Below are 56,951 nucleotides of genomic sequence, written 5' to 3' on the forward strand. Positions count from 1 at the left end.
CTCTTCCGCGGTACCCCCTAGAAAGGAGCCCTACGGCCGAGGTTTTTGGCATTTGACATTGTGCACGCTGTTGAGTTCTCAAGGATCGGACGCACTCGACTTCAAACCCACCAAGGGCTGTCGCTTCGAGGCAACTTGTATAACTTAGCTGCCCGGCCACACCCTGTCAAATCACGGAAAGCAGCCGATTCCAAGTGCGCCAAAGCGACTCGAACAACCACCCACCAGACCAAACACGCAGCCGGAGAGAGTTACCATCTTAGGCCTCCCCCACACCCACCTGAAACAGGAACAAGCATGAGACGAAGCGAAAAACTGTGGTTCCACATGAGGCCGGGAAGCTCTGCGGCTTTCCGCACCTGTGGGGTACGTTTGAATACATTACGGCCGACACACCGGACCGTCAAAACCAGCAACCGCCCGGGCGTGTCACGCCCCAACGGGGCGGAACGACCAGGCGACATCCGTCTCTGAATCAGACGACGAAAACGCCGGCCAAGGTCTTCTTCCCCCGGCGGAGCACGGCCACTCCCCCGGGAAGCACGGCACCCTCGATGGTCTGGTCATCGCTCAGCACCTTCACGTTGTTGAGATAGACCCCACCCTGGCTGATGGCACGGCGGGCTTCGCTCAGACTCATGCTGAGTCCGGTGTCGACCAGCAGCTGCACCACGGGGGCGTGCGGGGCGGTCGTCGTGTTCGGGAGTTCTCGCAGCGCGGCTTCGAGGGTGGCCTCGTCGAGATCGGACAGCTCACCCTGGCCGAAGAGGGCATGCGCGGCCTGGATGGCGGCATCCGTCGCGGCACGGCCGTGAACAAGGCTCGTCACGGACACGGCGAGCGTGCGCTGGGCGAGGCGTTTGAACGGTTCCGCCGCCACGGCACCCGCGAGCTCCTCGATGTCGGACCGGGTGAGGAAGGTGAACACCTTCAGCCGGTTGAGGACATCGGCATCGTCAGTGTTGAGCCAGAACTGGTAGAACGCGTACGGGCTGGTGAGGGTGGGGTCGAGCCAGACCGCGTTGCCCTCGCTCTTGCCGAACTTGGTGCCGTCGCTGTTCGTAATCAGCGGGGTGCCGATGGCGTGGGCGCTCTCCCCCTCCGCCTTGCGGATGAGGTCGATACCGCTGGTGAGGTTGCCCCACTGGTCGCTGCCTCCGGTCTGCAGCACGCAGCCGTGCGTGCGGAAGAGCTCGAGGAAGTCCATCCCCTGCAGAACCTGGTAACTGAACTCGGTGTAGCTGATGCCGGCGTCGGAATTCAGCCGGGCGCTCACGGCATCCTTCTTGAGCATGCTGCCGACCCGGAAGTACTTGCCGATGTCGCGCAGGAAGTCGATGGCACTGAGCGGGGCGGTCCAGTCCAGGTTGTTCACCAGGGTGACGGCGTTGTCGCCCTCCGAGCTCAGAAAGCGCGAGACCTGGGCCTGGAGGTAGCCCACCCACTCGCCGACGACATCCCGAGAGTTCAGGGTGCGCTCGGCCGTGGGGCGCGGGTCACCGATCAGTCCGGTGGACCCGCCGACCAGGCCGAGGGGCTTATGTCCGGCCAGCTGCAGCCGGCGCATGAGCAGCAGCTGCACGAGGTTGCCGAGGTGCAGGCTCGGGGCGGTCGGGTCGAAGCCGCAGTAGAACGTGACCGGCGGGCCGGCGAGCAGCTCACGCAGTTCGGTGGTGTCGGTGGACACCTGTACCAGGCCTCGCCAGGAGATCTCCTCCCAGACGTCGTCGAAGGTCGGGTCGTTGGCTTGCAGGGCGAGGATGGCTGGATCTGACACGAGCCAAGGATATCAGCGCCCGACTCGCTGCCCGGGAATTCAGGACCACACCTTGATCGGCAAATATTAAGCCTATAGGCTGAATTAGTGTAGATTCATCGTGGAAGCTTCATATCAGCCCGCCAACTCCGTCGGAGGTCCCGCCCATGTTCGTCATCACGGCCGACCAGGTCGACAGCCGCAACGATCGCGATCGGGCCGGCGAGATGATCGCCGAGCTCGTGGCCGCGTACGGCCCGGCGTTCACGCTGCCGCCCGACCAGACGTCCGGCGATGAGATCCAGCTACTGCTGCCCGACGCCGGCACGGCCCTTGCCGCCGTTCTCGCGCTGCATCGCGCGGGCCATTGGAGCATCGGGCTCGGCATCGGCGAGGTGCGCACCCCTCTTCCAGAAACAACCCGGCAGGCCTCCGGCGGTGCGTTCGTCGCGGCGCGGGCGGCCGTGACGCGGGCAAAGAAGGCCGAGGCCCGGTTCAGTCTCGAGGTTGATCCGGCCGCTGGCCGTACTGCTGGCCGTACTGCTGGCCGTACTGCTCCGCTGCTCGACGCCGACGGGGTGGAAGCGCTCATCACCAATCTGCTGCTCCTTCGCCAGCGTCGCTCGCAGGAGGGCTGGGCGGCCATCGACCTGCTGGCGAGCGGGATGTCCCAGGTGGAGATCGCCGCCGAGCTCGGCATTTCCCCCGCCGCCGTCAGCCAGCGCATCCGAATCGCCCTCTGGAGGGTCGACCAGTCCGCCCAGCCCGCACTCGTTAGGCTGCTGGAGAACCTCGAGCACGCCACGACCGAAACGGACCCTGCCGCATGATCTCCTCGTCCTTCCCGATCGTTGCCTACCTCTACTGGATGTCCCTCCTGGTCGTCACCACCGGCTCGCTGGTCTTCGCCATCCTCGCGTTCCGGCGCCAGAAGCCGCAGTTCGCCGCGGTCTCCGGCGGCGCCCTCGCTGCGGCCCTGATGATCGCCGCCCTCCCCTCGCCCGGAGGCGCGACCGTGTCGGGCGTGCTCCTCGGCATGGTGGCCCTCGGTCTCGCCGTGGTCGGCGGCGGCCCGGCGGCGCTGCTTGCGCTGAGGCTGGCCACGAACAACTCCGTGCCCCAAGGCCAGCACGGCGGGATCCTGGTCGACAACGGCGGCGCTCCCGTGACACCGGAGCCGGGCCGCGCGTCCGGGGTTGATGCCGGCGCACCGGATGCACCCGATGCACCGGATGCACCGGATGCCACCGGTGTACCCGATGGTGAGGGGACGACCGGAACGCACGGCACTTTCGTGCACGAGGTGCTGCGCGGTGGATTGATGATCGGAATCCTGGAGCGCCTCGCCGTGGCCGGCGCGATCCTGGCGGGCTTCCCGGAGGCCATCGCGGTCGTCGTGGCGATCAAGGGCGTCGGCCGCTTCACCGAGCTGGCCACGGCCGAGGCCCGGGAGCGGTTCATCATCGGCACGCTGGCGAGCCTGATCTGGGCGTGCGCGTGCGCCGCCCTGGTGCAGATCGCCCTGACGTAGGCGCCGGTCGGCGGTCGAGCTTACCGGGATCCGGTAACCCGAACCTGCCGCGCGACCCGGGACATCCGTGCCGATCGCGCTGACGTAACCTCGGAGATTTTCGCGACACGCCGGTCGGCCCCCGAACCGGCGTTTCCCGAAAATCTCCGCTTTTATGTGACGCCGGATGCCCCAGCGCGGGTCCCGGTGATGGCGCGAGCCCGGCGACGGCCCGAGCCTGTCGACGGTGCTCGCCTGTCGACGACGCGCGCCTAGCGAGAGTCGGGCTCAGCGCCCAGCTTCGGATGTCGCCGGTACGGCGACACCGACGCGTCGCCCGGGATCCAGAATCGCCACGGATACTCCGCTCCCCCGCCGACGCCGCCGACTCCGGTGCGGGGTCCGCTGCGGAAAGCGACCGGTTCGGGAGGCAGGGTCAGCGTGAACGGCGCCTCACCGAGGTCCGCACCGTCGTCTCCCAGCCCGATGCCGAGCGCCAGCGTGAGCCGGGCCGGGCCGCGCGCCAGGTCGCGGTCGCTGCGTGAGGTGGGGCGGCGCATCCGTGCCTCGGCGACACCGTCGACGATCTCGCCGGCGCGCAGCAGCACGGCGGACGCTTCGCCGCGCGGCGAGCAGACGATGTTCGCACAGACGTGCATGCCGTAGCTGAAGTACGCGTAGAGGTGGCCGCTCGGGCCGAACATCGACGCGTTCCGCCGGGTCTGGCCACGGAAGGCGTGCGAGCCGGGGTCGAGCCCTTGCCCGAGGTAGGCCTCCACCTCGGTGATGCGCAGCCGCACCCCGGCGCGGTCGAGCAGCGCGCCCAACAACTGTGGCGCGACCTCAACCGCCGGTCGCGCCAGAATGCCGTCGGCGAGTGTCACATGCCGAGCGCAGCCGCCAGCGCGCGCACCCGGGTGACGAGCGCCGCGCGCTGCTCCGCCACGCGCATCGGGGCGGTCCCGCCCTGGCCGTCGCGGCGGGACACCGAACCGGTGATGGTGAGTACCTCGCGCACGTCCGGCGTGAGGTGCGGCGACAGCGCGAGCAGCGCGGCGTCGTCCACCTCGTGCAGGTCGAGCCCGTTCCGCTCCGCGAACTTCACCAGCGAACCGGTGATTTCGTGCGCGTCCCGGAACGTGACCTGCTGCTTGACGAGCCACTCGGCGACGTCGGTGGCCAGGGAGAATCCCTGGGGGGCGAGCTCGGCCATCCGTTCAGTGTGGAAGGTCAGGGTCGCGATCATTCCGCTGAAGGCCGGCAGGAGCACCTCGAGCGTCTCGATCGAGTCGAAGACTGGCTCCTTGTCTTCCTGCAGGTCGCGGTTGTAGGCGAGCGGCAACCCCTTGAGAGTGGTCAGCAGACCGGTCAGGTTGCCGATCAGGCGCCCCGCCTTGCCGCGGGCCAGCTCGGCGATGTCCGGGTTCTTCTTCTGCGGCATGATCGACGACCCGGTGGAGTAGGAGTCGTCGAGGGTGACGAAACCGAACTCGCGGGTGTTCCAGAGGATGATCTCCTCGGCCAGACGGGACAGGTCGATACCGATCTGGGCGGTGATGTACGCGAACTCGGCGACCAGGTCGCGGCTCGCGGTGCCGTCGATCGAGTTCTCGACCACGGCGCTGAAGCCGAGGTCGGCCGCCACCAGGTTGGCGTCGAGGCCGAGCGTGTTGCCGGCCAGGGCACCAGACCCATAGGGCGAGTAGTCGGCGCGCGTGTTCCAGTCGGTGAACCGCTCGAGGTCGCGCACGAGCGGCCAGCAGTGCGCGAACAGGTGGTGGGCGAGCAGCACCGGCTGGGCGTGCTGCAGATGCGTGCGGCCCGGCATGATGGCCTCGTCGTTCGCTTCGGCCTGCGACGCCAGGGCGTCGATCAGGTCGATGACGTGGGCGGAGATGCCCTTCGCCTTGTCGCGCAGCAGCATCCGCACCAGGGTGGCGACCTGGTCGTTGCGGCTGCGGCCGGCGCGCAGCTTGCCGCCCAGTTCGACGCCGACGATGTCGATCAGGCCGCGTTCCAAGGCCGAATGCACATCCTCGTCGGATTCTGCGGGAAGGAAGCTCTCGTCGACCACGGCCTGCATCAGGGTGTCGAGGCCGGCGATCATGGCGACGAGTTCCGGGGCGGTCAGGTAACCGGCCGCGGCCAGGGCCCGCGCGTGGGCCTGGGAACCACGGATGTCGTAGGGAGCCAGCGGCCAGTCGAACTGGGTCGACTTGCTCAGCTTCGCCAGTTCCGGCGACGGTCCCCCGGCGAAGCGGCCACCCCAGAGGGCGCCCGCCTTGCCCGCGCGGTTCTCGTGTGTGTCCGTGTCGCCAGCCACGTCAGCCCTACTTGCCGGCGAGGTCGCGGCGGGCCGAGATCTTGCTCGGCAGCGACCACAGCTCGATGAAACCCTTGGCCATGGACTGGTCGAAAGTGTCCCCGGTGTCGTAGGTGGCGAGGTTGAAGTCGTAGAGGCTCTGCGTGGACTTGCGGCCGGTGACGACGGCGGTGCCGGCATGCATCTTCAGACGGATGTCACCGGTCACGTGCTTCTGCGTCTCGTCGATGAACACGTCGAGTGCGCGCTTCAGGCCGGAGAACCAGAGGCCGTCGTAGACGAGTTCGGCCCACTTGGACTCGACCGTGCGCTTGTAGCGGGCCAGGTCACGTTCCACGGTCATGTTCTCGAGCTCTTCGTGCGCGGCGATCAGGGCGATGCCGGCGGGGGCCTCGTAGACCTCGCGGCTCTTGATGCCGACGAGGCGGTCCTCGACGATGTCGATCCGTCCGACGCCCTGGTTGCCGGCGAGCAGGTTCATCATTTCGATGGCCTGCAGCGGGGTGACGGCGACGCCGTCAATCGCGACGGGAACACCCTGGTCGAAGCTGATGACGACCTCGGTGGGCTCGCGAGTCACGGCCGGGTCCTGCGTGTACGTGTAGAGGTCTTCGATCGGGGCATTCCACGGGTCTTCGAGGAAGCCGGTTTCGACCGCACGGCCGTAGACGTTCTGGTCGATCGAGTAGGGGCTCTTCTTCGACTGTGCGATGGGCAGGTCGTGCAGCGCCGCGTATTCGATGGCTTTGTCCCGGGTGAGGGCGAAATCGCGCACCGGGGCGAGCGAGGTGAGCTCGGGCGCGAGGGCGGCGACGGCGGCCTCGAAGCGCACCTGGTCGTTGCCCTTGCCGGTGCAGCCGTGCGCGACGCTGTTCGCTCCGAGCTCCTTGGCCGTGGAGGCGAGGTACTTGGCGATCAGCGGGCGGCTGAGCGCGGAGACGAGCGGGTAACGCTTCTGGTAGAGCGCGTTGGCCTTGAGGGCCGGCACGACGTAGTCGCTGGCGAACTCGTCCTTCGCGTCGACGACGATGGACTCGACGGCGCCGCAGTCCAGGGCGCGCTGGCGGATGACGTCCATATCCTCGCCGCTCTGTCCCACGTCGATGGCGAGGGCCACGACCTCTTTGCCGGTTGCATCCTTCAGCCAGCCGATGCCAACCGAGGTATCGAGTCCGCCCGAATATGCCAGCACAACGCGTTCAGCCATGGTTCTCCCTAAAAATTCGATCTGATCAAGTTTACGGTCATGCTGTGACGCCCGCCGGGGCGTTAGGCGCTGTTCTGGGTGAGCAGCCAGACGAGCAGCGCCTTCTGGGCGTGCAGGCGGTTTTCGGCCTCGTCCCAGATGATGCTCTGCGCGCCGTCGATGACGTCGGCGGTCACCTCGTAACCGCGGTCAGCCGGCAGACAGTGCAGGAAGTGCGCGTCGGGCTTCGCGAGCGCCATCAGGGCGGCGTCCACACGGTAGCGTCCGAGGTCGCCCAGGCGGGTGGCCTTCTCCTCTTCCTTGCCCATCGACACCCAGGTGTCGGTGACGACCACGTCGACGCCGGTGACGGCCGCGACCGGGTCGGTGAAGAGCTCCACGGAGCCGCCGGTGCGCAGGGCGATCGCCGCGGCATCCGCGACGACCTCGTCGGTGGGCGTGTACCCGACCGGGGAGGCGATGCGCACGTGCATGCCCGCGGTCGCGCCGGCGAGCAGGTAGGACTGGCCCATGTTGCAGGCTCCGTCGCCGAGGAACGCGAGGGTCTGACCGGCCAGGTCGCCGCGGTGCTCACGGATGGTGAGCAGGTCGGCGAGCAACTGGCAGGGGTGGAAGTCGTCGGACAGCGCATTGACGACGGGCACCGTGGTGCCGAGGGCCATCTCCTCGAGTCCGGCCTGGCCGTAGGTGCGCCAGACGATCGCGGCCACCTGGCGTTCGAGCACGCGGGCCGTGTCGGAGGCGGTTTCCTTGCCACCGAGCTGGCTGTTCGCGGTGCTGATGATCAGCGGGCTGCCGCCGAGGTCGGCGATCCCCACGGCGAAGGAGACCCGGGTGCGGGTCGATGACTTGTCGAAGATGACAGCCACGGTCTGCGGGCCGGCCAGAGGTTTGACCGCGAATCGGTCACGCTTGAGGTCCAGGGCAAGGTCGAGGATCTCGGCCTGTTCGGCCGGTGAGATGTCGTCGTCGCGCAGGAAATGGCGGGTCACGGTGTCACTTTCGCTTCTGGGGAATAGATCGTTCAACTCTAGAGGCTGGCCAGAGCGAGCCCGAATCGGCACTCGAAATCGGCCAGTTCGTCGTCGCCGACGATGAGGGGCGGGGCCAGACGGATGGTGGACTCGTTTGCGGCGTTCACGATCAAGCCGTTACTCTGGGCCGCGGCCGCCAGGCGGGTGGCGACCGGTTCGGTCAGCCCGACACCGAGTAGGAGCCCCCGGCCGCGCACCTCGCCGATGAGGGGGGAACCGAACCCGGCGAGGATCCCCCGCACCTGCTCGCCGCGCCGCGCGGCGTTGGCGACCAGGCCGTCGGCTTCGATGGCGCCGAGCACGGCGTTGGCGGCGGCCGTGACGAGCGGGTTGCCGGCATAGGTCGAGCCGTGCTGGCCGCGCTGGAACAGCTCCGACGCCGCCCCGAAGGTGACGAGGGCGCCGATGGGCAGGCCGCCGCCGATCCCCTTCGCCAGCGTGAGCGCATCCGGCTGGATACCGTCGTGCTGGTAGGCGAACCACTCGCCGGTGCGGCCGGCGCCGGTCTGCACCTCGTCGAGGATGAGCAGCACGCCGTTTCGGGTGCACAGTTCGCGGGCGTGGCGCAGGAACCCTGCGGGCAGGTCGACCACCCCGGCCTCGCCCTGCACGGGCTCGAGGAAGAGGGCGACGACGGTCTCGTCGATCGCGGCGTCCAGCCCCTCGAGCGTGGCGTGGATGTGCTCGACCCCCTCGGGGACCGGCAGGAACGGCTCGCGCATGGCCGGCTTGCCGGAGAGGGCGAGCGCCCCCATCGTGCGGCCGTGGAACGAGTCGTGCAGGGAGAGGATGCGGGTTCGGTTGCCACCGTCGGTGTTCAGCCGGGCCAGCTTGAATGCGGCCTCGTTGGCCTCGGCGCCGGAATTGCAGAAGTAGACCCGGCCGGCCTGTCCCGCACCGGTGAGGCGCTTGAGCCGTTCGGCCAGTTCCAGCTGCGGTGGCGACGCGAAGTAGTTCGAGACGTGGGCAAGCCGGCCGACCTGGTCGGTGACCGCGGCGACGAGAGCCGGATGCGCGTGGCCGAGCGAGTTCACGGCGATTCCGGCGAGGAAGTCGAGGTACTTCGTGCCCTCGTCGTCCCAGACGTAGCACCCCTTCCCGCGCACGAGCATGGCCAGCGGCGGTGCGATCGTGTGCATCATGGCGGCGCTGAAACGCTCGCGCCAGTCGGGGGGGCCGGAATCGGCCATCTGTGCGGTACTCGATTCTGGGTGCGTATTGCTCATGCCGGGACCACTTCGGTTCCGATCCCGCTGCCGGTGAAGACCTCGAGCAGGATCGAGTGTGGTACCCGGCCGTCGATGATGGCCGCCTTCGCGACGCCACCCTCGACCGCGTCGAGGCAGGCCGTCATCTTGGGGATCATTCCCGACTCGAGGCCCGGCAGCAGGGAGCGAAGCGAGTCCACGTCGATGACCGACACCAGCGAGTCGCGGTTGGGCCAGTCGCTGTACAGCCCCGCGACATCGGTCAGGATGACCAGTTTGGCGGCGCCGAGCGCGACCGCGAGGGCCGCGGCGGCGGCGTCGGCGTTGATGTTCAGGGACTGGCCCGGGACATCCGTGTCGGGTGCGATCGAGGAGACGACCGGTATGCGGCCGCCGGCGAGCTGGGCGAGCACGGCCTCGGGGTCGACGCCGATCACGTCGCCAACGAGGCCGAGGTCGACCTCGCCGCCGTCGATGACGGTGCCGCGGCGACGGCCCTGGAACAGCCCGGCGTCCTCGCCGGAGAGCCCGGCCGACAGCGGACCGTGCTGGTTGATGCGGCTGACCAGCTCGCGGTTGATCTGGCCGGTGAGCACCATCCGCACGACGTCCATCGCCTCAGGCGTGGTCACCCGGTAGCCACCGCGGAACTCGCTCGCGATGCCGAGGCGGTCGAGCATCGCGGAGATCTGCGGGCCGCCGCCGTGCACGACGACGGGGCGGATGCCGGCATAACGCAGGTACACCATGTCTTCGGCGAACGCTCGCTGCAGTTCCTCGCTGACCATGGCGTTGCCGCCGAACTTGACCACGATGATCTGGTCGTGGAACCGCTTGAGCCAGGGTAGCGACTCAATCAGCGTGGCGGCCTTGACGGCTGCCTCCGCCCGGCTGTTCGTCTCGTCGCCTGGGGTCGTCTCGTCGCCGGGGGTTTCGTGGACCGGGTTCAACTCGAGTACGCGCTGTTCTCTTCGACGTAGGCGTGGGTGAGGTCGTTGGTCCAGATGGTGGCCGTCTCGTCGCCCTCGTGCAGGTCGATCAGCACGGAGACCGAGCGGGGGGTGAGGTCGACGAGCTCACGCGGCTGGTCGGGTTCCCCCGCGGTGCAGACCTGCACGCCATTGATGGCGACGTCGATGCCGTAGGGGTCGAAGGCGGCATCCGTCGTACCGACCGCCGCGAGCACGCGGCCCCAATTCGGGTCGTTGCCGAAGATCGCAGTCTTGAACAGGTTGCTGCGGGAGACCGCGCGGGCGACCGTGACGGCGTCGGCCTCGGTGCCGGCGTGCCGCACCGTGATGGCGACGTCGTGGGCGGACCCCTCGGCGTCGGCCTGCAGCTGCAGGGTGAGGTCCTGGCAGATGGCGATCAGGGCATCCGTGAATTCGGCCAGGTCGGCGGTGACCCCGCTCGCCCCGGAGCCGAGGAGGGTGACAGTGTCGTTGGTGGACATGCAGCCGTCGGAGTCGAGGCGGTCGAACGTGACCCGGGTGGCCTGGCGGAGGGCCACGTCCAGCTGCTCGGAGTCGAGCACGGCGTCGGTGGTCAGCACCACGAGCATGGTGGCCAGGCCAGGCGCGAGCATGCCGGCGCCCTTGGCCATGCCGCCGATGGTCCAGCCGGTGTCGGAAACGAGCATGGTCTGCTTGGGTGTGGTGTCGGTGGTCATGATCGCCTGCGCCGCGGCCAGGCCGGCGGCGTCGGAGGTGGCCTTCTCACCCTGCAGCGCGAGGGTCGCGTCCCACACGCCGGCGGTGATCTTGCCGAGGTCGAGCTGTTCGCCGATCAGGCCGGTGGAACAGACCAGCACCTCGCCGGCGGAGATCTCCAAGCGGTCGGCGATGGCCTCGGCGGTGGCGTGCGTGGTCTGGAAGCCGATGCTGCCGGTGTAGCAGTTCGCGCCGCCCGAGTTGAGCACGATGGCCTTGACTCGGCCGCCCTTCATGACCTGCTCGCTCCAAAGCACCGGGTTCGCCTTGCACCGGTTACTGGTGAAAACGCTGGCCGCGCTGGTGAGCGGGCCGAGGTTCTGCACGACGGCGAGGTCGAGCCCGCCGGACTGTTTCAGGCCGGCCGTGACTCCGGCGGCGGCGAACCCGGCGGGGGCGGTGACACTCATGGGGCAACTCCATTCGTGCTCAGGCCCGTGGTCTCGGGCAGTCCCAACGCCAGGTTGGCGGACTGGATGGCGGCACCGGCGGTGCCCTTGGTGAGATTGTCGACGGCGGTGATCGTCACGACGCGGCCCACGGCCTCGTCGACGGCGAGGCCGATCAGCGCGGTGTTGGCGCCGAGCACATCGCCCGTGCGCGGGAATCGGCCCTCCGGCAGCACATGCACGAACGGTTCGTCGGCGTAGGTCGCCTCCCAGGCGGCGCGCACCGCGGCGCCGGCTGTGCCGGGCACGAGACGGGCCGTCGCGGTGCAGAGGATTCCCCGCGACATCGGCACGATCACCGGGGTGAATGAGATGGTCGGGTTCGAGGCCCCTGCCCAGCGCAGGCTCTGCTGGATTTCGGGGATGTGGCGGTGCACGCCGCCGACCGCGTAGGGGTTCGCGGAGCCGAGGATCTCGCTTGCGAGGTTCGGCAGCGTCAGACTCTTGCCGGCGCCGGAGGGTCCGACCGCGAGCACCGCGGCCAAGTCTTCGGGCTCGATCACCCCGGCACGGATGCCCGGCGCCAGCGCCAACGCCACCGTGCTCGCGTTGCAGCCGGGGGCGGCGACGCGGCGGGAGCCGGCCAACCGGGAGCGCTGCGTGCCGCCGACCACCGGGAGCTCGGGCACGCCGTAGGTCCAGGCGCCGAAGTAGTCGCCCCCGTAGAACGCCGCCCAGTCGCTCTCACTTTCGAGCCGATGGTCGGCACCGCAGTCCACGACAAGCGTGTCGGCGGAAAGGTGCGCGGTGAGGGCACCGGATGCTCCGTGGGGCAGGGCGAGAAACACCACATCGTGCCCGGCGAGGGTTTCGGGCGTCGTGTCGACCAGGCTGAGGTGCGCGAGCGAGCGCAGGTGCGGCTGCGCGTCGATCAGACGCTGCCCGGCAGTGCTGTGCGCCGTGACCGTGCGCACCTCGAAGTCGGGGTGCCCGGCCAACAGACGCAACAATTCACCGCCCGCGTAGCCACTCGCACCTGCCACCGCCACCGAAAAAGACATGTTCCCAACCTAGCGCGCCGCCCCGCGCGCCGAGAATCGCCGTTCGCGCCGATAATCGCCGCCCGGGCGGTGACTCTCGGCAGAACGGGCGACACTCGGCGCGCGGAGCGGGCGCCAGCTCGCGCTACTCGCGCTACTCGCGGAGAGTGGCCCCGAAGCGGGCGGCGGCCACCGCGACGCCGGCGAGTTTGGCGTCGCTGGCCTCCTTGGCAGTTAGGGTGCGCTCCGGCGCCCGGAACCGCAGCGCGAACGTCAGTGACTTGCGCCCGGACGGCACGCCCGTGCCGCGGTAATCGTCGACGAGTTCGGCGTGGTCGAGCAGCGGCCCGCAGCCCTCGAGCAGCGTGCGGAGCACATCGCCGGCCGGCACGCCGGCGTCGACCACGAGGGACAGGTCCTGTGTGGCGGCCGGCATCGTGGCGATCGGTGTGGCGCGCAGCTCGGCGCCGGCCTCCGCGAACACGGCGGTCAGGTCGATCTCGGCAACCGCGACGACCGCGGGCAGGTCCGCGTCGCGGGCGATGCTGGGCAGCAGTTCGCCGGCGTAGCCGACCGAGGTCGTGCCGGCATCCGTCGTCACGAACAGCTCGGCGGTGCGGCCGGGATGCATGGCCTGGTGCGAACCCTGGCGAACCGTGATCGGAACGCCGGCGGCCAGCGCGACCTGCTGCACCGCGGCGAGGGCGTGCTGCCAGCTTGCGGCCACGGCGGGCTGCCCCGGCTGGTGCCGCACGACGGAGCCGGTCAGCACGACCGCCACCGACAGAGGCTGCGGCGGGATGCCCGCGTTGAGCTCGGCCTCCAGCTGCGCGCTCGGGCGCACCGCGCCGGGCGGCACGACGGAGCCGCCGTAACGGATGCCCGCCACCGGCCGGAACACCAAGCCCAGTTCGAAGACGGCCAGGTCGGTGAGGCCGCGCGAGCGGTTGCGGTGTGCGATCTGCAGCAGCCCGGGCAGGATCGACGTGCGCAGGAACGGCGCCTCTCCGTCGAGCGGGTTGGCAACCCGGATCTGCGGAACAGCAGGGCCGATGGGCAGCCCGAACAGGTTGTTCGACTTCTCCGCCACGAACGGGTACGCGAGCACCTCGGTGTGGCCGGTGGCCGCCAGGGTCTGCGCCACCTGGCGGCGCAGGGTCTGCGCGTGGGTGAGGCTGCGCCCGGGCGGGGCGACGGGCAGCACCGAGGGGATGCGGTTGTAACCGACGATGCGGGCGACTTCCTCGGCCAGGGTCCACTTGTCCGTCAGGTCGGGGCGCCAGCTCGGGGCGGTGACGTTCAGCCCGATCTCGGTCTCCTCGATCGAGGCGCCGATCTCGGCCAGCGAGGTGCGCACCTCCTCGCGGGTGTAGTCGAGTCCGATCAGGCCGGAGATGAAGCCGGTCGGCAGGAAGATCGGCTCGGCGTCGGGCGTGGCGTCGTGCAGGGAGCCGAGGCCGTCGGCTTCTCCCCCGGAGAGCTCGACCAGCAACTGAACGACGCGGGCGGCGGCGACCGCGGCCACGGCCGGGTCCACCCCGCGCTCGAACCTGCGGGATGCCTCGCTGGGAAGCTTGTGCCGACGGGCCGTGCGCGCGATCGATACCGGGTCGAAGTTCGCGGCCTCGATCAGCACATTCGTGGTCGCGGAACCGATCTCGGTGCTCTGACCGCCCATTACGCCGGCCAGACCGATCGGTCCGGACTCGTCGGTGATCAGCAAGTCTTCGGCGTTGAGAATGCGGGTGACGTCGTCGAGGGTGACGAGCTTCTCGCCCGGTTCTGCGCGACGCACGGTGATACCGCCGGCCAGCTTGTCAAGGTCGTAGCCGTGGATCGGCTGGCCGAGCTCGATCATCACGTAGTTGGTGACGTCGACGATCAGCGAGATCGAACGGATGCCGGCCAGCTTCAGGCGGGCGATCAACCAGGCCGGAGACGGCCGGGTGGGGTCCACGCCGCGCACCGCGCGGGTGACGAACACGCTCGCGCCGACGCGACCGCGGATCGGGGCCTGATCGGCGATGGTGACCGGGAAGGCGACCGTGGACGCGTCCGCGGTGACGGAGAGCGCCGGGTCGCGGAAGGCAGCCCCGGTGGCGTGCGCGTACTCGCGGGCGACGCCACGGATCGAGAAGGCGTAGCCCCGGTCGGGCGTGACGTTGATCTCGACGGCGGTGTCGTCCAGGCCCAGCAGGCTGATCGCATCCGTGCCGATCTCGGGGTCGAGGCCGAGGCTGCCGAGCACCAGGATGCCGTCGTGCTCGTCGCCGAGGCCGAGTTCGCGGGCCGAGGCGATCATGCCGTCGGACACGTGGCCGTAGGTCTTGCGGGGCGCGATCGGGAACGGACCGGGCAGCACGGCGCCGGGCAGGGTCACGACAACCTTGTCGCCGACGACGAAGTTGTGGGCGCCGCAGACAATGCCGTGCACGGCCGGGCCGCCGTCGGCCGCGAGCTCGCCGTCAGCGGCGACGCGCACCTGGCACCAGTTGATGGTCTTGCCGTTGGTCTGCTCCTCGCCGACGAACTCGAGCACCTGGCCGACCACGATCGGCCCGGTCAGCTCGAAGCGGTGGATCTCCTCCTCTTCGAGGCCCACGCTCACCAGGGCGGCGTGCACGTCCTCGGGCGTGATGCCCGGGGCCAGGTCGACGAACTCAGCCAGCCAGCTCAGTGGTACACGCATCAGACGGTCATCCCGTACTGCTGGCTGAACCGGACGTCGCCTTCGACCATGTCGTGCATATCCTTCACATCATTTCGGAACATCAATGCCCGTTCGACGCCGACGCCGAACGCGAATCCGGAGTAGACCTCCGGGTCGATCCCGGCGGAACGCAACACATTGGCGTTGACCATGCCGCAGCCGCCCCACTCGATCCAGCGGGCGCCGTCCTTGAAGGTCGGGTGCCACAGGTCGAGTTCGGCGCTCGGCTCGGTGAACGGGAAGTAGTTGGGGCGCAGGCGCACCTTCGCCTCGGGGCCGAACATGGCCTGCACGAAATGGTCGAGAGTGCCGCGCAGGTGCGCCATGGTCAGGCCCTTGTCGACGGCGATGCCCTCGATCTGGTGGAACACGGGCGTGTGCGTGGCGTCAAGTTCGTCGGTGCGGAACACCCGGCCGGGCGCGACGACATAAACGGGAAGTTCGCGCGACAACAGGGCACGCAGCTGTACCGGCGAGGTGTGGGTGCGCAGTACCAGGTGTGCCTCGGGTGGGTCGATGAAGAACGTGTCCTGCATGGCACGGGCCGGGTGGTCCTCGTCGAAATTGAGGGCGTCGAAGTTGAACCACTCGCTCTCGAGCTCGGGGCCCTCGGCGACCTCCCAGCCCATGCCGACGAAGACATCCGCGACGCGCTCCTGCAACAGGGTGAGCGGATGCCGCGCGCCGGGCTTCCAGGTGGAGGCCGCCGCCGTCACGTCGACCGTTTCGGCCGCGAGCTGAGCGGTTGCCTCAGCCTCGGTGATCGCGGCCTCGCGGGCGGAGAACGCCTGGGCGACGGCACCTCGGGCCTGGCCGAGAAGCTTGCCGGCGGCGGCCTTCTGGTTGCCCGGCACGCTGCGCATCAGCGCGTTGAGTCGGGCCAGCGGGGAGGCCTCGCCGGTGTGCTCGGTGCGCACGGTTTTCAGGGCCGCGGAGTCGTTCGCGGCGTCAATGGCGGCGAGTGCGGCGTCGACGGCCGCGCTCACGACTGGTTCAGAGATCTCAGTGGGGTCAGACACAAGGCACAAGTTTAGTGCCGCTAAAGCCCCCGGGCGCCCATCTGGTTGCCGAGCGCAGCGGGGTAGACCACCTCGGGATCGAGGGGCTTCTCAGGCGGCGCCTTCGTGTCCGTGGTGACGCCGCCGGACTTGGAGCCGGTGCGGCGGGCGATGACGCGGGCCAGCCAGGAGAGCAGTAGGTTCATCGTCAGGTAGATCGCGAGCACGACGAGGAAGAAGGAGAAGGAGTACCGGCTGCCGAAAAAGTTCGTCAGGTTGTACAGCCCGCTGCGGAGGAGCTCCTCGTAGCCGACCACGAACGCCAGGGACGTGTCCTTGAGGAGCACGACGAGCTGCGCGATGATGATCGGCAGCATCTGCCGGAACGCCTGCGGGAACTCGATCCGGAACCGGGTTGCCACGGGCGTGAGCCCGATGGCCAGCCCAGCCTCGCGCTGGCCGCGAGGCAGGCTTTTGATGCCGGCCCGCAGCGCCTCGCCGATGATCGCGCCGTTATAGACGGAGAGGGCGGCGACACCGGCCCAGAAGGAGCCGGTGGAGAAGACGAGGAGGATGAAAAGCATCATCAGCAGTACGGGCATGCCGCGCACGAATTCGAGCACGACCGTGGTCGGGATCCGAATCCATTTAGTATCGGAGACGCGCCCGAAGGAGAACAGTACACCGAGCACCAGGGCGAACGCAGCGGCGACGCCGGCCATTCGGAGGGTGTTCAGTGCTCCGCGGCCGAGCGTGCGCCAGACCTCGCGGTCGGCGAAGACGTCCCACCGGGAGACGTCCCAGAGGCCCGGCTGAACGGCGCCGTTGGCGCTGGTCTTGGGCGCACCCAGCGCCAAGATCAGCCAGACCAGGCCGGCGGCGATGACGAGGCCGGCCACCACGGAGAACAGCCGGGAACGGAAGATGGCCTTGGGGCCCGGAGCGTCGTAAAGCACGGAAGTCATCGGAGAACCGCCACCTTCTTCTCGACCCGACCGGCGATCAGGCCGAGCGAGATGGTGACCAGGAGGTAGAAGACTGCCACGGCGAGCAAGATCGCGAGCACCTCATCGCCGCGATCGTTGGTGATCTTGCGGGCGGCGCCGAAGAGTTCGAAGACGAAGAAGGCGCCGGCGACCGAGGTGTTCTTCGTCAGGGCGATGAACACATTGATGAGCGGCGGGATGACCATGCGCACCGCCTGGGGCATGACGACGAACGAGAGGGTCTGCGTGAAGGTCAGACCCACGCTGCGGGCGGCCTCGGCCTGACCCACGTGCACACCGTTGACGCCCGAGCGCAGGGCTTCGGCGACGAACGGCGAGGTGTAGACGGTGAGTCCGATCGTGGCGAGCACGAAGTAGCCTGGGCTGAACTGGAGGTAGGGCAGGATGTAGGCGCAGAAGAACAGCACCAGCGTGAGCGGGGTGTTGCGCACGATCTCGGTGTAGACGGTGGCGAATCCGCGCAGGGATGCGACGGGCGAGATGCGCATGGCAGCGATGATGATGCCGAACACGAGCGCCCCCGTGCCGGCCAGAAGCAGAAGGCCCAATGTATTTCTGAAGCCCTCCAGAAACAGGGGCAGGTTTTCGATGACTGCGTCCACAACTCACCTCCTCTTCTGTAGTGACTATCTGGATGTCGTGCGGGTGGGTCGTGCGGGTTCCAGGAAAAAGGTGCTGGTCGAGGCGGCCGCCTGTGCGGCGCGGCCGCCCCGATCAGCAGGTGCTGCTTTCGGCGACTAGTACCGGTCGACTGCCGGCGGGGTCGGGGTCTCGAGCACGGTACCGGCGGTCGCTTCCCAGGCTTCGGCCCACGTGCCATCCTCGTACGCCTCATCGAGCACATCGTTGATGAAGGTGCGGAACTCGGTGTCGTCCTTCTTCAGGCCGATGCCGTAGGGCTCCTTGGTGAAGGGGTTGTCGACAACCTCGAACTCACCGGCGTTCTGGTCGGCGAGGCCGGCCAGGATAACGTTGTCCGTGGTCACGGCGACAACCTCGCCGCTGCGGAGCGGGCCCAAGCAGTTGGAGTAGGTGTCGGTCGCGATCACGTTGTCGGAGTACGCGGCGATGTTCTTCTCCGACGTCGAGCCGCTCACGGTGCAGACGGGCTTGCCGGCGAGGTCCTCCGGGCCGGTGATCTTGTCGGGGTTGCCGGCGAGCACAAGCAGGTCCTGGCCGGCCTGGTAGTACGGTCCGGCGAAGTCGACGACCTCCTTGCGGGTGTCGTTGATCGTGTAGGTCGCGACGACAAGGTCAACCTGGCCGTTCTGGAGGAAGGGCTCGCGGTTGGCCGAGACGGTCTCGGTCCACTTGATCTTGTCGGCGGAGATGCCGAGTTTCGCGGCGATGAGCTTGCCGATCTCGACGTCGAAGCCGACCGGGTTGTTGTCCGGGCCCTTGAGGCCGAACAGCGGCTGGTCGAACTTGGTGCCGATGGTGATCGCCCCGGCCTCGTTCAACGCGGCCATGGAGGTGCCGGCTTCGAACTCAACCGTTTCCTCGACCGGTGCGGCCTCGGGCGTCTGGGCGGAATCGGTACATCCGCTCAACGTGAGAACGCTCGCGAGGGCAATGGCCGAAATCATTAGACCTTTAGTGAGTCTCATGGGTATCTCCTGATTGCTGTGTCGTCCTGCACACCGGTTAGTGGGCAAGTATTTTGGAGAGGAAGTCCTTCGCTCTCGAGCTCTGGGGGTTGGTGAAGAACTGCTCGGGCGTGGTCTCCTCGACGATCTCGCCCTCGGCCATGAAGATGACCCGGTCGGCGGCGCGGCGGGCGAAGCCCATCTCATGCGTGACGACGATCATGGTCATGCCGTCGTTAGCCAGGTTGATCATGACCTCGAGCACCTCGTTGATCATCTCGGGGTCGAGCGCACTGGTCGGCTCGTCGAGCAGGATGACCTTCGGGTCCATGGCGAGAGCCCGTGCGATCGCGACCCGCTGCTGCTGTCCACCGGAGAGCTGGGCGGGCATCTTCTTGGCCTGGTTGGCCACGCCGACACGCTCGAGGAGGACCATGGCCTTTTTCTCGGCCTCGGCCTTCGACAGGCCGCGCACCTTGATCGGCCCGAGGGTGACGTTCTCGAGGACGGTCTTGTGGGCAAAGAGGTTGAACGCCTGGAACACCATTCCGACGTCCGCGCGCAGCTTGGCCAGCGCCTTGCCCTCGGCCGGCAGCTTGACGCCGTCGATCGTGATGACGCCCGCGTCGATGGTCTCGAGCCGGTTGATGGCCCGGCAGAGGGTGGACTTGCCGGAGCCACTCGGCCCGATCACCACCACGACCTCGCCGCGGTTGACCACGGCGTTGATCTTCTTCAGCACGTGAAGGTCACCGTAGTGCTTGTCCACGTCACTGATCACGACGAGAGGCTCACCGCGCAACACCGTGATGTTGGACGTCGCCGGCGCAGATTCTGTAGGCTCCATGTCCCAAACCTAGGCTAGAACAGGGTTTCTCAGAACCACCAAGCCGGTGGTTACCGAGCTGTGATAATCAGCTGCGCTGAGCAAATGCGCTTTCATACAGGCAAACACTGGCGGCCGTCGCCAAGTTCATCGATTCGGCGTGACCGTAGATGGGAACAGAAATGGACCGGTCGACCACGGCGAGATCTTCGTCGGTCAGTCCGCGGGCTTCGTTGCCGAACAGCCACGCCGTCGGAGCGACCAGAAGCCCCTCGGTGCGGGCAGCGAGCAAATCGGTGCCCTTGACGTCGGCGGCGAAGATCTGCAGGCCGGCGGACCGGGCCCGTTCGCGCACGTCGGAGAGCGTCGCGCTGACGGCGACGGGGAGGTGGAAGATCGAGCCGGTCGAGGAGCGCACGACCTTCGGGTTGTACAGGTCCACGCTGCGGCCGGTGAGGATCACGGCGTCGGCGCCGGCGGCATCCGCGGCACGGATGATGGTGCCGGCGTTTCCGGGGTCGCGCACCTCTTCGAGGATGGCGATGAGCTTGGGCTCGTTGGCGAAGATGTCCTTGACCGAGGTGGGAAACTGACGGCACACCGCGATGAAACCCTGCGGCGTGACCGTGTCGGCCATCGTTTCGAGCACCTGCTCGGTGACGAATTCGAGCTCGGCGCCCACCTCTTGGGCGACCTGGGCGATCTCGGGGTGCCGCTCGAGGGCGGTGGGGGTCACGAAGAGCTCCACAACAAGGTCGGGCCGGAAGTTGAGGGCCTCGGAGACCGACTGGGGGCCTTCCAGGAGGAACAGCCCCGCCTCGGAGCGAGCGGCTCGATTCGCCAGTTTCGCGACAGCCCGCACGCGCGGAGAACGGGGATTATCTAACATGCCTCCAGCTTACTTGCCGGGGCGGGGCGGCTGTGTTCCCGCTCGGGGCACACGCGGCGACCCGGCGAACCGGCCCCGGGCACGCAAAACGGGAGCGGGCGCGGGGCCCGCTCCCGTGGAGAGTGCGTGTTAGTGCTGGTGCCGGCTGACAGCTACGCGGCGACCCGGGGTGCTGACGTGTCGGCGGGCAGTGCTGCCTTGGCGCTCTCGACGATGGCCGCGAACGTGGCGGGCTCGTTGACGGCCAGCTCGGCCAGGATGCGACGGTCGACCTGAATGCCGGCCAGGGCGAGACCCTGGATCAGACGGTTGTAGGTCAGGCCGTTCGCGCGGGACGCAGCGTTGATCCGCTGGATCCACAGGCGACGGAAGTCACCCTTGCGTGCACGACGGTCACGGTAGCTATAGGTAAAGGAGTGAGTGAGCTGCTCCTTGGCTTTGGTGACCAGACGCGAGCGCTGACCGCGGTAACCCTTGGCGCGCTCGAGAATAACGCGACGGCTCTTATGGGCGTTTACGGCCCTCTTGACTCTTGCCATTTTCTTAGTTCCTTACGGGGTACGGGTCTAGCGACCGAGAAGCTTCTTGATGACCTTGGTGTCGGCCTTGGCCAGCACCTGGTCGTGGTTCAGGCGGGACTTGCGCTGGGTGCTCTTGACCTCGAGGTTGTGGCGCAGGCCGGCCTGCTGCTTCATGATCTTGCCGGAACCGGTGACCTTGAAGCGTTTCTTCGTCCCGGAGTGGGTCTTCATCTTAGGCATCTTTTTCCTCCAGTTTCGCTGCCTTATCAGCAACTTTGTCAGCCTTGTCGGCAACCTTTTCTGCCCGATCGGCAGCCTTGTGTGCATTGATCTCGGCCTTGGCTTCCGCTTTGTTCTTCAGCGGGCCAACGACCATGACCATGTTTCGACCGTCAATGGTCGGGCTCGATTCCACGGAACCGAACTCGGCGACATCCTCGGCAAATTTTTGGAGCAGACGTACGCCCTGGTCGGGACGGGACTGTTCGCGGCCACGGAACAGAATCATGGCCTTGACCTTGTCACCGGCCTTCAGGAAGCCCTCGGCGCGCTTGCGCTTGGTCTCGTAGTCGTGCTTATCAATCTTGAGACGGAAACGAACCTCTTTCAGGATCGTGTTCGCCTGGTTGCGCCGGGCCTCCTTGGCCTTCTGCGCAGCCTCGTACTTGAACTTGCCGTAGTCCATGATCTTGGCAACGGGCGGCTTCGAGGTCGGTGCAACCTCGACGAGGTCAAGATCGGCCTCCTGTGCAAGGCGCAGCGCAACATCGATGGCCACGACCCCAACCTGCTCGCCGTTAGGACCAACGAGACGGACTTCGGGGACGCGGATACGGTCATTTGTACGGGGATCGCTGATGCGTCTCTCCTCTTCTCATGCATCGTGGCTACAGCCAGGAGACGGATGTCGCCCGGAGACGAAGAGAGGAAAAACGCGTCTGGATTGTCGGAGAAAACTGCCCGAATACCACAGACGACACCCTGTCTACCCACGCGGAGCGGATTCCTGTTGGAGTCCAGCGCCGCGAAGGCGGAGTGCAACTACCCGGTAACCTATATGAAGCGGTATGCGCGGGTGGGAGATTATCCACTTTCGTACCGAGACTTGCATCTCGGAGCCCGGTCGAGTCTAACAGAGGAATGCAGTGACCAACAGCAACGAGCAGGATGCAGCCCAGGCAACACGCGATATCGCCGACGTGCCGGCCGTGGAGATCATCACGACGGCATCCGTTCACCTGATGAGCGCCGCCGCGGTCAAGGTCGGCCTGGCCGACGACCCGGAGAACCAGACCGACCTCGACGAGGCGCGCAAGCTGATCACGGCCCTCGCCGGCCTGATCACCGCCGCGGCCCCCGACATCGCCGACATGCACGCGCGCAGCCTGCGCGACGGTCTGCGATCGCTGCAGCTGGCCTTCCGGGAGGCCTCGGCCATCCCCGACGCGATCGGCCAGGGTCCGGGAGAAAAGTTCACCGGGCCGGTCAACTAGGGACGAACAGCCGGCTCGGATGGGTCGCGGTGCGGCTCCCTAAAGTGACCTAGCACCGTGGAAAACCCCGTCGACTCCGGCGGGGGTTTCTGTGGTCGAATTGGTTCGGGCCAGAGCCGCTACGGGGCCACGACCTCAGGTCTGGCAGCGCGGGCACCAGTAGGTGACCCGCAATTCGAGCTCGGTGCGGCCGAGCCGGCCCTGCTCGACCGCGGTACCGCAGCGCCTGCAGGGCTGGCCGGCGCGGCCGTAGACCCAGCTCTGCATGCTGCGCCGGGCATTGCCGGTCGTGATCCGCTCCGTGCGGTCACGGTTCGCCAGGATCAGGCGGCGGGCGAGGGCGACGAGGCCCAGGACATCCGTCACCTCGGCCACCGGCCGGGACGGCAGCAGGCCGCGAAGAAAACCCAGCTCGTTCACGTAAACGTTGCCGAGCCCGGCGAGGTTGCCCTGGTCGGCGAGCGCCACCGCGATGGGTTGCGCGGGACGTGATTCGAGGCGACGCACGGCTTCGGCCGCATCCCAGTCGGGGCCGAGGAGGTCAGGTCCGAGGTAGTCGAGGAGCGCGGCCTCCTGATTGAGCGGCACCACCTCGAGCAGCCCGAGTTCGAAGCCCACAGCCACCCACTCCACCGTCTCGAGAACGATGCGCGCCTGGAACGCGGGGCGGCGCCAGGCGCTCCCATGACGGTAGAGGTGCCACGACCCCTCCATTTTCAGGTGAGAGTGGATGCTGGCCTCCCCTACGCGCATCAGCAGGTGCTTCCCGCGACTGAGAACCTCGTGCACGGTCTGCCCGGTCAGGTCGACGGTGGCGAACGCCGGCACCCGCACGTCGCAGCGGGTGAGCCGGGCTCCGTGCAGGGCCTGGTCGAGGTTCCACGCGGTGCGGTAGACGGTGTCACCCTCAGGCATGCAGCTTCACTCCCCGCGGGGTTACGCCGAATCCGGCCGCGAGCAGGGCGGTGCCCACCGCTGTTCCGATCACGAACACGCCGTTGACGGTCTCCACGCCGAGCTTCGGAACCCGCCCAGCGGTGACCGTGCCGGCAAGGGTCGCCGCGGCGAGGGTCAGGACCGCAGTCGGTCCGCCATTTTCGACGGCGGGTTCACGGTTCCCGTCGGCACGGTTCCCGTCGGCACCGTTCCCGTCGGCACCATTCCCGGCCGCTTTGTTCCCGGCCGCTCCGTTTCCGGCCGCTCCGTCGAACGCGAGCACGGTCTTGCCGCCGCGTTCGACGTAGAGCACCAGGGCCCCGTCGACGAGCACGACCAGCGCGCCGGCCTTCCGTCCGGGGCGGTGCCCGGTGCCCTCGGGCAGCGGAGGCCAGGGCAGCACCGAGCCGTAGGGGTTCGCCGGGTCGGTGGCGGCGAGGGTGATCGCCACCGGTTCCGGATGCTGTGCCTCGGCGACGTAGGAGCGCAGCCGGTCGATCGTGCCGACCGTGGCGAACTGGGCGGCCCCGAGACCCTCGATGAAGTAGCCGCGCCGGCACCGCCCCATCTCCTCGAAGCCGCTGAGGGTGCGGTAGACGAGGGCGAAGCCGCCCGTCACGCCCTCCCCCATCACCGAACCCCGGGTGACGACGCCGTAGCGTTCGAGCAGGGTCTCGCCAAGGGCGTGCGCCCGACGGGTGGGCGAGTCATCGGCGACCGGAACGATCGACCAGCGCCCGGATACGGTCGGTGGCCCGGTGCGGGACGGGAGGGTGCCACGCGCGGGGATGCGGCCGCCGTGCAGCCGGGCTCGCGGGGCGGCCCGGCGGGTGCTGTGCGCCGCGCGCCCGCCGGAGAGCAGGGCGCGTACGGGGGCGAAGGTGTCGTTGCCCACCAGTCCCGCCCAGACCAGGTCCCAGAGGGCGGCGGCGAGGCCGGCGTCGTCCTGGCTGCCGACGGCATCCGCGAGTTGACGGAAGAAGAAGGCCCCGCCGCCGGCCAGGGTGGTCAGAATCTCCTGCTGGAGCGCAGTGGTCTCCAGCGGGGTGGGCAGCGGCAGGGTGAGCGGCGCCGTGTCGCGCAGGTGCATGCTGATCCAGCCGTCGTTGCCGGCCAGCGTGCCGGCGCCGGCCCAGAGCACCTCGCCCGTGTTGGTGAGCTCGTCGAGCATGCCCGGCCGGTAGTCTGCGACGCGGGAGGGCAGCACAAGCGTCTCCCAGGCGGATGCCGGGATGCGCGCCCCCTCCAACTGTTCGATCACGGATGCGACCCCGTCGATCCCGCGCAGGCGCCCGCCCACATGCTGCCAGGCCGGCAGGAACCGGCCCATTGTGACCTGGTCGACCGGCTCGACCTCGTGCCGGAGCGCGGCCAGGGAGCGGCGGCGGAGGCGCCTCAGCACCTCGGCGTCGCACCACTCGCTGCCGGTGCCGTGCGGCCGGAACTCGCCCTCGAGGAGGCGGCGGGCCCCGGCCAGCCGCCGGAGGGCGACGAGCGCCACGGCCGGACCGAGCCCGAAGCGCGCGGCCACGTCGGTGAGAGTGAACGGGCCGTGGGTGCGGGCGTACCGGCTGACCAGGTCGCCGAGCGGGTCCGGCACCGGCTCGGTGAACACGGCCGGGACCCCCTGCGGCAGGGGGACGCCGAGGGCGTCGCGAAGCCGGGCGGCGTCTTCGATGGCCGCCCACCACTGCTGCCCGGCGAAACCGACCGGGATGATGCGCCGGGCGTCGAAAAGCACCTGCAGGCCCTCGGCGGCGCCCGGTGACACGGCGGGGTCGAGGCGGGCGGCCACCTCCGCCGTGGTGAGCGGTCCGAGGCCGCGGAGCAGGTCGGCGATGCCCTCGACTCCGCGCGCCTTCCGGTCGGCCGGCAGCCGCTGCAGTTCCAGGTCGGTCTGCTCGATCACGGCCGGGTCGAGCAGCTCGCGCAGCTCCACCCGACCGAGCAACTCGGCCAGCAGGCTGGAATCGAGCGAGAGGGCGGTGGCGCGCCGCTCGGCGAGCGGGGAATCTCCCTCGTACATGAACGCGGCCACGTAGCCGAAGAGGAGGGTGCTCGCGAACGGGCTCGCGGCATCCGTCTGGGTCTCGACCAGGCGCAGGGCGCGACTGTCGATGCGGCGGGTGAGGGCCAAGAGGGCGGGCAGGTCGTAGACGTCCTGCAGGCACTCGCGCACGGTTTCGAGGATGATCGGGAAGGTCGGGAAGGTGCGGGCCACGTCGAGCAGCTGCGCGGCCTTCTGGCGCTGCTGCCAGAGCGGTGACCGCCGGCCCGGGTTGTAGCGCGGGAGCAGCAGTGCCCGCGCGGCGCACTCGCGGAACCGGGCGGCGAACAGGGCCGACCCGCCGACTTCGTCGGTGACCATCTGTTCGAGCTCGGTCGGGTCGAAGACGAAGAGGGAGCTTCCGGGTGGGTCGGACTCGGTGTCGGGGATGCGCACGACGATGCCGTCGTCACTGGCCACGCAGGCCCCGTCGAGACCGTAGCGCTCCCGCACCCGGGCGCCCACGGCGAGGGCCCAGGGCGCGTGCACCTGCAGGCCGAACGGGGAGTGCAGCACCACCCGCCAGTCGCCGAGCTCGTCTCGGAACCGCTCGACGAGGAGGGTGCGGTCGGTCGGGACCTGACCGGTCGCGGCGCGCTGCTCGGCGAGGAAGGTCAGGAGGTTGTCAACGGCCCGCTCGTCGAGGCCGCTGGCCCGGCAGCGTACCCGGGCCTCCGCGTCGGGGAGCGCCGAGACCTCGCGCAGGAACGCGCCGATCGCCTCACCGAGCTCGGCCGGCCGGCCGAGGCCGTCGCCCTTCCAGAACGGCAGCCGCCCCGGTTCACCGAAGGCGGGCAGCACGAGCACCCGGTCGTGGGTGATCTCCTGGATACGCCAGCTCGTCGTGCCGAGGGCGAAAACGTCGCCGACCCGGGACTCGTAGACCATCTCCTCGTCGAGCTCCCCCACCCGGCGGCCGGTGGCCTGGTCGCCGCCGACCATGAAGACGCCGAATAGGCCGCGGTCGGGGATCGTGCCGCCGCTGGTCACCGCGAGCCGTTGCGCGCCCGGGCGCCCGGTGAGGATGCCCGTCTCCCGGTCCCAGACGATGCGGGGGCGCAGCTCGGCGAACTGGTCGGAGGGATACCGACCGGCAAGCAGGTCGAGGGTGGCCTCGTAGGCCGACCGCGGGAGGGCGTGGAAGGGGGCGCTGCGGCGCACGGTGTCGAACCACTCCTCCGCGTGGATGGGTTCGAGGGCGGTTGCCGCCACGGTCTGCTGGGCGAGGATGTCGAGTGGGTTGGACGGCACCTGCAGGGATTCGATCAGGCCGGCGGCCATGCGCTCGGCGGCGACGGCCGCGTGGATGAGATCGGCCCGGTGCTTGGGGAAGATCACGCCCCGGGAGACCTCGCCCACCTGGTGCCCGGCCCGGCCGATTCGCTGCAGCCCGCTGGCCACGGACGGCGGCGACTCCACCTGCACGACCAGGTCGACGGCGCCCATGTCGATGCCGAGTTCGAGGCTGGACGTCGCCACCACGCAGCGCAGCCGCCCGGCTTTCAGGTCGTCTTCGATCAGTGCGCGCTGCTCCTTGCTGACGGACCCGTGGTGGGCGCGGGCAAGCAGCGGCTCGGCCCCGGCGCTCTGGCCGCTGGCGCCCATGAGCGCGGCCGGCGGGCCGGGTGCCGCAGTGCCGACGGGCGCGAGGGCAGGCATCCGCTCGGTCATCACGGCCGGCATCGCGGCGGGCACGAGCTCGTCCTCGAGGCGTTGGGCATAGATCTCGTTGAAGCGCGCGGTCAGCCGTTCGGCCAGACGGCGGGAGTTGGCGAACACGATCGAGGAGGTGTGCGCCAGCACCTCGTCGACGATTGCCTCTTCCACATGCGGCCAGATGGACCCGGTCTGTGGGGCGGCGGCGGCCGTCGAACCCTCCCGCACCGGTGCCGGGCCGACCTGGCTCATGTCGTCGACGGGAACGACCACGCTGAGGTCGAATCGTTTGGTCGACACCGGTGCGACGATCTCCACCGGTGCGGACCCTCCGAGGAACCGGGCGACCTCGGCGGCCGGTCGCACGGTAGCCGACAGTCCGATGCGCTGGGCCGGGCGGGTGAGCAGGTCGTCGAGCCGTTCCAGTGAGACGGCCAGGTGCGCGCCGCGCTTGCTCGCCGCGACCGCGTGCACCTCGTCGATGATGACCGTGTCCACGGCGCGCAACGATTCCCGCGCCGCCGAGGTGAGCATGAGGAACAGCGATTCTGGCGTGGTGATCAGGATGTCCGGCGGCGTTTTGACCAAGCTTCGGCGTTCCGTGGCCGGGGTATCCCCCGACCGCACGCCGACGGTCACCCGGGGCGGGGCGAACCCGAGACGCTCGGCAGCCTGGACGATGCCCACCAGCGGGGCCCGCAGATTGCGTTCCACGTCGACGCCGAGCGCCTTGAGCGGCGAGATGTAGAGCACGCGGGTTCCCGGCGCGGTGACCCGGTCAGGACGCGCCGAGGCTTCCGAGACATCTGCGGCCTCTGCAGTATCCGCGGCCAGGCGGTCGATGGCCCAGAGGAACGCGGCGAGAGTCTTACCTGACCCGGTGGGGGCCACCACCAGCGCGTGCGAGCCCCGAGAGATGGCGTCCCACGCCCCGAGCTGGGCCTCGGTGGGTGCGGCGAAGGCCTGCGCGAACCAGGCGCGGGTGGCCGGGGTGAATCGGTGCAGAACCTCGTTCATACGACTATCCTCGCCGATCCGCCTGAGCCGGGCCACTCGAACCAATTCGACGGAGATTCTGAGCTAAAACGGGCTTTCCCGGACATCCAGGACCGATTTTGCCACAATCTCCGTCGAATTCGTTCGTGGCGGGGGCGGGGGCGCGGGCGGATCGCGGAGCGCGGGGCCCGGAATCCGGAGCCCGGAACCCGGAGCCCGGAACCGCCGACGATGGAAGAGGCCGCCTAGGCGGAGGGCAGCAGCTGCACGGTGAGGGAGTCCACCTGGGTGGCGATGACGTCGCTCGATGACCAGCGAGCCGCGAGCCGGGCGAGGGTCGCGTCGAGCTCGATGCGGGTCAGGCCGTCCACGAGCTCGAGACGCACAATTAGTTCCGGTCCGGCGAGGCGGGCGGCCGGGTCGCCGGGGGCCAGCTCAACCCCGAGCACACTCAGTTCGGTGGACACGGAGTCGGCAAAGGCATCCGCGACGTCGCGACTGGCATAGCTGGGGGTCCAGGGCAGGGACTGGGCGATGGCCCACAGGGCCGGGCGCCGCACCACGAACTCGGTGGGCGCGGTCGGATCGAGCACGACCAGATCGGTGTTCTCCTGAGCCGCGGCCAGCGCGACGCGCACGCCGTCGGCCGGGACCGGCCGGGCCCGCGTGTTCCACGCCGTCATCGCCGCGACCGAGGAGAACACGGGAAGCACCGTGCGGCCGTCGGGCCCGGCCACGGTGATGATCGACAGTTCCTGGGTCTTGTCGACGCGGAGGCCGGCCTCGGTGGTGCCCGATTGGCCGAGTTCGGTCACCAGGGGAACGAGCAGCCGTGAGCCACGGATGGCGTCGACCACCGTCTCTTCGCCGGCCTCCCGAGCCTGGAAGCGGCGCACGGCCGCCAGCAGCGGCTCGGGCGCGAGCCCGTCGTCGTCGCTGTGCATGTTGGGCTCAAACTGTCGTCCCTCCCACGGTTGCCCGGCGGAGTCGCCCCCTCCGGGTCCGCCGGGAAGGCCGGTGGAGCCGAGGTTACGCGCCCGCGACATCCAGTGCCTCGCTCAGGGTGAACGCCCCCGCGTAGAGGGCTTTTCCGACGATCGCTCCCTCGAGTCCGAGCGGTACAAGTTCGCGCAATGCGCGGAGGTCGTCGAGGCTGGAGATGCCGCCGGAGGCGACGACCGGTCGGTCAGTGCGCTCCATCATCTGGCGGAGCAGGTCGATGTTGGGGCCTTGCAGCGTGCCGTCCTTGGTCACATCGGTGACGACGTAGCGCGAGCAGCCAGCCTCCTCGAGACGGGCGAGCACCTCCCAGAGGTCCCCTCCCTCCCTGGTCCAGCCGCGGGCGGCGAGGGTGGTTCCGCGCACGTCGAGCCCGACGGCGACGGCGTCCCCGTGCCGGGCGATGACCTGCGCCGCCCACTCCGGGTTCTCCAGTGCCGCGGTGCCCAGGTTGATCCGGCTGACGCCCGCGTTCAGGGCCGCGTCCAGCGACGCGTCGTCGCGGATCCCGCCGGAGAGCTCGATCTTCACGCCCGTGACCTCGCGGATCACAGTGCGGATGACATCCGTGTTGTTGCCGCGACCGAAGGCCGCGTCGAGGTCGACGAGGTGGATCCACTCGGCGCCCTGGCGGGCCCAGTCAAGTGCCGCGTCGACGGGGTCGCCGTAGTTGGTCTCGGTGCCGGCTTCGCCCTGGGTCAAGCGAACGGCCTTGCCGTCGGCCACATCCACGGCGGGCAGCAGAACGAGACGGAGGGAAGGGGTATGCACAGTCATGGGTGTCCTCGGTTGGGAATGGTCGCGGCGACCGGGTCAGTCAGGGAAAAGTCAAGGTCAGTTCTTGACTGTGCCGAGCCAGTTATGGAGCAGACGGATGCCTGCCTCACCGGATTTCTCCGGGTGGAACTGGGTGGCGGTAAGCGGTCCGTTCTCGATGGCGGCCAGGAAAGGTTGTCCGTGCTCGGACCAGGTGAGAATCGGTTTCGGGAACGGCGGCATGACGTCGAGGGACCATTCCTGGGCGGCGTAGGAGTGCACGAAGTAGAAGCGCTCCTGCTCGAGGCCATGGAACAGCGTCGAGCCCTCCCCCGGCGTGACCGTGTCCCAGCCCATGTGCGGCAGCACCGGCGCCGTCAGCTGCGTCACGGTGCCGGGCCATTCGCCCAGCCCCTCCGTGTCCACGCCGCGTTCGACGCCGTGCTCGAACATGATCTGCATGCCCACGCAGATGCCCAGCACCGGGCGTCCGCCCGCGATCCGGCGGTCGATGATCTCGTCGCCGTGCACCGCCTTCAGAGCCTGCATGACGGCGCTGAACGCGCCCACGCCGGGCACGACGAGCCCGTCGGCCTCAAGCGCCTGACGGCGGTCGCCGGTCAGCGTCACCTCGGCCCCGGCGAGTTCGAGTGCCTTGACGGCGGAGTGCACGTTTCCGGTGCCGTAGTCGAAGACAACGACGCTGGTCACAGCGCACCCTTGGTCGAGGGGACGCCGGACACCAGCGGGTCGAGCGCCTTCGCCTGGCGGAACGCGCGGGCGAACGCCTTGAATTCGGCTTCGGCGATGTGGTGCGGGTCGCGGCCGCCCTGCACGGTGACGTGCACCGTGAGGCCGCCGTTGAAGGCGATAGCCTCAAACACGTGGCGCACCATGGAGCCGGTGAAGTGGCCGCCGATCAGGTGGAACTCGAAACCGGCCGGCTCGCCCTGGTGCACGAGGTAGGGGCGCCCGGAAATGTCGACGACGGCCTGTACGAGGGCCTCGTCGAGCGGCACGACGGCGTCACCGTAGCGGGAGATGCCGGATTTGTCCCCGAGAGCCTGCTTGATCGCCTGGCCGAGCAAGATGCCGACGTCCTCGACCGTGTGGTGCACATCGATCTCGATATCGCCGCGGGCGCGCACGGTGAGGTCGGTCAACGAGTGTTTCGCGAAGGCCGTGAGCAGGTGATCGAAGAACGGGACCGACGTCTGGATGTCCGACTCACCGGTGCCGTCGAGATTGAGCGACAGGTCGATGCTCGACTCGCTGGTCTCGCGCTGCAGGTGGGCGAAACGGGGCGAGGTGGTCGCGAAAGAGAAGCTCATACGACTAGTTTATTGGCCCGCGCCGTTCACGGCCGCCCAAGCGCCTCGAGGGCGTCGAGGAACGCCGTGGTCTCGGCCTCGGTGCCGGCGCTGACCCGCAGGTGGCCCGGGATGCCGACGTCGCGCACAAGGATGCCTTCCGCCAGCAGCGCCTCGAAGGTGGCCCGAGGGTCCTCAACGCCGCCGAACAGCACGAAGTTGCTCGCACTGCGCAGCGGAGTGTAGCCAAGCCGGGCCAGTTCGCTCACGATGCGGTCCCGCTGCCCGCGGATGTCGTCGACCATGGCAAGCATCGCGGGCGTGTGGACGAGCGCGGCGACCGCGGCAGCCTGGGTGAGCGCGGACAGGTGGTAGGGCAGACGAACCAGGCGGAGGGCATCCGTCACGGCGGGATCGGCGGCCAGATAGCCGACGCGCACACCGGCGAAGGCGAACGCCTTGCTCATGGTGCGGGACACCAGCAGGCGCTCCCGGCCGGGAAGCAGGCTCAGGGCCGTTGGCGCGTCATCCGTCCCGAACTCGGCGTACGCCTCGTCGACGACAACGATGCCGTCGCTCGCATCGTAGACGGCCGCGATCGTTTCCAGGGACAGGGGCGTGCCGGTGGGGTTGTTCGGCGAGCAGAGGAAGACGAGGTCAGGGGCAACCCGGTCGACCCACTCGAGCGCCGTGGCCGGGGAGAGTTCGAACTTTGCGTCACGACCGCCCGCGATCCAGCGGGTGCCGGTGCCGGAGGCCAGCAGAGGGTACATGGAGTAGGTCGGCGCGAAGCCGAGCACGGACCGACCCGGGCCGCCGAAGGCCTGCAGCACCTGCTGAAGAACCTCGTTGGAACCGTTGGCGGCCCAGATGTTCTTTCGGGTGAGGCCGTGACCGAGATAACGGGCGAGGGAATCCCGCAGCTCGGTGAACTCCCGATCGGGGTATCGGTTCACGGTTGTGACCGCCACGGCCAACGCCGCCACGATGTCCTGCGCCACCTCAGCCGGGATGCCGTGGGTGTTCTCGTTCACGTTGAGAGCCACCGGCACGTGCAACTGCGGCGCCCCATAGGGAGTGAGTCCGCGCAGATTATCGCGAAGGGGCAGATCGTTGAGACTGGTCACTCCCCCAATATTACCGGGGTGAGACCGGCGGGGGCTCGCCGCGGGTAGTTCACAGGTCGTTCGGAAGCGCCAGCCGCTGACCGGGCTGCACGCTGTCGGACGGCAGCTGATTGAGGCTCACAATCTCGGCGATCACCTCGCGCGGATCTGACGTGGGCGCGATTGTCTCGGCAAGTTGCCAGAGCGACTGCCCCGACTTGATGGTGACGTAGTCGAAGGCCGAGGCCACGTGAGCGACGGTCGAGTTCTCGGCGGCGGCGATGCCTCCGTTGAGGGCGACGGCCAGGGCCACGGCCACGAGCGGAAAGGCAGCCAGGGACGTGAAAACGACGCGACCGCGCCGGGTGAGTCGGAGCCGGGTGCGTCCGGTCGCGATGGGGGCGCCTCGTTCAAGTGCAGTGCTCATGTGATACCTCCTGTGAGAAGACGCATCCGACTCTCGGCCGGGAGAGCCGGATGCGAACTTATGTTCCGAATGTATATTCGATTATTCGAACAATCAAGCTTTATTCGGTAGTTTCTGAAATATTTGTTCCGACCCACTCGAATACATGTTTGTCTAATGAGCTCAACGCGGATACAGTTTCGATTGTTGATTGACACTCAATCAGGCACCCCCGACATTCGCGTGAATCGGCGGCATTCGCTGCTTGCTGCCAGCGCATCAATCAAAACGAGGAGCGACGAACGTGGCACAGAACACCAGCGGTCCCCGCGACAAGGGCGGCACCAGACGGCGCAAGAGCCTCAGCGAGAAGCAGCTCGCCATCCTCGACGTCATCCAGCGCTCGGTCAGCCAACGCGGCTATCCGCCGAGCATGCGCGAGATCGGCGACGCCGTCGGCCTGTCGTCACTGTCGAGCGTCACCCACCAGCTCAACCAGCTGGAACTGAGCGGTTACCTCCGCCGAGACCCGAACCGTCCCCGAGCACTGGAGGTGCTCATCGAGATTCCGCAGTCGCCCGAAGACACGACGGCCGGAGCCTCGGAAAGTTTCCACACCGGAGTGCAGGTCGGCGACGCCGCCATGGTTCCGCTCGTCGGTCGCATCGCCGCCGGCATCCCGATCACCGCCGAACAGCAGATCGACGAGATTTTCCCGCTACCCCGCCAGCTGGTGGGCAAGGGCGATCTGTTCATGCTCAAGGTGTCGGGCGAATCGATGATCGACGCCGCCATAATGGACGGCGACTGGGTCGTCGTGCGGCAGCAGAAGACCGCCGAAAACGGTGAAATCGTTGCAGCCATGCTCGACAACGAGGCAACCGTCAAGGTCTTCCGCCAGCGCGACGGGCACACCTGGCTACTGCCCCGCAACACCAACTTCGAACCCATCGTCGGCGATCACGCCGAGATTCTGGGGAAGGTTGTGGCAGTGCTGCGGTCGGTTTAGGGCATCAGCACTCAAGCACATCAGCATTTCAGGCCGACTCTTGGTCTCGACGGTTCCGACCAGCGTCGTGGAGACGCGCGCGTGTTGAGTCACCATGGTTATTTCGGTCGGGTCTTGTGAGCCGGGTCTTGTGGGCCGGGCACGAACACTGTTCTTGGTGTCGTGCCCGGCTTTTGTGTGGGTGGAGGCGGGGTCAGGCGGAGACGGAGGAGGTCAGGCGGGCGCGGAGGATGCGGGTGGCGGCGAGCATGTTGTGTAGGGACTGGACAGTTTCGGTGTAGCCGCGGGTTTTGAGGCCGCAGTCGGGGTTCACCCAGAGCCGGGTGGCCGGGATGGCCGCCGCGGCGCGCTCGAGCAGGTCGGTGAGTTCGGACACGCTCGGCACACGCGGCGAGTGGATGTCCCACACTCCCGGGCCGATACCGTGGTCGAAGCCCTGGGACCGGATATCGCCCACCACCTCCATGCGAGAGCGTGCCGCCTCGATGCTGGTCACATCGGCGTCCAGGTTGCGGATCGCGTCGATGACCACCCCGAACTCCGAGTAGCAGAGGTGGGTGTGGATCTGGGTGGCCGCGGCCGCACCGGCCGTCGCCAGGCGGAAGGACCCCACCGACCAGTCGAGGTATTCCGCCTGGTCCTTCTGCTTCAACGGCAGCAGCTCCCGCAGCGCGGGCTCGTCGACCTGGACGATCTGAATGCCGGCCGACTCCAGGTCGGCGATCTCGTCCCGGAGGGCCAGGGCCACCTGCCTGGCCGTCTCGCCCAGCGGCTGGTCGTCGCGCACGAACGACCACGCGAGGATCGTGACCGGACCGGTGAGCATCCCCTTGACGGGCTTGGGCGTCAGCCCCTGCGTGAACGCCGACCACTCGACCGTGATGGGCCGCGGCCGGGACACGTCACCCCAGAGGATCGACGGGCGCACGCACCGGCTGCCATAGGACTGCACCCAGCCGTTCTCGGTGACCGCGAAGCCGTCCAGGTTCTCGGCGAAGTACTGCACCATGTCGTTGCGTTCCGGCTCCCCGTGCACGATCACGTCGAGGCCGATGTCTTCCTGCAGCGAGACGACCCGACGGATTTCGGCGCGCATCAGGTCCCGGTAGTCCGCGGTGCTCAGCACCCCCCGTACCAGCTGCGCCCTGGCCCGACGGATGTCCCCGGTCTGCGGGAAGGATCCGATCGTGGTCGTCGGCAGGAACGGCAGCCCGAGGGCCATCTCCTGGGCTGCCACTCGGGCTGCGTAGGCGCCCCGGGTGAAGTCGCCCGGAGCGAGCGCGTCGGCGCGCACCCGAACGGCGCCATCGTGGACTCCGGGAGCCACCCCCCGCGCGTCGAGGGCCGCGGAGGCCGCAGAGAGGTCGATCTCGATGGCACGGCGACCCAGACTGAGGCCGCGGGCGAGTGTGGCAACCTGCGCGACCTTCTGATCCGCAAAGGCCAGCCAGGTCTTCAGGTCGTCGTCCAGCGCCGATTCGTCGTCGACGTCGTGGGGAACGTGCAGCAGCGAGGTAGAGGTGGAAACCGAGATCCGCGGCGAGAGGCGGACCAGGCCGGCCGCCGTGTCGAAGGCGGCGGCCAGGTCGCCGCGCCAGATATTGTGGCCGTCAATGACGCCGGCCACGAGAGTGGTCGTGTCGAGTCCGGGGGTCTCCGCCGGCACGCTTCCCCGCACGAGGTCAAGCCCGATGGCTTCCACCGGGGTGATGGCAAGAACGGGTAGGGCGTCGTCGAGGCTGCCGTACGGCGCGGCGACAAACAGGGCGGGACGCTCGGCGAGGGCGCCGAGGGTGTTGTAGGCGAAGCGGAGGCCGGCGAGGGCATCCGTTCTCGGGATGTCGATGCTCTCGCTGACCAGGGCAGGCTCGTCGAGCTGCACCCATTCGGCTCCAGCGGCGCGCAGCCGCTGCAGGAGGGCGGCGTAGACCGGCACAAGGTCGTCGAGGCGGTCAAGCGGACTGAATCCGGCCGGGGCCTCGTCGCTGGGCTTGCTCAGCAGCAGGAAGGTGACCGGGCCGACGATGACGGGCCGGGTCAGGAATCCGGCCGCCTTCGCCTCCTCGAACTCGCGCACCAGGCGGGTGCCGGCGAGGGTGAACTCGGTCTCGGGGCCGATCTCCGGCACCAGGTAGTGGTAGTTGGTGTCGAACCATTTGGTCATCTCCAGCGGCGGATTCTCCCCTTCGCCGCGGGCGAGGGTGAAGTAGCCGGCCAGGTCGAGGTGGCCGTCCGCGCCCCGCAGATGCGCGAACCGGGCGGGGACGGCGCCCACCGTGCTCAGGGCATCCAACATCTGGTCGTAGTAGGAGAAGGATTCCGGGATGGACGAGTCGTCCCGGCCGAGTCCCAGCTGCACGAGGCGCTTCCTGGTGCTCTGGCGCAGGGCGGCCGCGGTCGCTTCGAGCTCGTCGGCGCTGACCGATCCGGCCCAGAACGCTTCGACGGCCTTCTTCAGTTGGCGGCGCGGCCCGATGCGCGGGTAGCCCAGGATGGTGCCGGCGGGAAAGGCGGGAAAGGCGGAAGTGTGGGTCATGAGTTCTCCTTGACGGGGTGAGGGGCAGGCAGTGCGGAAGCAGGCAGGGTGGGGGTGAGCAGACCGCAGCCGTCGAGCACGGCGAGCACGGTCTCGTGCTGGTTGAAGGCGTAGAGGTGCAGCCCGGGGGCACCGCCGGCGATGAGTTGCCGGGCCAGTTCGGTGGCCTGACGGATGCCGATCTCACGCTGGCCTTCCTTCGTCGGCTCCACCTCGAGCGCGATCGCCAGCTCGGACGGCAGTTCCTCGCCGGACAACTCGAGGATGCGGCGCAGGCGGGCCGGGCTCGTGACCGGCATGATCCCGGGCAGGATCGGGAATTCGACCCCGGCGGCACGGGCTCGCAGGATGAAGCTGAGGTAGTGGTCGGCGTGAAAGAAGAGTTGCGTGATCGCCAGGTTGGCGCCGGCGGCCTGCTTGGCCAGGAGCGCGTCGATGTCCTGGGTGGCCGACCGGGAGCGCGGGTGGCCGTTCGGGAAGGCGGCCACGGCGATGCGTACCTTCTCCCGTTCCCGCTTGATCGTGCGGGCGGCAGGGAGTCCCGGGATCACGGCCTCGCGGTACGGCACCCGCTCGGCCTGCACCCGGTGGATCAGCTGCACCAGTTCCGCGGCGCTGCCCAGGTCGCCGAGGAAGGCCTCACCCTCCCGAATGCCTTCCGGCGGGTCGCCACGCAGGGCCAGGAAGCTCCGCACCCCGGCGTCCAGAAACTCCCGGATCAGCTGGCTCGATTCCGCGTTGGACGAGCCCACGCAGGTGAGGTGGGCCAGCGGGTCCACGGTGGTGGTGCGCAGGATGTGGGTGAGCACGTCCAGGGAGGAGCGCCGGGAGGAGCCGTTCGCACCGTAGGTGACCGAGATGAATTCCGGGCCGGCCGCGGCCAGCCGCTCGATAGTGGCGTGCAGCACGGAGGTGGCAGCATCCGATGTGGGCGGATACAACTCGAATGAGAACGGGATTTTCCGGCATGCAGGATCCGAGGTGTGGGGCATTGCTCCTCATTCGACAGTTGCCAGTGTCAGTCACCGGGGGCCGGGCGACCGCGGACCGCCCGGCAAGCCAGGCGGGCGTTCGCGGGCGGGTGCCGGGCTCGGCTGTCGCTCCATGCCGCCGGTCAGGAGACCGGCGGCAACGATTGAGAAGACTCTAACAAGCACGCCCGGTGCCCGGCAGGTCTGTGACCGAATATGTCATCAGCTGGCGCCGGAGCGGCTCAGACAGGCCGGAGGAGTGCGGACATCGGCAGGCGAAGGCCTGCCGAGGTACGCGGAGCGAAGCCGGCGGGTCAGCCGGTGACGGCCGGCGGCACGGCGAACGGCTCGAACAGCGCCCGAATCTCATCAGTCACCAGAGCCGTAACCCGGGTGCCGGTCTCGGCGTACTCGGTGGACAGCACCGTGCCCTGATCGTGCAGCACCGCGATCAGGTCGCCCCGCTCGTAGGGGATGAGCAACTCGAGCCTGATCGACGGCCGCGGCAGCAGGTCCGAGATGGTCGCGAGCAGTTCCTCGATGCCCTCGCCGGTGCGGGCCGAGACGAAAATGCCCTTCGGCCAGAGTCCGCGCAGCACGAGCCCGTCATCATCGCTGATCAGGTCGCTCTTGTTGAAGACGACGACCTCCGGGATCTCCCGGGCGCCGACCTCGGCGATGACCTCGCGCACTGTGGCAAGCTGGCTCGCCGGGTCAGGATGCGAGCCGTCGACGACGTGCACGATGACGTTGGCGTCGGCGACCTCCTCGAGGGTGGACCGGAACGCCTCCACCAGCTGATGGGGCAGGTTCCGCACGAACCCGACGGTGTCCGTCAGCGTGTAGAGCAGCCCGTCGGCCGTCGTCGACTTGCGCACCGTGGCGTCCAGGGTGGCGAACAGGGAGTTATCGACGAGCACGCCGGCCCGGGTGATGCGGTTGAGCAGGCTCGACTTGCCGGCGTTGGTGTAACCGACGATGGCGACGGATGGCACGGCGTTGCGCTTGCGGTTGGCCCGCTTGGCCTCGCGAGCGGGTTTCATCTCGAGGATCTGCTTGCGGAGGCGGGACATCCGGGTGTGGATGCGCCGGCGGTCCAGCTCGATCTTGGTCTCGCCGGGGCCGCGCGAACCCATGCCCGCACCGGCGCCGCCCACCTGGCCTCCGGCCTGGCGGGACATCGAGTCCCCCCAGCCGCGCAGGCGGGGAAGCAGGTATTCGAGCTGGGCGAGTTCGACCTGGGCCTTCCCCTCGCGGCTCTTGGCGTGCTGACTGAAGATGTCGAGGATCACGGCGGTGCGGTCGATGACCTTCACCTTGACGACGTCCTCGAGGGCGCGCCGCTGGCTGGGCGCCAGCTCGGTGTCGGCGATGACGGTGTCGGCGCCCATCGCCTTGACGATGCCGGCCACCTCTTCGGCCTTGCCCTTGCCGAGGTAGGTGCTGGCGTCGGGCTTCGCTCGGCGCTGCATGAGGCCGTCGAGAACGGTGGCGCCGGCGGTCTCGGCCAGCGCGGCGAGTTCGCGCATGGAGTTCTCGGCGTCCGCGACGGTCCCGTGCGTGTACAGGCCGATCAGAACGACGTTCTCCAGCCGGAGCTGGCGGTACTCGACCTCGGTGACGTCCTCGAGTTCGGTGGAGAGGCTGGGCACGCGGCGCAGCGCGTTGCGGTCCTCGCGGTCCTGCTGCACGCCGTCGTGACCCTCGTCGTCGTGCGACGGGCCGGATTCGGCCTGCAGAGCCTGCGCGGAGCCGCTGCGGAACAGCGAATAGCCGGCAGCCTTGCTATCAGCGCTGGCGAGAACGCGGGCGACCACGTCGTCGGTGTCGTCGGGCAGATGTGACTCAGTCATTCCTTTAACAATACTTCCTCGATGCACGGTAAGTTCCCTCTATGCCTTCCGACCACTACTTCACCCCGGCACCCGACAGCACCCTGAAACTCCGCCAGGTGACCGTTCGATTGGGAGGCCAAGAGCGCGAGCTGACCACAGCCAATTCGGTCTTCAGCCCGGAGCACATCGACACCGGCACCCAGGTGCTCTTGAACAGCGCGCCGACCCCGCCGCCCGGCGGCGATTTCCTCGACCTGGGCTGCGGCTGGGGTCCGATCAGCCTGCACTTGGCCCTCGCCTCACCCCGCGCCACGATCTGGGCCGTCGACGTCAACGAGCGGGCGCTCGACCTGGTGCGGCTGAACGCGGAGGAGCTCGGCCTCACCAACATCACCGCAGTGCGGCCCGATCAGATGCCCGCCCACGTGGCGTTCCGCACCATCTGGTCGAATCCCCCGATCCGGGTCGGCAAAACCGAACTGCACACCATGCTGCGTACCTGGCTGCCGCGCCTGGAGCCGGGTTCGGATGCCTGGCTCGTCGTGCAGCGCAACCTCGGCTCCGACTCCCTGCAGCGCTGGCTCGACGGCGACCTGCCCGCCGAATTCAGCACCTCACGGCACTCCATCAGCAAGGGCTTCCGGGTCCTGCGGGTGAAACGCCAGGACTAGACCGCGTCGCGGCCCATCGCCCCGAGCTAGTTCTCAGCCGAGGCGGAAGACCCCGTCGAACACGAGTTCCGCCGGACCCGACAGTGAGACGTGCTCGCCGTCCTCGGTCGGAAACATGCGCACGCCGAGCGTGCCGCCGGTGACCTCGACCTGCCACTGGTTCGGGGCACCCGCGCCTGCCCAGTGCCGGGTGGCGAGGGCCGCCGCGGCCGCCCCCGTTCCGCAGGAGAGTGTTTCGCCGCTGCCGCGCTCGTGCACGCGCATCCGGATGCGGCCGACACCGTTCACGACGAGCGGATCGCCCGGAAGCACGAACTCGATGTTCGCCCCGGCCGCCGGGTCAGGGTCGAGCTGCGGCACGAAGGTGAGGTCGACGCCTGCGAGCTCGTCGTCGTCGGCCAGTGCCACGACCACGTGCGGGTTGCCCACGTTGATGCCGAGACCGGGGCGGGCCACGGGCAGGTCCTTCGCCCGAACGAGCGGTTCGATACCGTCGAGGCGCCACCGGCCGAGGTCGACCTGGTAGCCGGTTGCGCCGCGCTGCACGTCGCGCACTCCCCCGCGGGTGCCGATGCAGAGCGTGTCGCCGCGGTCGAGCGAGGTCAGGCCCTGCTCTACCAGGAAGCGGGTGTAGACGCGGATGCCGTTGCCGCACATCTCGGACACCGTGCCGTCGGCGTTCCAGTAGTCCATGAACCATTCGGCCGCGTCGTCCTCGGCGAGGGCGATCGCACCGGCGGCCAGGCTCGTGGAGCGCACCGCGCGGATGATGCCGTCGGCACCGATGCCGAATCGGCGGTCGCAGATGGCCCGGATCTGGCTCGGGGTAAGGTCGATCTGCCCGTCGGGATCAGAGAAAAGCACGAAGTCGTTCCCGGTGCCGTGGCCCTTGGTGAAGTTCAGATCAATACCCATGCCGTCCAGTTTAGGAGGCCGGGTCGGCCGCCCAGTGCTCGGCCGGCTGCTCCGGGTCGGCCAGGCGGGTCAGCGCCCGGTCAACCCGATCCGGCGCGTCGAAGTCGATCCAATGGGTGTGCGGGGAACGCTTGAACCAGCTCACCTGCCGTCTCGCGTACCGGCGGGTGAGCTGCTGCGTCTCCTGGATAGCCTCCGCCCGGCTGAGGCTGCCCGTCAGCTGCCCAAGGGCCTGGGCGTAGCCGATGGCCCGGCTGGCCGTGACACCGGTTTCGAGTCCGCTCGGGATCAGCCCGCGCACCTCCTCGACGAGCCCGCGGGCCCACATACCCTCCACCCGGGCGTCGAGGCGGGGGGTGAGCTCCGCGCGCTGGGCGCGGAGGCCCACTGTGACCGCGGGCATCCAGTAGACCGGCTCGTCGGGCAGGGCGGCGGTGTGCGGCCCCCCGGTCAGCTCCACGACCTCGAGGGCGCGCACGAGGCGCCGACCGTTGCCGGCGCCGATGCGGGCGGCGGCGACCGGGTCCACGGCCTTCAACCGGGTGTACAGGGCACCAGGCCCCTGCTCGATCAGGTCGGCTTCGAGTCGGGCGCGCAGCACGGCATCCGTGCCGGGGAACTGGAAGTCGTAGACCACGGCGGACACGTAGAGCCCGGAGCCGCCGACCAGGATGGGCACGCTGCCGCGCGCCACGATGTCGGTGATCGCGGCGCGGGCCTCCGTCTGGTAGCGGGCGACGGTGGCCTCGTCGGTGACCGACAGCACGTCGAGCAGGTGGTGCGGGACGCCGCGGCGCTCCAGCACGGTGAGCTTGGCGGTGCCGATGTCCATGCCGCGGTACAGCTGCATGGCGTCGGCGTTGACGATCTCCGCCCCCCGACCGGCCTCGGCCAGGCGTTCGGCGAGGTCGAGCGAGAGGTCGGACTTGCCGGTGCCGGTGGGTCCGACGACAACGATCAGCGTCGGGTGGGCGCCGGTCACCGGGTTCGGGCCGGGCACCTGCCTAGCGCTCCCCGTCGGTGACGTCGTAGATCGGCGTGGTGCTGGAACTGGCCACCGCGGGCGAGCCCACGGCCCGGTCGGGTAGGCGCAGGGTCGGCAGGCCGAGGGAGACCGAGCCAGACCCGCCTGCTGCTCCGCCGTGACTGGGCACGCCGCAGTACTCGGCTTCGAGGCGGTCCCAGGCGTCGCCGGCGATGGTGCGCCGGATGCGCAGCGGAGCCCCGTCGACGGAGTCGGCGATCAGGTGGAAGGGGGCCGCCTGGGTGACCGTGACGGTCACGAGGTCGCCCGGACGGGGCAGTTCCGAGCCTTCCGGCACGTCGAAGTGCACGAGCCGGCTGTCAATGGCGCGACCGCTGAGTCGACGGGTGTCGGCGTCCTTGCGGCCCTCGCCGTTGGCGACGAGCAGTTCGACCTCGCGACCGACCACAGCCTGGTTCTCCTCCCAGGAAATCCGCTCCTGCAGGGCGGCGAGGCGCTCGTAACGATCCTGCACGATCTCCTTGGGGACCTGGTTGGGCAGCGTCGCGGCGGGGGTCCCGGGCCGGATGGAGTACTGGAAGGTGAAGGCGGTGGCGAACCGGGCCAGCTCCACGACCCGCAGGGTCTCCTGGAAGTCCTCCTCGGTCTCGCCGGGGAAGCCGACGATGACGTCCGTGCTGATGGCCGCGTGCGGCATCTGCGCGCGCACGCGGTCGAGGATGCCGAGGAACCGCGCCGACCGGTAGGAGCGGCGCATGGCCTTGAGGATACGGTCCGAGCCGGACTGCAACGGCATGTGCAACTGCGGCATGACCGACGGCGTCTCGGCCATGGCGTCGATCACGTCGTCGGTAAAGGCAGCCGGGTGCGGGCTGGTGAAACGGATGCGTTCCAGCCCCTCGATCTTGCCGGCCGCGCGCAGCAGCTTGCCGAAGGCGAGACGGTCGCCGAACTCAACCCCGTAGGAGTTGACGTTTTGGCCGAGCAGGGTGACCTCGATCGCCCCGTCGTCGACGAGGGCCTGGATTTCGGCGAGGATCTCGCCGGGACGGCGGTCCTTCTCCTTACCGCGCAGCGCGGGCACGATGCAGAACGTGCAGGTGTTGTTGCAGCCGACGGAGATGGAGACCCAGCCGCTGTAGCTCGAATCGCGCTTCGTGGGCAGGGTCGAGGGGAAGGTCTCGAGGGAGTCGAGGATTTCGAGCTGGGCCTCGCCGTTGTGCCGTGCACGCTCGAGCATGCTCGGCAGCGACCCCATGTTGTGCGTCCCGAAGACGACGTCGACCCAGGGTGCCTTCTTGAGGATGACGTCCTTGTCTTTCTGGGCCAGGCAGCCGCCGACGGCGATCTGCATGCCGTCGTGGCGGCGCTTGACCGAGGCCAGCTGCCCCAGGTTGCCGTAGAGCTTGTTGTCGGCGTTCTCGCGGACGGCACAGGTGTTGAGCACGACGATGTCGGCTTCCTCCCCGCCGGCCGTCACGTAGCCGGCCGCTTCGAGCGACCCGCTGAGCCGTTCGGAGTCATGCACGTTCATCTGACAGCCGAAGGTGCGCACCTCGTAGGTGCGGGCCCGGCCCTCAGCATCGTGCGCCGCCTGGCTTGGAGCAATCAGAGTCGGCGCGCTCAAGGCCGCGGTGCGCAGGGCCGAGGCGCGCAGGGCCGCGGTGCGCAGGGCCGACTGCTGCGGGTCCAGCGTCTCGGCGCTGGAGAATGGGGGCGTAGCGGTGCTGCTGGTCATAGTGGGTACCAGCTTACGCGTGGCACCTCCGAAACCGGGCCGGGTTGCCCCGACCCGCTCCCTACTGGAACCGCACCCGCGATGGCGAACCACCGCGGGAGGCAAGGGCGGCCTTCACCGCCACGCGCACGATGGACGAGGAATAGCCCTTGCGCATCAGGAACGCGTTGAGTCGACGGTCGATGGTCTGGTCGTCGAGCCGCCCGAGCTGCCCAACCCGCTTGACGGCTATTTCGATGGCCCGTTCCGTCTCGTCGTCGGGCATTTCGTCGAGCTTTTCCAGGATGAGGTCCTGATCGAGCCCACGGCGGCGCATCTCCGCCTGCACACCGGAGCGCCCCAGGCCTTTGCGCTCGTGGTGGCTGTGCACGATCTGATCGGCGAGGCGGCCCTCATCGATGTACGACAACTCGATGAAGCGCTCGATGATCTCTTCGATCTCGTGCTCAGCGACCTCCGTACCGCCAAGAACTGCGCGGGCCTCGGCCGCCGACAGGGACCGGCCGCGCAGCCGCTGGCGCAGCACCCCCTCGGCGTGCTCGCGATCGGCGGCGGCCCGGGACGCCACACCCTCGGGGGCGTCGTCCCCGTCGTCGGCACCGACACCAGCACCGACACCAGCACCGACACCGGCACCGCCACCGGCCCCGCTGTCGACTGCGGGGCCGCTCGACGCCACCGGCCCCGCTGTCGACTGCGGGGCCGCTCGACGCCGCCGGACCACCGTCGCCGAGATACGTGACCGGCGCCAGTTGTTCGTCGGCGATCGGCGCCGCCTCGAGCTCGGTCGGCCGGGTCGCGGCGGCGCCGCGGGCCGCGCTCTTGCGACGTGCCGCACTCAGCGACGCGACCTCGTCGGCCGGCTCGAAGTAGACCATGCGCTACGCCCCCTTGCGGGCGGCGAGCTTGGCCTGGAGGGACTCCGCCTTGGCGGCTGCGGCCTCCTTGGCTGCGGCTGCGGCGACCAGGGCGGCTGCGGCGTCGATTGCGGCCTGCGCCTTCTTGGCGGCCGCACCCTCGGGGCTGATCCCGAGCTTGAAGAGGATCTTGTTCTCGATCTCGTTGGCCATATCCGCTTCACGCAGCAGGAAGTTGCGCGAGTTCTCCTTGCCCTGGCCCAGCTGGTCGCCGTCGTACGTGTACCAGGCTCCGGACTTCTTGACGATGCCGTGCTCGACACCGAAGTCGATCAGGCTGCCTTCCCGGGAGATGCCGATGCCGTAGATGATGTCGAATTCCGCCTGCTTGAAGGGCGGTGCCATCTTGTTCTTGACGACCTTGACCCGCGTGCGGTTACCGACGGCCTCGGTGCCGTCTTTCAGGGTCTCGATACGGCGGATGTCGAGGCGCACCGACGCGTAGAACTTGAGCGCCTTGCCACCGGCGGTGGTCTCGGGGCTGCCGAAGAAGACCCCGATCTTCTCGCGCAACTGGTTGATGAAGATCATGGTGGTATTGGTCTGACTGAGGCCACCGGTGAGCTTGCGCAGGGCCTGGGACATCAGACGGGCCTGCAGGCCCACGTGCGAGTCACCCATCTCACCCTCGATCTCGGCGCGGGGAACCAGCGCGGCGACGGAGTCGATCACGATCAGGTCAATGGACCCGCTTCGCACGAGCATGTCGGCAATTTCCAGCGCCTGCTCACCCGTATCGGGCTGGGAGACGAGGAGCGCGTCGATGTCGACTCCGAGCTTGCGGGCGTACTCAGGGTCCAGAGCGTGCTCGGCGTCGATGAAGGCGGCGATGCCGCCGTTCTTCTGCGCGTTCGCGATGGCGTGCAGGGTGAGCGTGGTCTTTCCCGACGATTCCGGACCGTAGATCTCCACGATGCGACCTCGGGGCAGGCCACCTATGCCGAGGGCCACGTCCAGCGCGATCGACCCCGTGGAGATCGTCTCGACGGGGGCGCGCTCGTCGCTGCCCAAACGCATGATCGAACCCTTGCCGAACTGGCGGTCGATTGCTGCAAGAGCGGTGTCGAGGGCTTTTTCGCGATCTGCTGATGATGCCATGAGTGATCTCCTTCGGTCGTGCATTCCGGCGCCTATAGGCTGTCGCGTTTGGCTACCGGGACGACCCCGACACCCGCTTTCAACAAGGCATGTGCTCTCTGTCGCTGACACAAACCGACTGTACGCGGCACGTCCGACAGAGCCGGGAACGGGGAGCGGCAGTGGATAAGCCGTCTTCGACTCCTGCTGTGGAGGAGTATATCAAAATGCGAACACGCATTCGAGAATTCCACGGAATCCGGGGCGTGTCGAGCGAAAACTAGCTGCGGGCGGCGGGGAGTCCCGCGCCGTACCAACGGGCCTTCGGGACATCCGTCTCGGCGCAGAGGGCAAGCCAGACGTCGCGCGCCGAAGCACCGCCGGCCAGAGCCTGGTCGGCGGTGCATCCAAACGGGGTCAGGATGAGATCTCGAGTGAGGACGCGGCCGTAGCCTTCGCCGAACTCGTCGCTCAAAGCCTGTCGGAACTCACTGAGCCGCATGGTATGGAACTAGCGCACCATCATGTCGTCGTAGTTGGCCACGAGCTCGTCGGGCACAGTGTCGGGGAACCTGTCGATTCCCTCGATGATGGCCAGTCGGTCGCCGACTTCCCGCATGATGACCGAGATCGGGGTCTCCAACGCTTCTGCAACGGAAGCCAGAATCTCGGAAGACGCTTCCTTCTGGCCACGCTCCACCTCGCTCAGATACCCGAGGGCCACACTGGCCCTGCTGGCTACCTGACGGAGTGTGCGCCCTTTCTGCAGGCGGAAGTCCCTGAGCACATCGCCGATTTCCTGTCGAACAAGAATCATCGGAACCTCCTTCTCGTACTGATTATGTGTTGCTTATCGAGTACCGTTTTATACTTCTGGCGCCCACTCAACCGGGTGGTTGCGTGTGTTGGATCGCAAGAGAACTACAACCTTGAACACCCTGACACTACCGATATCGACTGGGCTTTTCTTGTGAATATGCTCGTTGTAACCACGGAATTCGGGGAACTATTCCACCGCGTCACGGGCTAACAGCTGCCACACAGCTTCGACGGCCGCGGCCACGGAGGCCGCTCGAACGAGGGCACGGTCTCCGTGCAGCCGGAGCGGGATGACCGATATTTCTCCTTCACGAGCCAGCCCGAGGAACACCGTTCCCGGCTCGTGGCCACCCTGGCCGTCGGGCCCTGCCACACCCGTCGTGGCGATGCCGATGTCGGCGGGCCGGCCGTCGACGGCGAGGCGCGTACGCACGCCCTCCGCCATCTGCAGGGCAACCTGCGGGTGCACCGGGCCGTGCTCCTCGAGCAGAGCCGCGTCGACGCCGAGGAGGGTGTGCTTGAGCGCACTCTGGTACGCCACCACTCCCCCGTTGACGACGACGGATGCGCCGGGGATGCGGATGAGTTCGGCTGTCAGCGCCCCGCCGGTAAGGGACTCGGCCACGGCGATAGTGAGGCCGCGGCGGGTGAGCTCGGCGACGAGGCGCGCGGTGGCATCCGTCGCCCCGGGTATGTCAGCAGGTGACAGGGCCTCGTCGAATGCCGGAGGAATCGGATCAGCCACGGTCGTGCTGGAGCCGGTTCTCGCGCCGCGCGGCCACGAGGTAGTCGAAGCCGGTGACGACGGTAACGATGAGGGCGAGGGCCATGGCCGTCCAGTTGACCCAGTAAATCCAGTCGCCCAGCAGCAGCCAGAGGGGCACGAGGGCGAGGGAGATCGCCACGGACTGCAACACGGTCTTGAGCTTGCCACCCCGTGACGCCGGGATGACCCGGTCCTTCAGCATGACGAACCGGAACACCGTGATGCCGACTTCGCGCACGAGGATGACGATGGTCACCCACCACCACAGTTCGCCGAGGATGGAGAGGCAGACCAGGGCTCCGCCGGTGAGCACCTTGTCGGCGATCGGATCGAGGATCTTGCCGAGGTCGGTGACCAGGTTGTGCCGACGGGCGATGGCCCCGTCGATCCCGTCGGTGGCGATGGCCACGATGAACAGGGCGGCCGCCCACCAGCGCAGCGCGCCGTCCTGGCCGGCGTCGGCGAGGAGCATATAGATGAACACCGGCGCGAGCAGGATGCGCACGATCGTGATCAGATTCGGGAGATTCCAGTTGCTGGGCCGGACGACCGGCGTGGATGGTGTGGCCATGGGTCAGTCCCTGTCGGTCAGTTGCCAGGCGTCTTCATCGGGAGATGCGTCTTCTTCAAGGTACCCCTCCGACATTTTGGCGACCGGGTCGTCGGCGTAGCGCGGATCGGGCGGGCCGGGCGTGTGCTGGGCCGCGGACTGGTGAGCTGCGGCGGCCTGAGCGGCGGCCGTGGCGGCGTGGTGCTCGGCGTCGGAGCCGCGCAGCAGGGCCAGCACGCCGGGCAGCTGCTCCACGGAGACGAGCACGTCGCGCGCTTTCGATCCCTCGGAGGGACCGACGATTTCGCGGGACTCGAGCAGGTCCATCAGGCGGCCCGCCTTGGCGAAGCCGACCCGGAGCTTGCGCTGCAGCATCGACGTGGACCCGAACTGGGTCGACACGACCAGTTCCGCCGCTGCGAGGAGCACCTCGAGGTCATCTCCGATGTCGGAGTCGATTTCTTTGCGGGGGGCGACCATGGAGACATCCGGCCGGTAGTCGGGGCGGGCCTGCAGAGTGACGTGCTTGACGACGCGTTCGATCTCGGCCTCGTTCACCCAGGCCCCCTGCACGCGGATCGCCTTGGAGGCTCCCATCGGCAGGAACAGGGCGTCGCCCTGCCCGATCAGCTTGTCGGCGCCCGGCTGGTCGAGGATGACCCGGGAATCGGTGACGCTGGTCACGGCGAAGGCGAGGCGGGAGGGCACGTTGGCCTTGATCAGGCCCGTGACGACGTCGACGCTGGGGCGCTGGGTGGCGAGCACGAGATGGATGCCCGACGCGCGGGCCAGCTGGGTGATGCGCACGATCGAGTCTTCGACGTCGCGCGGTGCGACCATCATCAGGTCGGCGAGCTCGTCGACGACGACCAGGAGGTAGGGATACGGCTTGAGGCTGCGCAGGCTGCCGGCGGGCAGCACGATCTCGTTGTTGACGACGGCCTTGTTGAAGTCGTCGATGTGGCGGAATCCGAAGCTGGCCAGGTCGTCGTAACGCATGTCCATCTCCTTCACCACCCACTGCAGCGCCTCGGCGGCCTTTTTCGGACTGGTGATGATGGGCGTGATCAGGTGTGGAACCCCCGCGTAGGCAGCCAGCTCGACCCGCTTCGGGTCGATCAGCACCATGCGCACGTCGCTCGGCTTGGCCCGCATGAGCAGGCTCGTGATCATGGAGTTGACGAAGCTGGACTTGCCGGAACCGGTGGAACCGGCGACCAGGAGGTGAGGCATCTTGGCGAGGTTGGCGAGCACGAAGCCGCCGCCGACGTCTTTCCCGACGCCGATGGTCATCGGGTGGGTGCTGTTCGAGGCCGCCGGGGAGCGGAGCACGTCACCGAGGGTGACGATTTCGCGGTCGGTGTTGGGGATCTCGATGCCGATCGCGCTCTTGCCCGGGATCGGCGACAGGATGCGCACCTCGTTTGAGGCGACGGCGTAGGAGAGGTTTTTGCTCAGCGCGGTGACGCGCTCCACCTTGACTCCGGGGCCGAGCTGGATCTCGTACTGGGTGACGGTGGGGCCGCGGGAGAACCCGGTCACCTTCGCGTCGACCTGGAACTGGCGGAGCACCTCGGTGATGGACTTGACGATCTCGTCGTTGGCCGCCGAGCGGGCCTTGGCCGGCGGGCCCTTGGTGAGGGTCGTGTCCGAGGGCAGCAGGTAGGGCGCGGCGGGCTGGTCTGATGCCGGCGGAACCGGGGCCGGCACCAGGGACAGGGGCGTGTCGGCGGAACCGGCGGCCCCACCGGCCGCGGCCGGGTCGAGTGCGTCGAATCCTGCTCCGGTCAAACCGGGAAGAACCTCGGTCAGGCCCGTCTGGTCGTCGGCCTGGAGCCCGGTCGACGAGCCCTGCGGCAGGTCGATCGCGCCCGTGAAACGTTTGAGGACGTCTTCGGCTCGGAGCAGGTCTTCGAGCACCTCGGTGCCGTAATGGTCCTGGTTGAGACCCGGGGTCGTCGGCGTCGTCTCCAGCGCGGTGTCGAAGCTGCCTCGTTTGTCGCCGCCGAGCAGGGTGCGCAGCGGGTCGGCGCCGTGCGGGCCTGCGGCGTTCGGATCGTCGGCGGGGGTACCGGCGCCGTTCGGGCCGAGCGGCCCGCCGAAGTCAGGGTCCTCCTCGCGCTTGCTCGTGTTGCGCCGCCACCAGGGCAGCGCTCCGGCATCTCCGTCGTCATCGTCGACCCCGTCCAGTTCGACCTGAACGGCCTTCTCATGCTTCGCTTCCCGGGCGGCGGCGCGCTCCTCGGGATCGGGGAGCTGGGCCCCGAACAGCCAGGCATAGAGCTCCCGGCTGCGTTCACCAATGCGGTTGGGCGGGGTCTTGGTGATGATGAAGAGGCTCAGGGCGAGAAGCAGGATGACGACGATGGTGGCACCGATCGCCGTGGTCAGGTAGATCAGGGGGGCAGCGATCATCCAGCCGATGACACCGCCGGCCAGTGCGAGGGTCTCCATGCCGTCGCTGGGGGCAGGCTGGCCACCGAAGATGTGGCAGAGACCCGACACCGAAACGAGTAGCACGGATAGTCCGATGCCGATGCGGCCGTTGTCGTGCACCGAACTGGGTTTGCGGAACAGCCAGACGGAGAAGAGCAGCATGATCACGGGCAGGGCGAACGCGACGCGGCCGAACAGTCCGCCGAAGGTCCAGGCGTCGAGGGTCTGGGCGACCGCGTTGTTGATCAGGAACCACTCGATCACGGCGCCGGAGACTGAGAGCAGCACAAGGAAGAAGGGCAGGCCGTCGCGGCGCTCTTCTTTGGAGAGCTTCTCCGGGCCGAGCGCGCGGGCAGCCCCGCCGGTCACGTGGGCCAGGGCCATCCACGACCGCACGAACAGGCTCGGCCTGACCTCGACCGCGGTGAACTTGACCGTCTTCTGAGCGGCGGTGCGGGCTGCGGGCTTGCGCGCCGGGGTGCCGCGCGCAGGCGTGCTGCGGGCGCGACCGTTCGACTTAGTGCTCGTAGCCATGCAACCACGGTACTTCGATCCCCCGACATTGGGGCTTAGGCACGCCAAAACGCCTGCGGGCGGCGATCAGCGACCGCGACATCAGGGCTGGGCGGACGCGCGGCATCCGCCGCCCTCGGCGGGATCAGGCCTCGATCACCAGAGGGACGATCATCGGGCGGCGACGGAAGGCGGTATTCACCCAGCGGCCGACCGTGCGGCGCACGATCTGCTGCAGCGCGAACGGGTCGCGCACCCCGTGCTCGGCGGCTTCCGCCAGGGCCGCCTCGATTTTCGGGCGCACGGCGTCGAACACCGAGGCGTCTTCGGCGAAGCCCTTCGCGTGGATCTCGGGCCCGACGATCACCTTGCCGGTGGCGGCGTCGACCACGATGATAATCGAGATGAATCCCTCCTCGGCGAGGGTTCGGCGGTCCTTGAGGTCGGCCTCGGTGATCTCGCCGACGGTGGAGCCGTCGACGTAGACGTAGCCGAGGTCCAGCTGGCCGACCTTGGTGGCCACACCGTCCCGCAGGTCGATGACCGTGCCGTCCTCGGCAAGGAGCACGTTCGCCTCCGGCACGCCGGTCTGCACCGCGAGCTTGGCATTGGCGACCAGGTGCCGGTATTCGCCGTGCACGGGCAGCACATTCTTCGGCTTCAGGATGTTGTAACAGTAGGTCAGTTCCCCGGCGGCGGCGTGCCCGGAGACGTGCACCTTCGCATTACCCTTGTGCACCACTGTGGCGCCCAGCTTGGTCAGGCCGTCGATGATCCGGTAGACCGCGTTCTCGTTGCCGGGAATCAGGCTGGACGCCAGGATGACGGTGTCGCCGTGGCCGACTTCGATCTGGTGGTCCTGGTTGACCATCCGGCTGAGCACGGCCATCGGCTCCCCCTGCGAGCCCGTGGACATGTAGACGATCTTGTCGCCCTGGATGTTGCCGACCTTCCTGAAGTCCACCAGCACACCCTCCGGCACCCGCAGGTGACCGAGGTCGGCGGCGATGGTCATGTTGCGCACCATCGAGCGGCCCAGGAGCGCGACGCGGCGACCGTTCGCGTGGGCGGCATCGAGCACCTGCTGCACCCGGTGCACGTGGCTGGAGAAGCTGGCCACGATCACCCGTCGGGGAGCCCGGGCGATGACGTCGTCGAGGACGGGGCCGATGGAGCGTTCCGTGGGTGTGAAGCCCGGGACATCCGCGTTGGTGGAATCGACCAGGAACAGGTCGACGCCCTCAGTGCCGAGGCGCGCGAATTCGCGCAGGTCGGTGAGGCGGTTGTCGAGCGGCAGCTGGTCCATCTTGAAGTCGCCGGTGTGCAGCACGGTGCCGCCGGCGGTCTTGATGGCCACAGCCAGGGCGTCGGGGATGGAATGGTTGACGGCGACGAACTCGAGGTTGAACGGGCCGAGCCGTTCCGTCTGGCCCTCCTTGACCTGCAGCGTGTACGGCGTGATCTTGTGTTCCTTGAGCTTTGCCTCGATAAAGGCGAGGGTCAGGCCCGAACCGATCAGCGGAATGTCCGCACGCAGCTTCAGAAGGTAAGGGACGGCGCCGATGTGGTCCTCGTGGCCATGCGTGAGCACGACCGCGAGGATGTCGTCGAGGCGGTCCCGGATGGGGCTGAAGTCGGGGAGGATCAGGTCCACGCCCGGCTGGTGCTCCTCGGGGAACAGCACCCCGCAGTCGACGATCAGCAGCTTGCCGTCGATCTCGAACGTGGTCATGTTGCGGCCGATTTCGCCGAGGCCACCGATCGGCGTGATGCGGAGGGTTCCCGCTGTGAGCGGGGCCGGGTCGTACACATCGATGGGCACAGGCCCTCCTCGGGGTTCGGTGGAGCGGTTAGCGTGTCGTTCCGGCGACCTTCGGCAGGGCGCCGCCGGCCGCGGCATTGCGGTCCGGGCGGAAGTTGGAGAAGTTGACCCCGGGGATGTTCTTGACCAGGTCTATTTCGTCTTCGATCTGGGCGGCTTCCCACTCCTCCGGGCCGACGAGGGGCAGGCGCACGCGCGGGCTGTTGATTCGGCCGAGGCCGTGCAGGATGTACTTGACCGCGACCGTACCCGGAACGTGCGTCATGCAGGCCCGCACCAGCGGTTCGAGCTGCTGATGCGCGGCGGTGGCCGCCTTCAGGTCGCCCGCATTCACGGCGTCGACCATCTGGCGATACGGGGTGGCGGCGATGTTCGCCGTGACCCCGATCAGGCCGGTCGCCCCGATCGAGAGGTGCGGCAGAACGTTGGGGTCGTCGCCGGAGAAGTACATCAGGTCGGTCTGGTTGAGCACGCGGCTGACCTGGGCCAGGTCACCCTTGGCGTCTTTGACGGCGAGGATGTTCGGGTGCTTCGCGGCCCGCAGGATCGTCTTGTATTCGATCGGGATACCGGTGCGTCCGGGGATGTCGTAGAGGATCACGGGCAGATCCGTGGCATCCGCGATCATGCGGAAGTGGGTGAGAACGCCGGCCTGGGTGGGCTTGTTGTAGTACGGGGTGACGATCATGTTGCCGTCGGCGCCCGCCTTCTCGCTCTGCTTGGCAAGCTGCATGGCGTGGGCGGTCTCGTTGGACCCGCCGCCGGTGATGATCTTCGCGCGTCCGCCCGAGATATCCTTGCCGACCTCGACCAGGCGAATCTTCTCCACGTCGGTGAGGGTAGACGTCTCACCGGTGGTGCCGGTGACGACGATGCCGTCCGCTCCGGCGTTGATGACGTCGTCGATGTGCTGGGCAACGCCCGCCCAGTCGACTTCGCCGTCGGCGGTGAAGGGAGTCACCAGGGCAACGAGGACCTGGCCGAAGGGATTCTGAGACATAGACACGAGGGACAGGCTACCGGTCAGTGTGCGGCCGCGCACCGCCGCGGCGTCACGTTACGGGGCGACGCGACCGTTCTTGTTGAAGGCGGCGTAGGTGAGCGGCATCAAGGTCGCGAACTGGTCTTCCATCTTCTCGGCGCACATCTCGATCTCGCGCTGCGGGAACGACGGGAAGTGGGTTCCCTCGCGCTTGGTACGCAGACTGAGAAAGTTCATCAGCGACCGGGCGTTCATGGTCACGTACATCGAGGAGAAGATGTTGAGCGGCAACACGATGCGGGCAACCTCGCGGGCCACGCCGGCTTCGAGCATCCGTTGATACGACGCGTAGGCGTGCGCGGAGGCCTCGCGGGTCAGCTGGTCGACCAGCGCGGCCTGCTCGGCCGTGCCGGGCAGGAAGTCGTAGGCGCCGGGCTTGCCGACCTGCACGAGGTTGCGGGTCGGGGCCGGAACGTAGAAGACCGGATTCAGCTCGCGATAGCGGCCCGATTCCTCGTTATAGGAGGCGATGCGGTGCCGCATGAACTCGCGGAATACGAAGATCGGCGCCTGCACGTAAAAGGTCATCGAGTTGTGCTCGAACGGCGAGCCGTGGCGGTCGCGCATGAGGTAGTTGATCAGCCCGGCGTCACCCGTGCTCGGGGCGTCGCCGTCCGATTCCTCGAGCAGGGCCTTGGTCAGGGTCTGCTCCCCCTGAGTCGACACCCGTGCGGCGAACAGCACATCGGAGTCGTGGGCGCTTGCGCGCACCAGTTCGACGGTTACATCGGAGCGGAACTCAATTTCAGACACGGCTAAACGATACCTGCTGCACGCGTAACCTGTCGTCACACGGACCCGCCCGGCCCGAGATCCTTGTAACGTCGCAGCATGAGTTCGACCTCCGCCCTGATTCTCGTGCTGGTTCTTGTCTCGGGCACCACCGTGCTGGGCCTCTTCTGGCGGTCCCGCCAGGGGCGCCCCATCGTGGTCACCCCGGCGGCTCCGGAGGCGCTCGGCGTGCCGGACGCGCTCACGCCGGCGGATGTCAGCAGCCGGGTTCCGTTCGGCGCGAACGCCACGCTCGTGCAGTTCTCCACCAGTCACTGCGCCCGCTGCCCCGGCACCCAGGTGCTCCTCGCCGGCCTGGCCCTGTCCCGTCCCGGCGTCGCGCACCTGGACGTCGACCTGACCCACCGCCGCGACCTCGCGAACCGGTTCGGGATCCTGCAGACCCCGACCACACTCATCCTCGACGGAACCGGTCAGGTGCGCGCCCGGATCGGCGGCGTTCCGAACCGGGCCGGCGTCCTCCGGCAACTCGACGACCTCACCGGGAGCAGCCATGCCCAGTTCGCCCGCTGAGCCCCGGCCGCAGCCCTCCGCGCGCCGGGCCCGCCCGGATCGCCCGGACCTCGACCCGCGCGGACCACGCTTCGGCGCCGCGATCACGGCCGTTCTGCTCCTGGTGGTGGTGTTCCTGTCGCTGACCGGGGCATCCGTTGCCGCCTTCGTCCTCCTCACGATCCTGGCGGCCCTCTTTGCCTGGGGTGCGTTCGCCGGCGCCGGGCGGCACCCTTACGGCGTGCTGTTCAAGACCGTCGTGCGGCCGCGGCTCGGCCCGCCCACCGCACTGGAGAAAGCGGCCCCGCCGACGTTTGCGCAGGGGGTAGGGCTGCTGGTCACCGTGACCGGCGTGGTGCTCGGTCTGGCCGGGCTGACGCCCGCTGTGGGCGTCGCTGCCGGCGTCGCGTTCGTCGCGGCGTTCCTGAACGCCGTGTTCGATTACTGCCTCGGCTGCCAGTTGTACCTGCTCCTGGTGCGTGCCGGCATCCTCGGACGCGGGCCGACGCCGCTGGACGGGAGCTGACGGCCGCCGCAGCTCCATCCCTGATCATTGGCTGAGAGTGAACCCTATGTGGGCCGAGGCGACAGTTAGGCTGAAGCTTCACCTCAGGAGGCAACATCATGGCACTCACCAGCGAAGCAACAACTGTCTGGACCGGCGATCTGAAGTCCGGCAGCGGTACCGTCACCCTCGACTCCTCCAAGACCGCCGAGTTCCCGGTCACCTGGCAGGCCCGGTCCGTCGGCACCCCGAACACCACCAACCCGGAAGAGCTTCTCGGAGCCGCCCACGCGGCCTGCTTCTCGATGGCGCTGGCCAACGGCCTCAGCGCCGGCGGACACACTCCCGACAGCATCCAGACCACCGCGGCCGTGACCTTCGAAGCCGGCGTCGGCGTGGTGGGCAGCCACCTCCTGGTCAGCGCCAAGATCCCCGGCCTGACCGAAGAGGAGTTCGCGGTCTACGCCGAGGACGCCAAGGCCAACTGCCCGGTTTCGAAGGCGCTCGCGGGCATCCCGATCACCATCGAAGCCGAGCTGGCGTAGGCGCGGCCCGCACACAATGCGAGTTCTCGTCTCCGGTGCGTCCGGACTGATCGGCACCGAGCTGAGCGCACAGCTGCGCGCGGCCGGCCACACCGTGGCCCGCCTGGTGCGCCGCGATCCGCGCGGGGCCGATGAATTCCGCTGGGACCCGGCCGCGCTGAGCATGGACCAGGGCGCCCTCGACGGCGCCGACGCCGTGATCAACCTGTCGGGGGCATCCATCGCCCGTCTGCCGTGGACGAAGGCCTATCGCCGGGAGATCCGTGACTCGAGGGTGCAGGCCACACGCACGCTGACGGATGCCATGGGCCGGCAGGCGACACCGCCAGCCGTGCTGCTCAATGCGTCGGCCGTGGGCATCTACGGCGACCGTCCGAGCGAGGTGCTCACCGAGAACTCCCCGGCCGGCAATGATTTTCTGGCGAAAGTCACCAGAGACTGGGAGGCCGAGGCCGCACGTGCGCCGGAGTCGACCCGTGTCGTCACCCTCCGCACCGGGCTGGTCATCGCCCGCGGCGGCGCCCTGAAGCCGCTTCTGCCGATCGTCAAGCTTGGCCTGGGCGGCCCGCTCGGCCGCGGCACCCAGCACTGGCCGTGGATCAGCCTGCACGACGAGGCCGCGGCCGTCGTGCACCTGCTCACCTCGACGCTGTCGGGTCCGGTCAACCTGGTCGGCCCGACACCGGCCACCGCGAACGACGTCATCCGGGCCGTTTCAGCCGGGCTGCACCGCCCGTTCCTGGTGCCGGTGCCGGAATTCGTGCTGACGCTCGTACTGCAGGATGCCGCTCGCGCACTGCTGCTCGCCGACCAGCAGATCGTGCCGGAGAGGCTGCACACAGACGGTTTCGTCTTCACCCACAAAACCGCGGCCGAGGCCGTGGCCTGGATGCTCAGCCGCCCGTAGTTCTGACGGTTCGCGGCCTCGGACGGCCAAGGCGCCACCCTGCCCGGGGTTCGGGCGCGGTCGGGGATGCGGGCGCGGTCGCAGCGGGCCGAGGGCATCCGTCGCGACGTAAACTCGGAGAAAATCGGGACACGCCGCATTTTTCGGCTGCTCCGGCGGCGTGTCGCGAAAAACTTTGCATTTAGCGCGCGGTGATGGATGCCGGTGAGCTGGTTCGAGGGCCGGGTCACCGGATTTCGGCGGGCTCACGCACCGGTGGAGGCTAGGCGCGCTCGAGGGAGATCGCGGTACGGATGGCGCCGCGGGCGCGACGGCGGTCCCCCGATGAGTTGTAGGCCAGGCCGAGCCTGAACCAGGCGCGCCAGTCGTCGGGGGCGGCATCGACGGCCGCCCGGTAGATCGGGAATTCGGCGTCGGCCTCGTCCCGCATGGGGCGTCCGCTCGGCCGGATCGGCAGTTCTTCGACGGGGAGCCCGCCCTCGGCCTCCAGCCGGCGCACGAGCCGCTCGGAGTTGCGCCCGAACCGGAGTTCGGCGACCAGCGCCCAGACTCCGACCAACGGGAGCACGAGAAGCGCCACCCCGATCACGATGCCGATGATTTCGCCGCTCTGCAGGAATAACACCGCTCGCCAGCCGACGAGAACCAGGTAGAAGACCAGCAGCAGGGCCATCAGGCCGGCGGCAAGGC

At 68.4% G+C, this 56,951-nt stretch carries 52 protein-coding genes and 1 pseudogene (1 of these 53 running past the window's edge); 9 read left to right on the top strand and 44 right to left on the bottom strand.

Annotated features, from left to right (window positions below; translation table 11 throughout):
- Positions 1 to 475: 475 nt before the first annotated feature.
- Positions 476 to 1,777, bottom strand: a complete 1,302-nt coding sequence (tyrS, locus tag E3O47_RS14250; protein ID WP_241986218.1) for a tyrosine--tRNA ligase — start codon at positions 1,775 to 1,777, stop codon at positions 476 to 478.
- Positions 1,778 to 1,923: 146 nt separating this feature from the next.
- Here tyrS and E3O47_RS14255 point away from each other — a divergent pair, with 146 nt between their 5' ends.
- The gene (locus E3O47_RS14255) at positions 1,924 to 2,586 is read left to right on the top strand and encodes a winged helix-turn-helix transcriptional regulator (RefSeq protein ID WP_134420997.1); all 663 of its coding nucleotides are present in this window, start codon (positions 1,924 to 1,926) and stop codon (positions 2,584 to 2,586) included.
- A complete protein-coding gene (locus tag E3O47_RS14260) occupies positions 2,583 to 3,287 on the top strand; it encodes a hypothetical protein (RefSeq protein ID WP_134420999.1) in 705 nt (234 codons plus the stop codon). The genes E3O47_RS14255 and E3O47_RS14260 overlap by 4 nt, the downstream gene beginning before the upstream one ends.
- A 251-nt stretch (positions 3,288 to 3,538) precedes the next feature.
- On the opposite strand, the gene E3O47_RS14265 is transcribed toward E3O47_RS14260, so the two are convergent.
- The 18 genes from E3O47_RS14265 to infC all read right to left on the bottom strand — a co-directional run bounded on the left by E3O47_RS14265 (position 3,539) and on the right by infC (position 21,572).
- On the bottom strand, positions 3,539 to 4,150 hold the full coding sequence (locus E3O47_RS14265) for a DNA-3-methyladenine glycosylase (protein WP_134421001.1): 612 nt from the start codon (positions 4,148 to 4,150) through the stop codon (positions 3,539 to 3,541).
- Complete coding sequence (gene argH / locus E3O47_RS14270) at positions 4,147 to 5,589, bottom strand: argininosuccinate lyase (protein WP_134421003.1); 1,443 nt, start codon at positions 5,587 to 5,589, stop codon at positions 4,147 to 4,149. Before argH ends, E3O47_RS14265 begins: the two co-directional genes overlap by 4 nt.
- A 7-nt stretch (positions 5,590 to 5,596) precedes the next feature.
- Complete coding sequence (locus tag E3O47_RS14275; protein ID WP_104101259.1) at positions 5,597 to 6,796, bottom strand: argininosuccinate synthase; 1,200 nt, start codon at positions 6,794 to 6,796, stop codon at positions 5,597 to 5,599.
- 62 nt (positions 6,797 to 6,858) lie between these two features.
- On the bottom strand, positions 6,859 to 7,788 hold the full coding sequence (argF, locus tag E3O47_RS14280; RefSeq protein ID WP_104101257.1) for an ornithine carbamoyltransferase: 930 nt from the start codon (positions 7,786 to 7,788) through the stop codon (positions 6,859 to 6,861).
- A 38-nt stretch (positions 7,789 to 7,826) separates the two neighbouring features.
- Positions 7,827 to 9,020 carry an acetylornithine transaminase gene (locus E3O47_RS14285; RefSeq protein WP_134421005.1) on the bottom strand — a complete coding sequence of 398 codons (1,194 nt, stop codon included), beginning with the start codon at positions 9,018 to 9,020 and terminating at the stop codon, positions 7,827 to 7,829.
- Positions 9,021 to 9,052: 32 nt separating this feature from the next.
- Entirely contained in the window at positions 9,053 to 9,898 is an 846-nt protein-coding gene (gene argB, locus E3O47_RS14290) for an acetylglutamate kinase (RefSeq protein ID WP_241986222.1), read from the bottom strand.
- Positions 9,899 to 9,984: 86 nt separating this feature from the next.
- Positions 9,985 to 11,157 carry a bifunctional glutamate N-acetyltransferase/amino-acid acetyltransferase ArgJ gene (gene argJ / locus E3O47_RS14295; protein WP_104170088.1) on the bottom strand — a complete coding sequence of 391 codons (1,173 nt, stop codon included), beginning with the start codon at positions 11,155 to 11,157 and terminating at the stop codon, positions 9,985 to 9,987.
- Positions 11,154 to 12,197 (bottom strand): N-acetyl-gamma-glutamyl-phosphate reductase, encoded by a 1,044-nt coding sequence (gene argC, locus E3O47_RS14300; RefSeq protein WP_134421009.1) that lies wholly within the window; start codon positions 12,195 to 12,197, stop codon positions 11,154 to 11,156. The genes argJ and argC overlap by 4 nt, the downstream gene beginning before the upstream one ends.
- A gap of 133 nt (positions 12,198 to 12,330) precedes the next feature.
- Complete coding sequence (pheT, locus tag E3O47_RS14305) at positions 12,331 to 14,865, bottom strand: phenylalanine--tRNA ligase subunit beta (RefSeq protein WP_134421011.1); 2,535 nt, start codon at positions 14,863 to 14,865, stop codon at positions 12,331 to 12,333.
- Positions 14,865 to 15,905, bottom strand: coding sequence for a phenylalanine--tRNA ligase subunit alpha (gene pheS / locus E3O47_RS14310; protein ID WP_134342196.1), 1,041 nt, complete (start codon positions 15,903 to 15,905; stop codon positions 14,865 to 14,867). Before pheS ends, pheT begins: the two co-directional genes overlap by 1 nt.
- A gap of 20 nt (positions 15,906 to 15,925) precedes the next feature.
- Complete coding sequence (locus E3O47_RS14315) at positions 15,926 to 16,849, bottom strand: amino acid ABC transporter permease (RefSeq protein WP_104101242.1); 924 nt, start codon at positions 16,847 to 16,849, stop codon at positions 15,926 to 15,928.
- The gene (locus E3O47_RS14320; RefSeq protein WP_104170093.1) at positions 16,846 to 17,493 is read right to left on the bottom strand and encodes an amino acid ABC transporter permease; all 648 of its coding nucleotides are present in this window, start codon (positions 17,491 to 17,493) and stop codon (positions 16,846 to 16,848) included. The genes E3O47_RS14315 and E3O47_RS14320 overlap by 4 nt, the downstream gene beginning before the upstream one ends.
- A gap of 135 nt (positions 17,494 to 17,628) precedes the next feature.
- On the bottom strand, positions 17,629 to 18,498 hold the full coding sequence (locus tag E3O47_RS14325) for a glutamate ABC transporter substrate-binding protein (protein ID WP_104101238.1): 870 nt from the start codon (positions 18,496 to 18,498) through the stop codon (positions 17,629 to 17,631).
- Positions 18,499 to 18,535: 37 nt separating this feature from the next.
- Positions 18,536 to 19,324: an amino acid ABC transporter ATP-binding protein gene (locus E3O47_RS14330; RefSeq protein ID WP_104101236.1), complete on the bottom strand. Its 789-nt coding sequence runs from the start codon at positions 19,322 to 19,324 to the stop codon at positions 18,536 to 18,538.
- Positions 19,325 to 19,391: 67 nt separating this feature from the next.
- Complete coding sequence (locus E3O47_RS14335; RefSeq protein WP_104101233.1) at positions 19,392 to 20,192, bottom strand: RNA methyltransferase; 801 nt, start codon at positions 20,190 to 20,192, stop codon at positions 19,392 to 19,394.
- Between the two features lie 152 nt (positions 20,193 to 20,344).
- Positions 20,345 to 20,731 carry a 50S ribosomal protein L20 gene (gene rplT / locus E3O47_RS14340; RefSeq protein WP_104101231.1) on the bottom strand — a complete coding sequence of 129 codons (387 nt, stop codon included), beginning with the start codon at positions 20,729 to 20,731 and terminating at the stop codon, positions 20,345 to 20,347.
- 27 nt (positions 20,732 to 20,758) lie between these two features.
- On the bottom strand, positions 20,759 to 20,953 hold the full coding sequence (gene rpmI, locus E3O47_RS14345) for a 50S ribosomal protein L35 (protein WP_104101228.1): 195 nt from the start codon (positions 20,951 to 20,953) through the stop codon (positions 20,759 to 20,761).
- Complete coding sequence (gene infC, locus E3O47_RS14350) at positions 20,946 to 21,572, bottom strand: translation initiation factor IF-3 (protein ID WP_104101226.1); 627 nt, start codon at positions 21,570 to 21,572, stop codon at positions 20,946 to 20,948. The genes rpmI and infC overlap by 8 nt, the downstream gene beginning before the upstream one ends.
- A 286-nt stretch (positions 21,573 to 21,858) precedes the next feature.
- Here infC and E3O47_RS14355 point away from each other — a divergent pair, with 286 nt between their 5' ends.
- Complete coding sequence (locus E3O47_RS14355; protein ID WP_104101224.1) at positions 21,859 to 22,206, top strand: DUF1844 domain-containing protein; 348 nt, start codon at positions 21,859 to 21,861, stop codon at positions 22,204 to 22,206.
- A gap of 135 nt (positions 22,207 to 22,341) precedes the next feature.
- Here the strand turns inward: E3O47_RS14355 and E3O47_RS14360 are convergent, their stop codons facing one another.
- The 8 genes and pseudogenes from E3O47_RS14360 to E3O47_RS14395 all read right to left on the bottom strand — a co-directional run bounded on the left by E3O47_RS14360 (position 22,342) and on the right by E3O47_RS14395 (position 32,439).
- Entirely contained in the window at positions 22,342 to 23,121 is a 780-nt protein-coding gene (locus E3O47_RS14360) for a DNA-formamidopyrimidine glycosylase family protein (RefSeq protein ID WP_134421013.1), read from the bottom strand.
- A complete protein-coding gene (locus E3O47_RS14365; protein WP_134421015.1) occupies positions 23,114 to 27,862 on the bottom strand; it encodes an ATP-dependent helicase in 4,749 nt (1,582 codons plus the stop codon). Before E3O47_RS14365 ends, E3O47_RS14360 begins: the two co-directional genes overlap by 8 nt.
- 224 nt (positions 27,863 to 28,086) lie before the next feature.
- Positions 28,087 to 28,887: an SseB family protein gene (locus E3O47_RS14370; RefSeq protein ID WP_134421017.1), complete on the bottom strand. Its 801-nt coding sequence runs from the start codon at positions 28,885 to 28,887 to the stop codon at positions 28,087 to 28,089.
- The gene (gene priA, locus E3O47_RS14375; protein WP_134342198.1) at positions 28,871 to 29,617 is read right to left on the bottom strand and encodes a bifunctional 1-(5-phosphoribosyl)-5-((5-phosphoribosylamino)methylideneamino)imidazole-4-carboxamide isomerase/phosphoribosylanthranilate isomerase PriA; all 747 of its coding nucleotides are present in this window, start codon (positions 29,615 to 29,617) and stop codon (positions 28,871 to 28,873) included. Before priA ends, E3O47_RS14370 begins: the two co-directional genes overlap by 17 nt.
- A 57-nt stretch (positions 29,618 to 29,674) precedes the next feature.
- A pseudogene (gene hisH, locus E3O47_RS14380) lies at positions 29,675 to 30,298 on the bottom strand (imidazole glycerol phosphate synthase subunit HisH); the annotation flags it as partial.
- A 5-nt stretch (positions 30,299 to 30,303) separates the two neighbouring features.
- Entirely contained in the window at positions 30,304 to 30,927 is a 624-nt protein-coding gene (hisB, locus tag E3O47_RS14385; RefSeq protein WP_104101207.1) for an imidazoleglycerol-phosphate dehydratase HisB, read from the bottom strand.
- A gap of 26 nt (positions 30,928 to 30,953) precedes the next feature.
- The gene (locus E3O47_RS14390) at positions 30,954 to 32,033 is read right to left on the bottom strand and encodes a histidinol-phosphate transaminase (RefSeq protein WP_104101204.1); all 1,080 of its coding nucleotides are present in this window, start codon (positions 32,031 to 32,033) and stop codon (positions 30,954 to 30,956) included.
- Positions 32,034 to 32,082: 49 nt separating this feature from the next.
- Positions 32,083 to 32,439, bottom strand: coding sequence for a LysM peptidoglycan-binding domain-containing protein (locus E3O47_RS14395; RefSeq protein ID WP_104101202.1), 357 nt, complete (start codon positions 32,437 to 32,439; stop codon positions 32,083 to 32,085).
- Between the two features lie 283 nt (positions 32,440 to 32,722).
- On the opposite strand from E3O47_RS14395, the gene lexA reads away from it, so the two are divergent.
- Positions 32,723 to 33,427 carry a transcriptional repressor LexA gene (gene lexA, locus E3O47_RS14400; RefSeq protein WP_104101199.1) on the top strand — a complete coding sequence of 235 codons (705 nt, stop codon included), beginning with the start codon at positions 32,723 to 32,725 and terminating at the stop codon, positions 33,425 to 33,427.
- 193 nt (positions 33,428 to 33,620) lie between these two features.
- Here the strand turns inward: lexA and metE are convergent, their stop codons facing one another.
- The 3 genes from metE to hflX all read right to left on the bottom strand — a co-directional run bounded on the left by metE (position 33,621) and on the right by hflX (position 38,787).
- Complete coding sequence (gene metE / locus E3O47_RS14405; RefSeq protein WP_134375110.1) at positions 33,621 to 35,963, bottom strand: 5-methyltetrahydropteroyltriglutamate--homocysteine S-methyltransferase; 2,343 nt, start codon at positions 35,961 to 35,963, stop codon at positions 33,621 to 33,623.
- Entirely contained in the window at positions 35,960 to 36,955 is a 996-nt protein-coding gene (locus E3O47_RS14410) for a methylenetetrahydrofolate reductase (protein WP_104101195.1), read from the bottom strand. Before E3O47_RS14410 ends, metE begins: the two co-directional genes overlap by 4 nt.
- Positions 36,956 to 37,248: 293 nt before the next feature.
- Positions 37,249 to 38,787 carry a GTPase HflX gene (gene hflX, locus E3O47_RS14415; RefSeq protein WP_134375112.1) on the bottom strand — a complete coding sequence of 513 codons (1,539 nt, stop codon included), beginning with the start codon at positions 38,785 to 38,787 and terminating at the stop codon, positions 37,249 to 37,251.
- A 41-nt stretch (positions 38,788 to 38,828) separates the two neighbouring features.
- Between hflX and E3O47_RS14420 the strand changes: the two genes are divergently transcribed.
- A complete protein-coding gene (locus tag E3O47_RS14420; RefSeq protein WP_104101190.1) occupies positions 38,829 to 39,440 on the top strand; it encodes a methyltransferase in 612 nt (203 codons plus the stop codon).
- A gap of 33 nt (positions 39,441 to 39,473) precedes the next feature.
- On the opposite strand, the gene dapF is transcribed toward E3O47_RS14420, so the two are convergent.
- The 13 genes from dapF to thyX form a co-directional block, all read right to left on the bottom strand.
- Positions 39,474 to 40,355 carry a diaminopimelate epimerase gene (gene dapF / locus E3O47_RS14425; protein WP_104101188.1) on the bottom strand — a complete coding sequence of 294 codons (882 nt, stop codon included), beginning with the start codon at positions 40,353 to 40,355 and terminating at the stop codon, positions 39,474 to 39,476.
- Positions 40,356 to 40,365: 10 nt separating this feature from the next.
- Positions 40,366 to 41,355, bottom strand: a complete 990-nt coding sequence (gene miaA, locus E3O47_RS14430; RefSeq protein WP_241977328.1) for a tRNA (adenosine(37)-N6)-dimethylallyltransferase MiaA — start codon at positions 41,353 to 41,355, stop codon at positions 40,366 to 40,368.
- 4 nt (positions 41,356 to 41,359) lie between these two features.
- Positions 41,360 to 43,078 carry a tRNA (N6-isopentenyl adenosine(37)-C2)-methylthiotransferase MiaB gene (miaB, locus tag E3O47_RS14435; protein WP_134342202.1) on the bottom strand — a complete coding sequence of 573 codons (1,719 nt, stop codon included), beginning with the start codon at positions 43,076 to 43,078 and terminating at the stop codon, positions 41,360 to 41,362.
- A gap of 61 nt (positions 43,079 to 43,139) precedes the next feature.
- Positions 43,140 to 43,757, bottom strand: a complete 618-nt coding sequence (locus E3O47_RS14440) for a regulatory protein RecX (RefSeq protein WP_134421019.1) — start codon at positions 43,755 to 43,757, stop codon at positions 43,140 to 43,142.
- Positions 43,758 to 43,959: 202 nt separating this feature from the next.
- The gene (gene recA, locus E3O47_RS14445; protein WP_104101181.1) at positions 43,960 to 45,093 is read right to left on the bottom strand and encodes a recombinase RecA; all 1,134 of its coding nucleotides are present in this window, start codon (positions 45,091 to 45,093) and stop codon (positions 43,960 to 43,962) included.
- A 259-nt stretch (positions 45,094 to 45,352) separates the two neighbouring features.
- Positions 45,353 to 45,574, bottom strand: coding sequence for a DUF3046 domain-containing protein (locus tag E3O47_RS14450; RefSeq protein WP_104101179.1), 222 nt, complete (start codon positions 45,572 to 45,574; stop codon positions 45,353 to 45,355).
- A 9-nt stretch (positions 45,575 to 45,583) separates the two neighbouring features.
- The gene (locus E3O47_RS14455; protein ID WP_104101176.1) at positions 45,584 to 45,889 is read right to left on the bottom strand and encodes a helix-turn-helix transcriptional regulator; all 306 of its coding nucleotides are present in this window, start codon (positions 45,887 to 45,889) and stop codon (positions 45,584 to 45,586) included.
- Positions 45,890 to 46,078: 189 nt separating this feature from the next.
- Positions 46,079 to 46,585: a nicotinamide-nucleotide amidohydrolase family protein gene (locus E3O47_RS14460; RefSeq protein ID WP_134342220.1), complete on the bottom strand. Its 507-nt coding sequence runs from the start codon at positions 46,583 to 46,585 to the stop codon at positions 46,079 to 46,081.
- Between the two features lie 43 nt (positions 46,586 to 46,628).
- A complete protein-coding gene (gene pgsA, locus E3O47_RS14465; protein WP_134342204.1) occupies positions 46,629 to 47,228 on the bottom strand; it encodes a CDP-diacylglycerol--glycerol-3-phosphate 3-phosphatidyltransferase in 600 nt (199 codons plus the stop codon).
- A gap of 3 nt (positions 47,229 to 47,231) precedes the next feature.
- Complete coding sequence (locus E3O47_RS14470) at positions 47,232 to 50,177, bottom strand: DNA translocase FtsK (protein WP_134421021.1); 2,946 nt, start codon at positions 50,175 to 50,177, stop codon at positions 47,232 to 47,234.
- 124 nt (positions 50,178 to 50,301) lie between these two features.
- Positions 50,302 to 51,978, bottom strand: coding sequence for a ribonuclease J (locus E3O47_RS14475; RefSeq protein ID WP_198418040.1), 1,677 nt, complete (start codon positions 51,976 to 51,978; stop codon positions 50,302 to 50,304).
- 28 nt (positions 51,979 to 52,006) lie between these two features.
- The gene (dapA, locus tag E3O47_RS14480) at positions 52,007 to 52,984 is read right to left on the bottom strand and encodes a 4-hydroxy-tetrahydrodipicolinate synthase (RefSeq protein WP_134421025.1); all 978 of its coding nucleotides are present in this window, start codon (positions 52,982 to 52,984) and stop codon (positions 52,007 to 52,009) included.
- 51 nt (positions 52,985 to 53,035) lie between these two features.
- On the bottom strand, positions 53,036 to 53,773 hold the full coding sequence (gene thyX, locus E3O47_RS14485) for an FAD-dependent thymidylate synthase (protein ID WP_104101167.1): 738 nt from the start codon (positions 53,771 to 53,773) through the stop codon (positions 53,036 to 53,038).
- Positions 53,774 to 53,851: 78 nt separating this feature from the next.
- Between thyX and E3O47_RS14490 the strand changes: the two genes are divergently transcribed.
- The 4 genes from E3O47_RS14490 (at position 53,852) to E3O47_RS14505 (ending at position 56,261) form a co-directional block, all read left to right on the top strand.
- Entirely contained in the window at positions 53,852 to 54,325 is a 474-nt protein-coding gene (locus tag E3O47_RS14490; RefSeq protein WP_134421027.1) for a thioredoxin family protein, read from the top strand.
- Positions 54,306 to 54,830 carry a DUF4395 domain-containing protein gene (locus tag E3O47_RS14495; protein WP_134421029.1) on the top strand — a complete coding sequence of 175 codons (525 nt, stop codon included), beginning with the start codon at positions 54,306 to 54,308 and terminating at the stop codon, positions 54,828 to 54,830. Before E3O47_RS14490 ends, E3O47_RS14495 begins: the two co-directional genes overlap by 20 nt.
- A 98-nt stretch (positions 54,831 to 54,928) precedes the next feature.
- Positions 54,929 to 55,354, top strand: a complete 426-nt coding sequence (locus E3O47_RS14500; protein ID WP_104101161.1) for an OsmC family peroxiredoxin — start codon at positions 54,929 to 54,931, stop codon at positions 55,352 to 55,354.
- A gap of 16 nt (positions 55,355 to 55,370) precedes the next feature.
- Positions 55,371 to 56,261: a TIGR01777 family oxidoreductase gene (locus E3O47_RS14505; RefSeq protein WP_104101158.1), complete on the top strand. Its 891-nt coding sequence runs from the start codon at positions 55,371 to 55,373 to the stop codon at positions 56,259 to 56,261.
- Positions 56,262 to 56,523: 262 nt separating this feature from the next.
- On the opposite strand, the gene E3O47_RS14510 is transcribed toward E3O47_RS14505, so the two are convergent.
- A protein-coding gene (locus E3O47_RS14510; RefSeq protein WP_104101156.1) for a tetratricopeptide repeat protein crosses the window boundary here: on the bottom strand, positions 56,524 to 56,951 show its 3' portion. The gene runs 10 nt beyond the window's last position; only the last 428 of its 438 coding nucleotides appear in the window; its start codon lies beyond the right edge, outside the window — the gene reads right to left on this strand; it ends in the stop codon at positions 56,524 to 56,526.

Source organism: Cryobacterium sp. TMT2-17-1 (assembly GCF_004402765.1).
GTDB classification, from domain to species: Bacteria; Actinomycetota; Actinomycetes; order Actinomycetales; family Microbacteriaceae; genus Cryobacterium; species Cryobacterium sandaracinum.

Bases quoted from the DNA above. Each gene is read 5' to 3' on its own strand.
- E3O47_RS14395 (WP_104101202.1), bottom strand. From the start codon at position 32,439: ATGAGCACTGCACTTGAACGAGGCGCCCCCATCGCGACCGGACGCACC.
- rpmI (WP_104101228.1), bottom strand. From the start codon at position 20,953: ATGCCTAAGATGAAGACCCACTCCGGGACGAAGAAACGCTTCAAGGTC.
- priA (WP_134342198.1), bottom strand. From the start codon at position 29,617: ATGACTGTGCATACCCCTTCCCTCCGTCTCGTTCTGCTGCCCGCCGTG.
- E3O47_RS14505 (WP_104101158.1), top strand. From the start codon at position 55,371: ATGCGAGTTCTCGTCTCCGGTGCGTCCGGACTGATCGGCACCGAGCTG.
- E3O47_RS14315 (WP_104101242.1), bottom strand. From the start codon at position 16,849: ATGACTTCCGTGCTTTACGACGCTCCGGGCCCCAAGGCCATCTTCCGT.
- argJ (WP_104170088.1), bottom strand. From the start codon at position 11,157: ATGAGTGTCACCGCCCCCGCCGGGTTCGCCGCCGCCGGAGTCACGGCC.
- E3O47_RS14285 (WP_134421005.1), bottom strand. From the start codon at position 9,020: ATGGCCGATTCCGGCCCCCCCGACTGGCGCGAGCGTTTCAGCGCCGCC.
- recA (WP_104101181.1), bottom strand. From the start codon at position 45,093: ATGGCATCATCAGCAGATCGCGAAAAAGCCCTCGACACCGCTCTTGCA.
- E3O47_RS14450 (WP_104101179.1), bottom strand. From the start codon at position 45,574: ATGCGGCTCAGTGAGTTCCGACAGGCTTTGAGCGACGAGTTCGGCGAA.
- E3O47_RS14490 (WP_134421027.1), top strand. From the start codon at position 53,852: ATGAGTTCGACCTCCGCCCTGATTCTCGTGCTGGTTCTTGTCTCGGGC.
- hisB (WP_104101207.1), bottom strand. From the start codon at position 30,927: ATGAGCTTCTCTTTCGCGACCACCTCGCCCCGTTTCGCCCACCTGCAG.
- E3O47_RS14260 (WP_134420999.1), top strand. From the start codon at position 2,583: ATGATCTCCTCGTCCTTCCCGATCGTTGCCTACCTCTACTGGATGTCC.
- E3O47_RS14330 (WP_104101236.1), bottom strand. From the start codon at position 19,324: ATGGAGCCTACAGAATCTGCGCCGGCGACGTCCAACATCACGGTGTTG.
- metE (WP_134375110.1), bottom strand. From the start codon at position 35,963: ATGACCCACACTTCCGCCTTTCCCGCCTTTCCCGCCGGCACCATCCTG.
- pheT (WP_134421011.1), bottom strand. From the start codon at position 14,865: ATGCGTGTACCACTGAGCTGGCTGGCTGAGTTCGTCGACCTGGCCCCG.
- E3O47_RS14455 (WP_104101176.1), bottom strand. From the start codon at position 45,889: ATGATTCTTGTTCGACAGGAAATCGGCGATGTGCTCAGGGACTTCCGC.
- E3O47_RS14365 (WP_134421015.1), bottom strand. From the start codon at position 27,862: ATGAACGAGGTTCTGCACCGATTCACCCCGGCCACCCGCGCCTGGTTC.
- argC (WP_134421009.1), bottom strand. From the start codon at position 12,197: ATGTCTTTTTCGGTGGCGGTGGCAGGTGCGAGTGGCTACGCGGGCGGT.
- E3O47_RS14360 (WP_134421013.1), bottom strand. From the start codon at position 23,121: ATGCCTGAGGGTGACACCGTCTACCGCACCGCGTGGAACCTCGACCAG.
- E3O47_RS14275 (WP_104101259.1), bottom strand. From the start codon at position 6,796: ATGGCTGAACGCGTTGTGCTGGCATATTCGGGCGGACTCGATACCTCG.
- E3O47_RS14255 (WP_134420997.1), top strand. From the start codon at position 1,924: ATGTTCGTCATCACGGCCGACCAGGTCGACAGCCGCAACGATCGCGAT.
- E3O47_RS14325 (WP_104101238.1), bottom strand. From the start codon at position 18,498: ATGAGACTCACTAAAGGTCTAATGATTTCGGCCATTGCCCTCGCGAGC.
- E3O47_RS14495 (WP_134421029.1), top strand. From the start codon at position 54,306: ATGCCCAGTTCGCCCGCTGAGCCCCGGCCGCAGCCCTCCGCGCGCCGG.
- E3O47_RS14420 (WP_104101190.1), top strand. From the start codon at position 38,829: ATGCCTTCCGACCACTACTTCACCCCGGCACCCGACAGCACCCTGAAA.
- pgsA (WP_134342204.1), bottom strand. From the start codon at position 47,228: ATGGCCACACCATCCACGCCGGTCGTCCGGCCCAGCAACTGGAATCTC.
- miaB (WP_134342202.1), bottom strand. From the start codon at position 43,078: ATGACCAGCAGCACCGCTACGCCCCCATTCTCCAGCGCCGAGACGCTG.
- rplT (WP_104101231.1), bottom strand. From the start codon at position 20,731: ATGGCAAGAGTCAAGAGGGCCGTAAACGCCCATAAGAGCCGTCGCGTT.
- E3O47_RS14470 (WP_134421021.1), bottom strand. From the start codon at position 50,177: ATGGCTACGAGCACTAAGTCGAACGGTCGCGCCCGCAGCACGCCTGCG.
- E3O47_RS14410 (WP_104101195.1), bottom strand. From the start codon at position 36,955: ATGCCCCACACCTCGGATCCTGCATGCCGGAAAATCCCGTTCTCATTC.
- hflX (WP_134375112.1), bottom strand. From the start codon at position 38,787: ATGACTGAGTCACATCTGCCCGACGACACCGACGACGTGGTCGCCCGC.
- E3O47_RS14500 (WP_104101161.1), top strand. From the start codon at position 54,929: ATGGCACTCACCAGCGAAGCAACAACTGTCTGGACCGGCGATCTGAAG.
- E3O47_RS14370 (WP_134421017.1), bottom strand. From the start codon at position 28,887: ATGTCGCGGGCGCGTAACCTCGGCTCCACCGGCCTTCCCGGCGGACCC.
- dapF (WP_104101188.1), bottom strand. From the start codon at position 40,355: ATGGGTATTGATCTGAACTTCACCAAGGGCCACGGCACCGGGAACGAC.
- E3O47_RS14335 (WP_104101233.1), bottom strand. From the start codon at position 20,192: ATGTTAGATAATCCCCGTTCTCCGCGCGTGCGGGCTGTCGCGAAACTG.